Annotated in this window: 55 protein-coding genes (2 of these 55 only partly in view); 25 read left to right on the top strand and 30 right to left on the bottom strand. The window is 66.5% G+C overall.

What is annotated here, in order from left to right; genetic code table 11:
• From AC2FLM_RS18120 to AC2FLM_RS18105, 4 genes are all read left to right on the top strand, one after another.
• A protein-coding gene (locus AC2FLM_RS18120; protein WP_496859387.1) for a mandelate racemase/muconate lactonizing enzyme family protein crosses the window boundary here: on the top strand, nucleotides 1-1,099 show its 3' portion. It extends 8 nt beyond the left edge of the window; 1,099 of the gene's 1,107 nt are visible here — the last part of the coding sequence; its start codon lies beyond the left edge, outside the window; it ends in the stop codon at nucleotides 1,097-1,099.
• Between the two features lie 4 nt (nucleotides 1,100-1,103).
• Nucleotides 1,104-1,709, top strand: coding sequence for a dimethylsulfonioproprionate lyase DddQ (gene dddQ, locus AC2FLM_RS18115; protein WP_496859386.1), 606 nt, complete (start codon nucleotides 1,104-1,106; stop codon nucleotides 1,707-1,709).
• Complete coding sequence (locus tag AC2FLM_RS18110) at nucleotides 1,706-2,989, top strand: aspartate aminotransferase family protein (protein ID WP_496859385.1); 1,284 nt, start codon at nucleotides 1,706-1,708, stop codon at nucleotides 2,987-2,989. Before dddQ ends, AC2FLM_RS18110 begins: the two co-directional genes overlap by 4 nt.
• Before the next feature lie 79 nt (nucleotides 2,990-3,068).
• The gene (locus tag AC2FLM_RS18105; protein ID WP_496859384.1) at nucleotides 3,069-4,241 is read left to right on the top strand and encodes an adenylate/guanylate cyclase domain-containing protein; all 1,173 of its coding nucleotides are present in this window, start codon (nucleotides 3,069-3,071) and stop codon (nucleotides 4,239-4,241) included.
• Between the two features lie 51 nt (nucleotides 4,242-4,292).
• Here the strand turns inward: AC2FLM_RS18105 and AC2FLM_RS18100 are convergent, their stop codons facing one another.
• From AC2FLM_RS18100 to AC2FLM_RS18075, 6 genes are read right to left on the bottom strand one after another with little or no spacing between them, the layout of a single operon-like run.
• Complete coding sequence (locus tag AC2FLM_RS18100; RefSeq protein ID WP_496859383.1) at nucleotides 4,293-5,126, bottom strand: HTD2 family dehydratase; 834 nt, start codon at nucleotides 5,124-5,126, stop codon at nucleotides 4,293-4,295.
• A gap of 25 nt (nucleotides 5,127-5,151) precedes the next feature.
• A complete protein-coding gene (locus AC2FLM_RS18095; protein ID WP_496859382.1) occupies nucleotides 5,152-6,489 on the bottom strand; it encodes an MmgE/PrpD family protein in 1,338 nt (445 codons plus the stop codon).
• Nucleotides 6,486-7,331 (bottom strand): fumarylacetoacetate hydrolase family protein, encoded by an 846-nt coding sequence (locus tag AC2FLM_RS18090; protein ID WP_496859381.1) that lies wholly within the window; start codon nucleotides 7,329-7,331, stop codon nucleotides 6,486-6,488. The genes AC2FLM_RS18095 and AC2FLM_RS18090 overlap by 4 nt, the downstream gene beginning before the upstream one ends.
• Complete coding sequence (locus tag AC2FLM_RS18085; RefSeq protein ID WP_496859380.1) at nucleotides 7,328-8,263, bottom strand: ketopantoate reductase family protein; 936 nt, start codon at nucleotides 8,261-8,263, stop codon at nucleotides 7,328-7,330. Before AC2FLM_RS18085 ends, AC2FLM_RS18090 begins: the two co-directional genes overlap by 4 nt.
• Nucleotides 8,260-9,768 (bottom strand): trimethylamine methyltransferase family protein, encoded by a 1,509-nt coding sequence (locus AC2FLM_RS18080; protein ID WP_496859379.1) that lies wholly within the window; start codon nucleotides 9,766-9,768, stop codon nucleotides 8,260-8,262. Before AC2FLM_RS18080 ends, AC2FLM_RS18085 begins: the two co-directional genes overlap by 4 nt.
• Nucleotides 9,765-10,817: an Ldh family oxidoreductase gene (locus AC2FLM_RS18075; RefSeq protein ID WP_496859378.1), complete on the bottom strand. Its 1,053-nt coding sequence runs from the start codon at nucleotides 10,815-10,817 to the stop codon at nucleotides 9,765-9,767. Before AC2FLM_RS18075 ends, AC2FLM_RS18080 begins: the two co-directional genes overlap by 4 nt.
• Before the next feature lie 114 nt (nucleotides 10,818-10,931).
• On the opposite strand from AC2FLM_RS18075, the gene AC2FLM_RS18070 reads away from it, so the two are divergent.
• On the top strand, nucleotides 10,932-11,840 hold the full coding sequence (locus AC2FLM_RS18070; protein ID WP_496859377.1) for a LysR substrate-binding domain-containing protein: 909 nt from the start codon (nucleotides 10,932-10,934) through the stop codon (nucleotides 11,838-11,840).
• Nucleotides 11,841-11,973: 133 nt separating this feature from the next.
• On the opposite strand, the gene AC2FLM_RS18065 is transcribed toward AC2FLM_RS18070, so the two are convergent.
• Nucleotides 11,974-13,236, bottom strand: coding sequence for a DEAD/DEAH box helicase (locus tag AC2FLM_RS18065; protein ID WP_234144989.1), 1,263 nt, complete (start codon nucleotides 13,234-13,236; stop codon nucleotides 11,974-11,976).
• A gap of 339 nt (nucleotides 13,237-13,575) precedes the next feature.
• Here AC2FLM_RS18065 and AC2FLM_RS18060 point away from each other — a divergent pair, with 339 nt between their 5' ends.
• A complete protein-coding gene (locus AC2FLM_RS18060; RefSeq protein ID WP_234136394.1) occupies nucleotides 13,576-13,989 on the top strand; it encodes a Fur family transcriptional regulator in 414 nt (137 codons plus the stop codon).
• Between the two features lie 99 nt (nucleotides 13,990-14,088).
• Here the strand turns inward: AC2FLM_RS18060 and AC2FLM_RS18055 are convergent, their stop codons facing one another.
• Complete coding sequence (locus AC2FLM_RS18055; RefSeq protein WP_496859376.1) at nucleotides 14,089-14,406, bottom strand: hypothetical protein; 318 nt, start codon at nucleotides 14,404-14,406, stop codon at nucleotides 14,089-14,091.
• 229 nt (nucleotides 14,407-14,635) lie between these two features.
• Here AC2FLM_RS18055 and AC2FLM_RS18050 point away from each other — a divergent pair, with 229 nt between their 5' ends.
• From AC2FLM_RS18050 to AC2FLM_RS18040, 3 genes are all read left to right on the top strand, one after another.
• A complete protein-coding gene (locus AC2FLM_RS18050; protein ID WP_496859375.1) occupies nucleotides 14,636-15,520 on the top strand; it encodes a DMT family transporter in 885 nt (294 codons plus the stop codon).
• A 149-nt stretch (nucleotides 15,521-15,669) separates the two neighbouring features.
• Complete coding sequence (eno, locus tag AC2FLM_RS18045) at nucleotides 15,670-16,947, top strand: phosphopyruvate hydratase (protein WP_234136397.1); 1,278 nt, start codon at nucleotides 15,670-15,672, stop codon at nucleotides 16,945-16,947.
• A gap of 43 nt (nucleotides 16,948-16,990) precedes the next feature.
• On the top strand, nucleotides 16,991-17,497 hold the full coding sequence (locus AC2FLM_RS18040; RefSeq protein WP_496859374.1) for a GNAT family N-acetyltransferase: 507 nt from the start codon (nucleotides 16,991-16,993) through the stop codon (nucleotides 17,495-17,497).
• A gap of 110 nt (nucleotides 17,498-17,607) precedes the next feature.
• Here the strand turns inward: AC2FLM_RS18040 and AC2FLM_RS18035 are convergent, their stop codons facing one another.
• Nucleotides 17,608-17,895, bottom strand: a complete 288-nt coding sequence (locus tag AC2FLM_RS18035) for a DUF1330 domain-containing protein (protein ID WP_496859373.1) — start codon at nucleotides 17,893-17,895, stop codon at nucleotides 17,608-17,610.
• A gap of 62 nt (nucleotides 17,896-17,957) precedes the next feature.
• On the opposite strand from AC2FLM_RS18035, the gene AC2FLM_RS18030 reads away from it, so the two are divergent.
• Entirely contained in the window at nucleotides 17,958-18,650 is a 693-nt protein-coding gene (locus tag AC2FLM_RS18030) for a haloacid dehalogenase type II (protein WP_496859372.1), read from the top strand.
• Nucleotides 18,651-18,702: 52 nt separating this feature from the next.
• On the opposite strand, the gene AC2FLM_RS18025 is transcribed toward AC2FLM_RS18030, so the two are convergent.
• From AC2FLM_RS18025 to mazG, 3 genes are all read right to left on the bottom strand, one after another.
• The gene (locus AC2FLM_RS18025) at nucleotides 18,703-19,152 is read right to left on the bottom strand and encodes a GNAT family N-acetyltransferase (RefSeq protein WP_496859371.1); all 450 of its coding nucleotides are present in this window, start codon (nucleotides 19,150-19,152) and stop codon (nucleotides 18,703-18,705) included.
• Nucleotides 19,149-20,090 (bottom strand): nucleoside hydrolase, encoded by a 942-nt coding sequence (locus AC2FLM_RS18020; protein WP_496859370.1) that lies wholly within the window; start codon nucleotides 20,088-20,090, stop codon nucleotides 19,149-19,151. Before AC2FLM_RS18020 ends, AC2FLM_RS18025 begins: the two co-directional genes overlap by 4 nt.
• A 125-nt stretch (nucleotides 20,091-20,215) precedes the next feature.
• Entirely contained in the window at nucleotides 20,216-21,037 is an 822-nt protein-coding gene (gene mazG / locus AC2FLM_RS18015) for a nucleoside triphosphate pyrophosphohydrolase (protein WP_496859369.1), read from the bottom strand.
• Between the two features lie 65 nt (nucleotides 21,038-21,102).
• Here mazG and AC2FLM_RS18010 point away from each other — a divergent pair, with 65 nt between their 5' ends.
• The gene (locus AC2FLM_RS18010; protein ID WP_234183781.1) at nucleotides 21,103-22,266 is read left to right on the top strand and encodes a M20 aminoacylase family protein; all 1,164 of its coding nucleotides are present in this window, start codon (nucleotides 21,103-21,105) and stop codon (nucleotides 22,264-22,266) included.
• A 51-nt stretch (nucleotides 22,267-22,317) separates the two neighbouring features.
• Nucleotides 22,318-23,295 (top strand): agmatinase, encoded by a 978-nt coding sequence (speB, locus tag AC2FLM_RS18005; protein ID WP_496859368.1) that lies wholly within the window; start codon nucleotides 22,318-22,320, stop codon nucleotides 23,293-23,295.
• A 42-nt stretch (nucleotides 23,296-23,337) separates the two neighbouring features.
• Here speB (AC2FLM_RS18005) and AC2FLM_RS18000 read toward each other — a convergent pair whose 3' ends face one another.
• Nucleotides 23,338-23,715, bottom strand: a complete 378-nt coding sequence (locus AC2FLM_RS18000) for a VOC family protein (protein ID WP_496859367.1) — start codon at nucleotides 23,713-23,715, stop codon at nucleotides 23,338-23,340.
• Between the two features lie 39 nt (nucleotides 23,716-23,754).
• On the opposite strand from AC2FLM_RS18000, the gene AC2FLM_RS17995 reads away from it, so the two are divergent.
• From AC2FLM_RS17995 to AC2FLM_RS17985, 3 genes are all read left to right on the top strand, one after another.
• Complete coding sequence (locus AC2FLM_RS17995; protein WP_496859366.1) at nucleotides 23,755-24,294, top strand: winged helix-turn-helix transcriptional regulator; 540 nt, start codon at nucleotides 23,755-23,757, stop codon at nucleotides 24,292-24,294.
• 84 nt (nucleotides 24,295-24,378) lie between these two features.
• Complete coding sequence (gene speB, locus AC2FLM_RS17990; RefSeq protein ID WP_496859365.1) at nucleotides 24,379-25,326, top strand: agmatinase; 948 nt, start codon at nucleotides 24,379-24,381, stop codon at nucleotides 25,324-25,326.
• 9 nt (nucleotides 25,327-25,335) lie between these two features.
• Nucleotides 25,336-25,731: a DUF1499 domain-containing protein gene (locus tag AC2FLM_RS17985; protein WP_496859364.1), complete on the top strand. Its 396-nt coding sequence runs from the start codon at nucleotides 25,336-25,338 to the stop codon at nucleotides 25,729-25,731.
• Here the strand turns inward: AC2FLM_RS17985 and AC2FLM_RS17980 are convergent.
• Nucleotides 25,675-25,968, bottom strand: a complete 294-nt coding sequence (locus tag AC2FLM_RS17980; protein WP_496859363.1) for a hypothetical protein — start codon at nucleotides 25,966-25,968, stop codon at nucleotides 25,675-25,677. The genes AC2FLM_RS17985 and AC2FLM_RS17980 overlap by 57 nt on opposite strands.
• 62 nt (nucleotides 25,969-26,030) lie before the next feature.
• Here AC2FLM_RS17980 and prfA point away from each other — a divergent pair, with 62 nt between their 5' ends.
• The 3 genes from prfA (at nucleotide 26,031) to AC2FLM_RS17965 (ending at nucleotide 28,793) form a co-directional block, all read left to right on the top strand.
• Entirely contained in the window at nucleotides 26,031-27,086 is a 1,056-nt protein-coding gene (gene prfA, locus AC2FLM_RS17975; protein ID WP_496859362.1) for a peptide chain release factor 1, read from the top strand.
• The gene (prmC, locus tag AC2FLM_RS17970) at nucleotides 27,083-27,925 is read left to right on the top strand and encodes a peptide chain release factor N(5)-glutamine methyltransferase (RefSeq protein ID WP_496859361.1); all 843 of its coding nucleotides are present in this window, start codon (nucleotides 27,083-27,085) and stop codon (nucleotides 27,923-27,925) included. The genes prfA and prmC overlap by 4 nt, the downstream gene beginning before the upstream one ends.
• 232 nt (nucleotides 27,926-28,157) lie before the next feature.
• On the top strand, nucleotides 28,158-28,793 hold the full coding sequence (locus tag AC2FLM_RS17965) for a DUF4167 domain-containing protein (RefSeq protein ID WP_234221391.1): 636 nt from the start codon (nucleotides 28,158-28,160) through the stop codon (nucleotides 28,791-28,793).
• A 170-nt stretch (nucleotides 28,794-28,963) separates the two neighbouring features.
• On the opposite strand, the gene rsmA is transcribed toward AC2FLM_RS17965, so the two are convergent.
• The 5 genes from rsmA to lptG form a co-directional block, all read right to left on the bottom strand.
• A complete protein-coding gene (gene rsmA / locus AC2FLM_RS17960) occupies nucleotides 28,964-29,803 on the bottom strand; it encodes a 16S rRNA (adenine(1518)-N(6)/adenine(1519)-N(6))-dimethyltransferase RsmA (RefSeq protein WP_496859360.1) in 840 nt (279 codons plus the stop codon).
• Nucleotides 29,804-29,887: 84 nt separating this feature from the next.
• Entirely contained in the window at nucleotides 29,888-30,847 is a 960-nt protein-coding gene (gene pdxA / locus AC2FLM_RS17955; RefSeq protein ID WP_496859359.1) for a 4-hydroxythreonine-4-phosphate dehydrogenase PdxA, read from the bottom strand.
• 4 nt (nucleotides 30,848-30,851) lie between these two features.
• Nucleotides 30,852-32,090 carry a peptidylprolyl isomerase gene (locus AC2FLM_RS17950; RefSeq protein ID WP_496859358.1) on the bottom strand — a complete coding sequence of 413 codons (1,239 nt, stop codon included), beginning with the start codon at nucleotides 32,088-32,090 and terminating at the stop codon, nucleotides 30,852-30,854.
• A complete protein-coding gene (locus AC2FLM_RS17945; RefSeq protein ID WP_496859357.1) occupies nucleotides 32,075-34,231 on the bottom strand; it encodes an LPS-assembly protein LptD in 2,157 nt (718 codons plus the stop codon). The genes AC2FLM_RS17950 and AC2FLM_RS17945 overlap by 16 nt, the downstream gene beginning before the upstream one ends.
• Nucleotides 34,231-35,328: an LPS export ABC transporter permease LptG gene (gene lptG / locus AC2FLM_RS17940; protein ID WP_496859356.1), complete on the bottom strand. Its 1,098-nt coding sequence runs from the start codon at nucleotides 35,326-35,328 to the stop codon at nucleotides 34,231-34,233. The genes AC2FLM_RS17945 and lptG overlap by 1 nt, the downstream gene beginning before the upstream one ends.
• 232 nt (nucleotides 35,329-35,560) lie before the next feature.
• Between lptG and AC2FLM_RS17935 the strand changes: the two genes are divergently transcribed.
• The 3 genes from AC2FLM_RS17935 (at nucleotide 35,561) to AC2FLM_RS17925 (ending at nucleotide 38,461) form a co-directional block, all read left to right on the top strand.
• Complete coding sequence (locus AC2FLM_RS17935; RefSeq protein WP_496859355.1) at nucleotides 35,561-37,042, top strand: leucyl aminopeptidase; 1,482 nt, start codon at nucleotides 35,561-35,563, stop codon at nucleotides 37,040-37,042.
• Nucleotides 37,043-37,046: 4 nt separating this feature from the next.
• On the top strand, nucleotides 37,047-37,511 hold the full coding sequence (locus AC2FLM_RS17930; protein WP_234145012.1) for a DNA polymerase III subunit chi: 465 nt from the start codon (nucleotides 37,047-37,049) through the stop codon (nucleotides 37,509-37,511).
• Between the two features lie 185 nt (nucleotides 37,512-37,696).
• Nucleotides 37,697-38,461 (top strand): lysophospholipid acyltransferase family protein, encoded by a 765-nt coding sequence (locus AC2FLM_RS17925; protein WP_496859354.1) that lies wholly within the window; start codon nucleotides 37,697-37,699, stop codon nucleotides 38,459-38,461.
• 9 nt (nucleotides 38,462-38,470) lie between these two features.
• On the opposite strand, the gene AC2FLM_RS17920 is transcribed toward AC2FLM_RS17925, so the two are convergent.
• The 7 genes from AC2FLM_RS17920 to AC2FLM_RS17890 all read right to left on the bottom strand — a co-directional run bounded on the left by AC2FLM_RS17920 (nucleotide 38,471) and on the right by AC2FLM_RS17890 (nucleotide 44,948).
• Nucleotides 38,471-39,223, bottom strand: coding sequence for a maleate cis-trans isomerase family protein (locus tag AC2FLM_RS17920; protein WP_496859353.1), 753 nt, complete (start codon nucleotides 39,221-39,223; stop codon nucleotides 38,471-38,473).
• Nucleotides 39,220-40,386: a M24 family metallopeptidase gene (locus AC2FLM_RS17915; RefSeq protein ID WP_496859398.1), complete on the bottom strand. Its 1,167-nt coding sequence runs from the start codon at nucleotides 40,384-40,386 to the stop codon at nucleotides 39,220-39,222. Before AC2FLM_RS17915 ends, AC2FLM_RS17920 begins: the two co-directional genes overlap by 4 nt.
• 108 nt (nucleotides 40,387-40,494) lie before the next feature.
• Nucleotides 40,495-41,298 carry a class I SAM-dependent methyltransferase gene (locus AC2FLM_RS17910; RefSeq protein WP_496859352.1) on the bottom strand — a complete coding sequence of 268 codons (804 nt, stop codon included), beginning with the start codon at nucleotides 41,296-41,298 and terminating at the stop codon, nucleotides 40,495-40,497.
• Nucleotides 41,299-41,380: 82 nt separating this feature from the next.
• Nucleotides 41,381-41,962: a retropepsin-like aspartic protease family protein gene (locus AC2FLM_RS17905; RefSeq protein ID WP_234183753.1), complete on the bottom strand. Its 582-nt coding sequence runs from the start codon at nucleotides 41,960-41,962 to the stop codon at nucleotides 41,381-41,383.
• Between the two features lie 39 nt (nucleotides 41,963-42,001).
• On the bottom strand, nucleotides 42,002-42,622 hold the full coding sequence (locus tag AC2FLM_RS17900; RefSeq protein WP_234145018.1) for a MarC family protein: 621 nt from the start codon (nucleotides 42,620-42,622) through the stop codon (nucleotides 42,002-42,004).
• Nucleotides 42,619-43,101 (bottom strand): GNAT family N-acetyltransferase, encoded by a 483-nt coding sequence (locus tag AC2FLM_RS17895; protein WP_496859351.1) that lies wholly within the window; start codon nucleotides 43,099-43,101, stop codon nucleotides 42,619-42,621. Before AC2FLM_RS17895 ends, AC2FLM_RS17900 begins: the two co-directional genes overlap by 4 nt.
• Nucleotides 43,098-44,948 (bottom strand): ABC-F family ATP-binding cassette domain-containing protein, encoded by a 1,851-nt coding sequence (locus AC2FLM_RS17890; RefSeq protein ID WP_496859350.1) that lies wholly within the window; start codon nucleotides 44,946-44,948, stop codon nucleotides 43,098-43,100. The genes AC2FLM_RS17895 and AC2FLM_RS17890 overlap by 4 nt, the downstream gene beginning before the upstream one ends.
• 120 nt (nucleotides 44,949-45,068) lie before the next feature.
• Here AC2FLM_RS17890 and AC2FLM_RS17885 point away from each other — a divergent pair, with 120 nt between their 5' ends.
• Entirely contained in the window at nucleotides 45,069-46,268 is a 1,200-nt protein-coding gene (locus AC2FLM_RS17885; RefSeq protein ID WP_496859349.1) for a multidrug effflux MFS transporter, read from the top strand.
• Nucleotides 46,269-46,395: 127 nt separating this feature from the next.
• Nucleotides 46,396-46,818: a nucleoside-diphosphate kinase gene (gene ndk, locus AC2FLM_RS17880; RefSeq protein ID WP_093027089.1), complete on the top strand. Its 423-nt coding sequence runs from the start codon at nucleotides 46,396-46,398 to the stop codon at nucleotides 46,816-46,818.
• Between the two features lie 153 nt (nucleotides 46,819-46,971).
• Here the strand turns inward: ndk and AC2FLM_RS17875 are convergent, their stop codons facing one another.
• On the bottom strand, nucleotides 46,972-47,322 hold the full coding sequence (locus AC2FLM_RS17875; RefSeq protein WP_496859348.1) for a TfoX/Sxy family DNA transformation protein: 351 nt from the start codon (nucleotides 47,320-47,322) through the stop codon (nucleotides 46,972-46,974).
• 165 nt (nucleotides 47,323-47,487) lie between these two features.
• Between AC2FLM_RS17875 and AC2FLM_RS17870 the strand changes: the two genes are divergently transcribed.
• The gene (locus AC2FLM_RS17870; protein ID WP_496859347.1) at nucleotides 47,488-48,711 is read left to right on the top strand and encodes a cytochrome P450; all 1,224 of its coding nucleotides are present in this window, start codon (nucleotides 47,488-47,490) and stop codon (nucleotides 48,709-48,711) included.
• 15 nt (nucleotides 48,712-48,726) lie between these two features.
• Here AC2FLM_RS17870 and AC2FLM_RS17865 read toward each other — a convergent pair whose 3' ends face one another.
• The 3 genes from AC2FLM_RS17865 to AC2FLM_RS17855 all read right to left on the bottom strand — a co-directional run bounded on the left by AC2FLM_RS17865 (nucleotide 48,727) and on the right by AC2FLM_RS17855 (nucleotide 52,370).
• Complete coding sequence (locus AC2FLM_RS17865; protein ID WP_496859346.1) at nucleotides 48,727-50,097, bottom strand: sensor histidine kinase; 1,371 nt, start codon at nucleotides 50,095-50,097, stop codon at nucleotides 48,727-48,729.
• Entirely contained in the window at nucleotides 50,090-50,770 is a 681-nt protein-coding gene (locus AC2FLM_RS17860) for a response regulator transcription factor (RefSeq protein WP_234166332.1), read from the bottom strand. The genes AC2FLM_RS17865 and AC2FLM_RS17860 overlap by 8 nt, the downstream gene beginning before the upstream one ends.
• Before the next feature lie 163 nt (nucleotides 50,771-50,933).
• Nucleotides 50,934-52,370 (bottom strand): DegQ family serine endoprotease, encoded by a 1,437-nt coding sequence (locus AC2FLM_RS17855; RefSeq protein ID WP_496859345.1) that lies wholly within the window; start codon nucleotides 52,368-52,370, stop codon nucleotides 50,934-50,936.
• Nucleotides 52,371-53,219: 849 nt separating this feature from the next.
• Between AC2FLM_RS17855 and AC2FLM_RS17850 the strand changes: the two genes are divergently transcribed.
• A protein-coding gene (locus AC2FLM_RS17850) for a Hint domain-containing protein (protein WP_496859344.1) crosses the window boundary here: on the top strand, nucleotides 53,220-54,460 show its 5' portion. Its footprint extends 2,575 nt past the window's final position; only the first 1,241 of its 3,816 coding nucleotides appear in the window; its start codon is at nucleotides 53,220-53,222; its stop codon lies off the right edge, out of view.

Here is a 54,460-nt window from a genome sequence, read left to right as displayed (position 1 = left end):
CATCACCCGCATATCGCTCTGGCATGTGCCGCTGACCAGCCACACCGCCTATTACATGGCCGATGGCAAGACCTGCGACACGGTCGAGACCGTTGTGATCGCGGTTCAGACCGATACCGGGATAACCGGCTGGGGCGAGGTCTGTCCGATCCCGCATTACCTGCCCGCCTATGCGCGCGGCGTCGCCCCGGCCTTGCAAGAGCTGGCCCCGGTGATCCTGGGCGCCGATCCCGTCGGCCCCGAGGCGCTGATGGCGCGAGCCGACCGGCACTTGCCCGGCCACCCCTATGCCAAATCGGCGCTGGATATCGCGCTGTGGGACATCACCGGGCAGGTGGCGGGCCTGCCGCTGCATGCGTTGCTGGGCGGGCAGCGCGTGGCGGACCTGCCGCTTTATCATTCGATCACCTGTATCGCACCCGACGAGATGGCCCGTATCGCGGGCGAGGCACAGGCGCAGGGGATCACCCAGTTCCAGGTCAAGCTGGGCGCCTCGGGCGACTGGCAGACCGATGTGGAGCGTTTGACCAAGGTGCGCGCGGCGGTGGGGCCGGGGCCGCTGGTCTATGGCGACTGGAATTGCGGCGCGACCTCGCTGGAGGCGATCCGGGTGGGCCGGGCCGTCTCGCATCTCGACATCATGCTGGAACAGCCCTGTGCGATGCTGGAGGATTGCGCCCGCGTTCAGCGCGCCACCGGCCTGCCGATGAAGATGGACGAACTGGCCCATGACACGGCCTCGCTGCTGGCGGCGCACAGGCTGGGTATCATGGATGCGGTGGCGCTGAAACTGTCGAAATTCGGCGGGCTTTCGGCGACCCGCCGGGCGCGGGATCTGTGCCTGCACCTTGGGGCGAGAATGTGCATCGAGGACACCTGGGGCAGTGACATTACCACTGCCGCGCTGCTCCACCTGGGGGCGGCGACCGAACCGGGGCGGGTGCTGAATGTCTGTGATCTGTCGGGCTATGTCGCCCCGCGCCTCGCCCCCGCTGCCCCGGCCCGCGTTCAGGGTCGCATTGCTCCCCCCACCGGTCCCGGCCTTGGCATCACTGTCGACAGTGCTGCTCTGGGTGCGCCCGATCTCATACTGGACTGACCACATGACCCAGACCGATCCCGCCTTTGAGCATCTTCTGGCCGAACTCTACCGGCTCTACGCGCACGAACCCGCGCTGGCCGCATTTGCGGCCTTGCCTGCGGCGCTGATACCGCAGCCGATCACGCCTGTCCGCATTCCGCCCGCCGCGCTGATGGAGAGCGATCCGGACCTGACGACCACCGCCTATGCGGCGATCCGCGATGCCTTCATCGCCGCAGGCGCGGTGGCCCAGTGGCGACTGACCTATCAGGGCTCGCGGCTGGGGGCCGATTTCATGGACCGGTTCGGCTGCTACTGCCTGATCGGCGAGGGCGGACCCTTTGCCAGCGACGGCCTTGCGGCCTATGTGGTCTATATGCCGGCAGGGCTTTACTATCCATTCCACCAGCACCCGGCCGAAGAGATCTATTTCATTCTCGCGGGCGAGGCCGAGTTCCTGATGGAGGGGCATCCGCCCCGCCGTCTGGGGCCGGGCGATCATGTGTTCCACCCCTCGGGGCGCCCGCATGCCACACGCACCCATGATCGCCCCTTCATGGCGCTGGTCCTGTGGCGCGGCGATCTGGAGACCGCGCCGGTGCTGACCTATCCGGAGGGAGAGATATGATCCGACTGAACAGCCAGGCCGATTGGATCGAACGCGCCCGCGCGGTGCTGCCCGCCGCGGGGTTCGGCAATTTCGACCCCGCTGCCATCATCGCGCGCGGGCAGGGCGCGCGGGTCTGGGATCAGGACGGGCGCGAATACGTGGACTATCTGATCGGATCGGGACCGATGCTGCTGGGCCATGGCGACCCCGAGGTGATGGAGGCGGTGCTGGAGCAACTGCCGCTGGGCATGACCTTTTTCGCCAACAACACCAAGGGGATAGAGCTGGCCGAGGCGATCGTTCAGGCGGTGCCCTGTTGCGAACAGGTGCGCTTTGTCACCTCGGGGGGCGAGGCGGACATGTACGCGATCCGGCTGGCGCGCGCCTATACCGGCAAGTCCCGGATCGTGAAATTCGAAGGCGGTTATCACGGCATGTCGGCCGAGGCACAGATGAGCCTTGCCCCCGCTCGCGCGGTCAATTTCCCGACCCCGGTGCCCGACAGCGCCGGCATCCCGCAGGGGGTGGCCGATCAGGTGCTGGTGGCCCCGTTCAACGATCTCGAGGCGGTGGCCTCGCTTCTGGCCGAGCATGACGACATCGCCGCGATCATCGCCGAGCCGCTGCAACGGATCATCGCGCCCGCGCCCGGTTTCCTTCAGGGCCTGCGCGCGCTTTGCGACCGTCATGGGGTGCTGCTGATCTTTGACGAGATTGTCACCGGCTTTCGCCTCGCCTATGGCGGCGCGCAGGAACAGTATGGCGTGACCCCCGATATCGTCACCCTGGGCAAGGTGATCGGTGGCGGCTTCCCGCTTGCGGCGCTGGGTGCCTCGGCCCGGATCATGGCGCATTTCGACAAGGGGGCGGTGGGGGCCGAACGCTGGCTAATGCAACTGGGCACCCTGTCAGGCAATCCGGTGGCGGCGGCGGCGGGGCTCAAGACGCTCGAGATCCTGCGCCGTCCGGACCAGTACGCGCGCCTGCGCGATCTGGGTGAACGGTTGATGGCGATGCACGAGCGGGCACTGACCGCACAGGGCATCGCGCACCGCTTGTCGGGCGACGCCACCCTGTTCGACGTCTATTTCACCGAGGCCGCCTGCACCGATTACCGCACGGCCCGCCATGCCGCGCCCGAGCGGGCGCAGGTCTGGAACGCGGTGCTGCGGGCCGAGGGCGTGTTCAAGTCTCCGGGCAAGCTCTATCCCTCGCTGGCGCTGGGCGAGGAGGAGCTGGAAAGGACCGAAGCGGCGCTAAACCGCGCGGCGAAGGCGGTCGCGGCAGTCAAGAGATAGAGGTGGGCCTTCTGCCGCTTGACGGTCTCGCCGGGTGATGGGGACTTGTGCCACGGGCGCAAAGACCTAAGCTGGAGCGATGGATCCTGTTGCGGGCCTTAATCACTGGATGATGACCCGGGGTCGCTGTTCTGACGATCCTGTCGAGGTGGTGTCGCGCTATTGCGCGACACTTGTGGATGCCGGCGTGCCGCTCTGGCGGGTCAATATCGGCCAGCGGTTCGCCAACCCCCTGCTGATCGCGTGGGGCATCGTCTGGACGCCCGAAGGCACCGAAACCTATGATGTCACCCACGCGCGCATGCTGACAGACGACTATATCGGCAGCGCCTTTGAATACATCCTGACCCATCAGAAACCGCTTCACAAAAGCCTTCGCGGTCTTGATCGCGACAAGGACCATGTTTCCTATCTCGAATTCGCCGCGGCGGGAGGCACCGACTATTACGCGACGCTGCTGCAATATGGCGACGGCTCGCAGCATGGTTGTACCTTTGCCACCCGCGACAGCGGCGGGTTCAGCCCGGAACACCTGGCAATGATCGAGGCGTCGAAACCGGGCCTGTCCTCGGCGCTGGAGCCGATGACGATGCGCAAGTCCACCCAAAGCCTGCTGCGCACCTATCTTGGCGACGGACCCTCGCGGGAGGTCTGGAACGGGACCGTCAGGCGCGGCGAGCGCAAGACGCTCGACGCGGTGGTCATGTTCACCGATCTGCGTGGCTTTACCGCCTTTTCCGAAACCGCGGGCGAGGACGCGGTCTTTGACGCGCTGGACGGGTATTTCGAACTTGTGGTCCAGTCGGTGGAAACCATGGGCGGCGATGTGCTCAAGTTCATGGGGGACGGTATCTTGTCGGTCTTCGTGATTTCATCGCCGCAGGAGCGGAACGGAAAGTGCCGGCAAGCAACCCGCGCGGCGCATGGGATCCTCGAAGGGCTGTCGGCCCTGAACGATACGCGCAGGGAAGCCAACCGGTCACCGCTGGACATCGGCATCGGCATCAATGTGGGCCGGGTCAGCTATGGCAATATCGGCAGTCCCGGCAGGCTCGACTTTACCGTTCTGGGACCGGCGGTGAATGCGGCAAGCCGGATCGAGGGGTTGACCAAGACACTCGGCAATCGGGTGTTGGCCACGGCTGCGGTGGCGCAGGCGTCATCCGGGATGTTCATGCCGCGCGGCAGTCACCGGATCCGCGGTCTCAGCCAGGAAATCGAGGTCTTTGGCATGATCGAACCGACCGGCTGAAACACCAAAAGGCGCGTCTGGTCCGACCCCGGTTCCGGATCGGCCCAGCCCTCAGAATTCGGCAGTGGCGCGCATGGCCAGCGCGCCGTCCGCGCGCCGGGCCCAGAGTGTGAGGCTCTCGCCCTCGGCCCGGCCCTGGATGTCAAAGGGGGCAAGGCCGGCAATCGGCGCCAGCCCCCGGAATGAGAAGGCGCGCAGGGGCCGCCCGGCCTGTGCGCAGGCCAGATCGGCCAGCAGGGTGGCGGTCAGCGGCCCGTGAAACACCAGCCCGTCATAACCTTCGACCGTGCGGGCATAGTCGACATCGTAATGGATCCGGTGCCCGTTGAAGGTGAGCGCCGAATAGCGGAACAGCATCACCTCGGTCGGCGCGATCCGGCGCGAGAACTCGCCACCATCGGGCGCGGGGGCGGGGGCGGGCGCCGGGGCATCAGGTGCCGGGTCCTCGCGATAGACGATGTCATGTTCTTCGGTCAGGGCGGGAACGCCATCCTGGAACAGTTCGTGCCGGACGGTGACAAAGCAGAGCTTGCCGCTGCGCCCCTCCTTCTCGGTGATTGAGGCGATGGTCGAGCGTTTGCTGGCGGCCCGCCCCAGGATCAGCGGGCGGTCAAAGTGGAACCGGCCCCCCGCCCACATCCGGCGCGGCAGCGAAACGGGCGGCAGGAAGCCACCCTTTTTCGGATGCGCGTCACGGCCCAGTTCGCTGGCGCGACGCGCCTCGAGGAAATAGAGCCAGTGCCAGAGCGGCGGCAGCGCGTCGCCTTCGGTCAGGTCCGGCTCGCGGTCGAGCGTGGCCTGAAGAAAGCGCGCGGGTTGGGCGCGCAGCGTGTCCTCGGCGCTCTCCTGCCGGCCAAGCCAGTCTTGCAGATTGCTCTCGGTCATCGCCGGGGTCCTTTCCGTCAACGTCTCAACCCGCCTCCTGCCGCAGAAAGGTGGCGATATCGGCGGCCTGCGGCCAGCGCAGCATGGCGTGATACTGCGACACAGGGCGCCCGGTGATCTCGTGCCATTTCGCCGCAAGGTGGTCGGGCGGCATCGGGTTCTGCGGTGCACCCAGCGGATAGGCGCAACTGGCGCTCAGTTCAAGGCCGTCGGAAAGTGTGACCTGCAGGCGGTCGGGCTGCTCGGGATCAAAGTTCAGCGACGGGTCACGCGCCGGTTCGGGCACCAGCACGGTCAGCGCGATCAGGCGGCTGATCTCGGGTTCGGTCCAGAACTCCGCCGCGCCATCGGCCAGTGTCAACCCGCCCGAGACCAGCATCCGCGCGATCGAGGCGGGGGCGGAAAACAGCGCCTCGGCCTGGTTGCGGGGCTGGTGAAAGGGCAGGATCGCATGGTGGAAATCGGGCAGGCTGGCCCGGATCGCGACGATACCGGCGGTCTCGCGGTTCAGGCGGGTGCGGATCTCGGCCGCCGCTGTCATCAGCCGGTGGGTATAGCCGCAGGACGGCCAGGGTTTGAAGGCCAGCCCGTATTGCAACAATCCCCAGGGTGCGCCCAGCCGGTCGGGGATCGCGGCCAGCCGCGCCGCATCATGCGGCGCCAACAGCCCGGCAAAGCCGCGCTTGTCATCCAGTACATGCGGTTGCGCGGTGGCGCCCGCCCGGGCCAGCAGCGCCGCCTCGACCCCGGTGCGCGCGGCGAACCCGGCCTGAAGCGGCTTGGCGGTGCTGCCGAATTGCGCGGTATAGCCCATCGCCTGCGAGACCGAGAGGGCCAGCGCATGGTCCGCCTGATCCTCGCTCAGCCCCAGCAGCCGCGCCACCGCTGCCGCCGCGCCGATGGCGCCCAGCGTGGCGGTGGCGTGAAAGCCGCGTTTGTAATGGTCGAGTGTCAGCGCCTGACCCAGCCGCATGATCACCTCGATCCCGACCGCATAGGCCGCCAGCAACTCGGCGCCCGTGACAGGTCGCAGATGTGCCGCCGCCAGCAGCGCCGGGAACAGGACAACGGTGGGATGGGTGTTGCCCGGCTCCTCCCAGTCGTCCATGTCCCAGGCATGGCCCGCCACCGCGTTGACCAGCGCCGCCGTCGGGGCGGGCAGGGTCAGCGCGGTGCCCAGAACCGGTACCGGGCCGCTGCCCAGTGGTGCCAGCGCGGCGCGGCTGCGGGTTGCCGCCGGGCTGTCGACCCCGGCCAGGATACAGGCGATGCAATCGAGAATGGCGGGGGCCGCGACCGCCTCGACCGCCGGGTCGGGGCGGGCGGTCACGGCAAAGCGGGCCAGATGAGAGGCCGTGTTCATGACGCGCCCACGCTGTTTTCCAGCGTACCGACACCGCTGACCGTGACCGCCACCCGGTCGCCCGGACGCAGGAAGGCGGGCGGTGTGCGGCTGCCGCCGGTGCCGTCTGGCGAACCGGTGGCGATGATGTCGCCTGCCTCCAGCGGCTGGATATGCGAGATATAGGCGATCAGCTCAGCCAGGCCAAAGATCATCCCGGCGCCACTATCGGACTGCATCAGGGTGCCGTTCACCCGCGTTTGCAATGTCATCCCGGCGATATCGCCCGCCTCGTCGGCGGTGGTGATCCACGGCCCCCAGGAGCCCGAAGCGTTGAAATTCTTGCCTGCATGGACCGAGTGTTTCATCCAGCCCCGGACCGAGCCTTCGTTCATCGCCGAATATCCCAGCACATGGCCCAGCGCGGCCTCGGGCGCGATATGGCGGCCGGGCCGACCGATCACCGCAACGATCTCGCCTTCGAAATCAAAGCTTTCGGCGGCGGCACCTTGCGGCATTTCCAGCGGGGCGCCATGGCCCACAAGCGTTTGCGGATGGCGCGAGAACAGCACCACATGGCCCGGATCTGGTGGCGGCACCCCATCGACCGGATAGGGTTTGCGATAGTTCATACCGGCGCAGAGGATCTTGCCCGGTTCGGGGATCGGCGGCAGCCAGACCAGACTGTCCAGCGGCAGCGACGCACCGCATTGGCCCGGCAGATCGGCAACCGGGCGGGTGCGCAGATAGTCGCGCAGGGTGGGGCAGGCGGCGCGCAGCGCGGGCAGGGCAGGATGCGCGCCTGCCTCGGTGATCACCCCATAGCCGGGCGCGCCGTCAACAAGGAACGAGGCAAGTCTCATGTCCGGTCTCCCCCAAATGCCGCCTCGCGTGCACGGATCACCGCGCAGAGTGTATCGTTATAGGGGGTCGCGATCCCCAGCGCCGCGCCCAGCGGCGGGATGGCGCCATTGATCGCTTCAAGCTCGGAGCGCCGCCCCGCCTCGTGATCCTGCAGCATCGAGGGTTTGGCCGTGCCCACCCTCTCGGCAAAGGCGGTGACATAGGCAACCGGGTCGTCAAAGGAGAACGCCACCCCGCGCGCGCGGCCGACGGCATAGGCCTCGGCCATGCAGCCCAGTGCCACCGCCCAGCGTTCGGGATCGGCGCGCAGATCGGCAACGGTACAGCCAAAGGCGGTGCAGGGGGCCGACAGGGTGACGTTGCACAACAGCTTTTCCCAGATCAGCCGGTCGATATCGGCAAAGGTTTCGACCTCGAACCGGCCCGAGCGCCAGATCCCGGCCACCTGTTCCAGGCGCGGATCGTCGCCGCCGGTCATTGCGCCCAGCCGGATCAGCTTCATCGCGGTGTGGCGCGCGTGTCCCGGCCCGACCATGGCGGCGCCGAATCCCTCGGCCACGCCCAGCAGCACCCGGTCGGCGGGCAGGTGGCGGGCGATGCGTTCGCCCGCGCCCAGCCCGTTCTGGATCGTCAGTACCAAGGCATGTTGCGGCATGGTCGCGGCAATGGCCTGCGCCGCCGGTTCGACGCCCGCCGCCTTGGTCGCCAGGATATAGAGGTCGCAGGGACCGGCCCGGGACAGGTCCTCCATCGCCTCGACTTGACGGGACAGGAGCGTTCCCGATGGCCCGTCCACGCGCAGGCCCCCGGCATTGATCGCCGCCACGTGGTCGGCCCACATGTCCACGGCCCGCACCTGATGCCCGGCCTCGGCCAGGCGGGCGGCATAGATCGACCCCATGGCGCCGCAGCCGACGATTGCGATTTTCATGTGGAAGGCTCCTTTTCAACGGGTAGTCCGAACTGATGGGCCAGATCGGCGCGCAGGTCGGGAGACAGGTGCTTGGGCCAATGGCGACCCAGCAGAGTGATGGCCCGGGCCGAGGCACGCGCGCCCATATCGGCGCGCGTGCCCAGGGCCCAGTCGCCAAGTTGCGCGCGGTCTGCGATCTCGGGGTAGAGGAAGTCGCTGCGCATCCGGGCATAGGTTTCGGGCCGGCCCAGGAAATGACCCTCGCCGCGCACCACCTCGGCAATCGCCTCCAGCGCCAGCGTCCGGGACGTGATTTCAGGCGGGATATTGGCGCGCAGGATCGCGCCCAACATGTCGTTGTCGGCCACCATGGCGCCGAAATGCACCGCCATCAGCCCGGCCTGGCTGCCCGCCGCCTGGGTGATCAGGTTGGCCCCGGCCTGAAGCGCGGTGTTGATGGTCAGCGCCTTTTCGTAGCCGGACTGGAAATCGGGCAGCTTGCTGTCGGTGGCGCCCGCGATTACCGAACAGGGCAGATCCCAGACCCGCAGCACCTGCACCGCCAGCCCGGTGGCCATCGCCTGTTCACCCGCACCGCCCGCCAGCCCGCCGCTGCGCAGGTCGGTGATCATCGGGCGCGGGCCCGCGATGCGCGGCGCGTTCGGGTCGAGCGCATGGACAAAGGCCAGCCCCGCCAGCGTCTCGGCCAGGGTCTGGGCCACCGATCCCGCCAGCGTTACCGGGCTCGACGCCCCCAACTGGCCGAACACGTTGCAATGCACCGGGATGCCCGCGCGCACCGCCTCGGCCATCACCTCGGCGCTTTCGGCGTGAAACCTGAGCGGGGGCACCGCGTGGTTGATGTTGAGCGACAGGAAGGGCCGGGCGCGGAACGCGGCCTCGCCCCCCGCGATCCGGTGGCAGAGCGCGGCAAGCGGCGCCACATGGCCCGGTTCGGTTGCCTGCACCATCACGTGTTTGGCGGTGCCCGCCAGCGCGGCGGCGGCGGTGGTCAGGTCAAAGCGCAGCGGATCGGCCACGTCCCCCGCCACCAGCGAGCGGGCGAAAAAATGCACATGCTCCAGCGCATCGGCCAGCCGGGCGGCATCATAGAGATCGGCAAGTCTGGAGGGGCGGTAGTCGCCGCTCCCTGCGTCCATCACATTGGGCGCGGCGCCGCCGGTGCCGGCATAGGCGCGGGTGCCACCGACGCTCAGGTCATGGGCCGGATCCTGACCGGCCAGCAGCACCCGGCGCGGCATTTCGGCCAGCGTTGCCTCGATCAGGGCGCGCGGATAGAGGAGACGCCCCCGGTCGAGCCTGCCCCCCGCCGCAAGGATGGCATCACAGACAACCGGTGGCGCCTCGGCCATGCCGATCGTGGTGAGGATGGTGATCGCCGCCTCGGCCAGCTGCGTGACCGCCTCGGCCGGGACCGGGTGCCAACTGCCACCATGGGCGGCGGTCTCGGGTCTTTCACCGGGACTGGCCTCGGGGGTGGTCTTGCGCTTGCGTCTGCTCATGTCGCGGATACTCCCAGCCGGTCGGCCAATGTCTCGATCTGTCTCCAGGTGTCGCGCGGGACCGACACGACCCCGCCCGAGGCCGCGCGGTGGGCGCGTTCGCGCTCGCCCGGGATCTCGACACCGGAACTGCCCGGCGCGGGCGGGCAGCGGCGCAGCTCGTCCAGCACCTCTTCGGCGGCGGCGGCCATGGTGGGGGCATCGCGGAACCGCTCTGCCGACAGCGCGATCAGCAGCCAGTTGCATTCGGTGGTCGAGGGGCCCAGCAGCGCCTCGCCCACCAGCTCGCCCAGCAGGGCAAGGCCAAAACCCTTGTGCCCGCCCGCCGGCAGGATGGCGCCGCCGGCAAAATAATCCTCGGGGTTGCGGGTGGGGTGGCCCTGGGCGTCGATCACGCAGCCCTCGGGCAGCAGCGCCCCGGCCGAGCGCGCCGCATAGATCCAGCCGCCCGCGATCTTGGAGGTTGCGAAATCCAGCACCACCGGCCCCCGGTCGCCGCCGGGGATGCCGATGCACCAGGGGTTTGTGGGCAGCATGGCGCGGGCGCCGCCATGGGGCGCCACCTGCCGCCAGGTCTGGCGATTGCCGCCGCCGAGGCAAATGGTCAGGCACCCGGCCTCGGCCGCCGTCTCGGCAAAGGCGCCATGCCGCCCGGTATGGCCCACGTGACGGATCGACAGCGCCGACAGACCCCGCGCGCGCGCCTCGTCGCAGCAGGTCTCATAGGCCAGTCGCAGGGCAGGGATACCGATGCCGCCACCCGCCTCGACCCGAGTCGGGCCACCGGTGTCGTCGCGCACCACCCGTGGGCGGCCCGAGAGTGTCAGATAGCCGCTTTCGACCTGGGCGGCATATTCCAGCACCCGCATCACCCCGTGGCTCTCGACCCCCGACAGGCTGGCATCGACCAGATGCGCGGCCACTTCACCGGCGATGTCTGGGTCGAACCCCAGGGCCTGGAAAATCGCGTCGAGCCGGGATTGCACCTCTGATGCGGGCAGGCGCGTACGACCGCTGGCAAGGGTCAGCTTGCTGTTGGGGTCCTGCATTCTCCGTGTCCTCGCCCGGCGTGGCCCATCCGTCCTTGGGTGAAGCCTAACGGGATGTAATCTTCGAAAACATAGGCTAAAGGGGAAAGTTGATGTTTCCTTGAATGAACGATGATGATGCGCCCCAGTCTGCCCCTGCACCAGATCCAGGCCTTTGACGCGGCGGCCCGGCATCTGAGCTTTACCCGTGCCGCGCGCGAGCTCAACGTGCTGGGTCCGGCGGTGGGCCGGCAGGTGGCACAGCTTGAGGCCGATCTGGGCGTGATCCTGTTCCTGCGGACCAAGCCGCGCCTGACCCTGACCGACGAGGGCGCGCAGCTGGCGCGGGCGGTGGCGACGGGGTTCGAGGCGCTGAACAAGGGGATGGACAGCCTGCGCGCAAGCGAGGGGCAGGCGGCGCTGGTGGTCAATGCGGCGATGGGCTTTACCAGCTATTACCTGCTGCCCCGGATGGGCGCGTTCCAATCGCGCCACCCCGAGATCGCGCTCCAGGTCGTGACCCGCGACCAGAACCCCGACTACGATCCCGGAACATGCGACCTGTTGGTGACATTTGATGTGGCCGGGCTGGAGGGGATGGTGTCGCGCCGGGTGATCCCGGAACGGCTGGTGGCGGTCTGTACGCCTGCGGTGCTGGACGGGCGCGGACCGCTCAGCCACGCGGAACTGGCGGCAGAGCGGCTGTTATACCTGAGCGCCGAGACCCATTTCGACGATTGGCAGCGGTTTTTCGAGGGCAGCGGCGTGACCCCGCCCAGCCCGCCCCGGCATAACCGGTTTCACAGCTTCATGGTGCATAACCGGGCGTTGCAGAGCGGCATGGGGATCGGGCTCAGCTGGCGGCCCTTCATGGACGACCAGCTGGACAGCGGCGCGCTGGTGCTGGCATCGCGCCATGAATGCCGCACCGGGCGCGGCTATTATTGCAACATCACCCCGCGCGGCGCCGGAAAACCCGGCGCCATGACCTTTCTCGACTGGCTCTGCGGGCCGGATATGGCGGCGCAAAACCCGACCGGCTGACACAGAACGCCCCGCGTTGAGGCGCGGTTGGCTGTGTTTCTGGCAAAAGGGTGGGGATGCGGGGATGCCTAGCCGGGCGTGGTCGCCTCAGGAGCGGGTCCGACCCTGTACGGGTCGGCTCCGTTCTGGTCGATCAGGCCGCCTTGCGTGCCGCGCTGCGGCCACGGCCGCCGCGCCGGTTGCGCCGGGCACCGCCGCCGCCGGGCTTGCCGGGTTTGCCGCCGGGGCCTTTGCGGGCCGCCGGTTTGGCCGGATCCTCGATCGGTTGCCAGGGGCGGCCCGAGGCGATCGGGATCGACGCCTTCATCACCTTCTGGATGGCGGCCAGTTCCTCCATCTCGTCAGGCGCGCAAAAGGCCACCGCCGCACCGTCCTTGCCCGCCCGCGCGGTGCGGCCGATCCGGTGCACATAGGCGTCGGGCACATTGGGCAGTTCATAGTTGTAGACGTGCTTCACATCGGGAATGTCCAGACCGCGCGCGGCCACGTCGGTGGCCACCAGCACCCGCACATCCGCCGATTTGAAAGCGGCGATGGCGCGGTCGCGCTGGCCCTGGCTCTTGTTGCCATGCACGGCGGCGGTGGCGAACCCGGCTTTTTCCAACGTCTTCGACAGTTTCTCGCAGCCCCATTTGGTGCGGCCGAACACGATGGCGCGCTCGTCGCGATGGGTATCGAGCAATTCGATCAGCAAGTCGGTCTTGGCCGCCTTGGCGATGAAATGCACCACCTGTGTCACCTTGTCGGCGGCCTTGCCCGGGGGCGAAACCTCGATCCGGCGCGGGCTGTTGAGATAGCTCTGGGCGATCTCGTTCATCAGCTTGGGCATGGTGGCCGAGAACAGCATGGTCTGACGCTCTTTCGGCAGCACCGCCGCGATTTTGCGCAGCGCGTGGATGAAGCCCAGGTCGAGCATCTGGTCAGCCTCGTCCAGAACCAGGAAGGAGCAACTGCCCAGATCGACCGCCTTGCGGTCCATCAGGTCCATCAGGCGGCCCGGGGTGGCGACGAGGATATCCACGCCGCGTTCCAGCCGCTTGATCTGCGGGTTGATGGACACGCCGCCCACCACGATCGCCACCTTGAGCGGCGTATCCTCGGTCAGCGCCTTCAGCGTCTCGGCGATCTGTTGCGCCAGTTCGCGGGTCGGGGCCAGCACCAGCCCGCGCACGGTGCCGCGCGCCGGCTTGCGGCCCACGCGGCCCAGCAGGGTGACCAGCGGCACGCCAAAGGCGGCGGTCTTGCCGGTACCGGTCTGGGCCAGGCCCATCACGTCATGGCCGTTCAGCGCCTCGGGGATGGCACGGGCCTGAATCGGGGTCGGTTCGGTGATGCCCATGGCGGTCAGCCGGCTCACCAGGGCATCATCGAGCCCCATCATGTCAAAATCGCTCACAAAAATCCTTTCGCGCCGCACCCCAAATGGCACGGCGTCACGAGCGGGTCCGCGGAGCCTCGGATCCGGCAGCCTCATGCCCCGGACCGGTCCAGCGGTTTGCCCCATGCGTGAATGTGGGAACGGTTGCGCCTGTCCTGTTGCGGCCCTTCCTTTGTGGGCCGGGCGGGTTTTCCCCGCACGTCTTATCTGATCTGCTCACGCGGCAGAGGACATTGGCGTTAGCGCCCATGTGGCGGTTCGCGCGGCAAAAGTCAACCGCCCTGCGCCAATCGCGGCTGGCCCTGTGACGCAACAGCATGTAAACGGGATTCCCGAATGCCGAGACAGGATGCCCCCATGTCCCAACCGATCATCGCCCGTTGCGAGGCCAAGGGCCTGCGCATGACCGGCCAACGCCGGGTCATCGCCCGCGTGCTGGAAGACAGCGACGATCACCCCGATGTCGAGGAGCTCTATGCCCGCGCCTCGGCTCTGGATGCGGCGATCTCGATCGCCACGGTCTATCGGACGGTGAAACTGTTCGAGGAGGCGGGCATACTCGACCGGCTGGAATTCGGCGACGGGCGGGCGCGCTACGAGGACGCCGAGCGCGACCATCACGACCACCTGATCGACATGAATTCCGGCGCGGTGATCGAGTTCTGCGATCCCGAGATCGAGGCCCTTCAGGAACGGATCGCCGAAAAGCTGGGCTATCGTCTCAAGGGGCACAAGCTGGAGCTATATGGCGTGCCGATCCGCAAGGGTTAGGCATCTAGGATGCGTCGGAAAGGGGGCGCTGCCCCCAGCCTACAAAATTCGTCGAATTTTGTAGGCCCCCCGGAGTATTTTGGGCGAAATGAAGGGACGTCAGTCCGCGGGTTTGGCCCGGACCTGACGCATGGCGCCGCCGGTGCCGGTCACCCGCAGGTTTTCGCCATTGTCCAGCAGTTCCACGTCGGCCTTGGCGAGCTTGCCGGTCCAGCCATGTTTGCCGCGCGCAAGCGCCGTGGTTTCGGGCGCGTTGCTGAGCCGGTCCCAGACCAGTTCGGTGCAATCGCCATTGACCGCGAAATTGCCGTAGATGCCGTGTTCCCTGAACTCATAGGTGCCGCCCGCCCAGGGGCAGGCTCCGACAGAGGTGGCGGTCACGAGACAGAGGGCAGCGGATGCAAACAGGCGGGTCATGTCATGTCCAATCGAGAGGGCTGATGTCAGATATCGCCAAGCATAGCGCGGATCGGGTTTTGTTGACAGGAAAAGGGCGGAGCCCATGCGCCTTGCCATCACCCGGCGCGATGGGGGTCTCCACGTCTTTTGATCGGTGGCGCCGCGTTTACGCTTGCCGCGGCACCGAACATGCGCTTTGGCTGCGACAGGACCCGGCCCCTTTGCGGCCAGCAAGAGGCTTTGACCCATGAACAACGTAAACGGCATCCTGCTGGTTGTCGCCGCCATGGCGGCCTTCACGCTTGAGGACATGTTCATCAAGCAATTGTCGGTTACTGTGCCGACCGGGCAGATTCTGCTGGTTCTGGGGGTGTTCTGTTCGGCCAGCTTTCTGATCATGGCGGTGGCGACCCGCAAGCGGGTGTTCAGCCGGGCCGCCTGGTCACCGCTTTTGCTGATCCGCGCCGGGACCGAGGCGATCAGCGCGCTGACCTTTATCACCGCGCTGTCGCTGGTCGATCTGTCCACCGTGGCGGCCGTGTTCCAGGCGATGCCGCTGGCAGTGACCATGGGCGCGGCGCTGTTTCTGGGCGAGCAGGTGGGCTGGCGTCGGTGGAGCGCCATCGTGGTGGGTTTTGCCGGAGTATTGATGATCATCCGGCCGGGCATGGCCGGGTTCCAGCCCGAACAGCTGTTCGTGGTGGCCTCGGTCATCAGCGTGGCGGCGCGGGACCTGATCACCCGGCGGATCGATGTGAATGTCGCCTCGGCGGTGGTGTCGTTTCAGGCCTATCTGGCGCTGATCCTGGCCGGGGCTGCATTGCTGATCCTCTCGGGCACGGCGCCGGTGCCGGTGGCGCCGGGCCATTGGGGGCCTTATGCGGGGGCGGTGCTGTTCGGGGTGTTGGGCTATTACGGTATCGTCACCGCGATGCGGGTGGGCGAGGCCTCGGCGGTGACCCCGTTCCGTTATACGCGGCTGTTGTTCTCGATCCTGGCCGGGGTGCTGGTCTTTGGTGAGCGTCCCGATCTTGCGACGCTGGCCGGTTCGGCGCTGATCATCGCCTCGGGGCTCTATACCTTTCTGCGCGAACGGCGTCTGGCGCGGGAACTGGCCTTTGCAACGGGGTGAGCGGTCGCGGTGGAGTGTTGGCGCAAACAGCAATTTGTTAGCCCTAACTGCGCGTTTTTGCGCGTGTTAGCGATAGCAGGTGTGGTTTACTTTCGCCGCTCGGCTGCTATGAGAGCGGCAATCCAATTGCAGAGTCGGGGACCGATTTCATGAGCACCATCATCGACATTCACGCGCGCGAGATTCTGGACAGCCGGGGTAATCCGACCGTCGAGGTCGACGTGGTTCTGGAAGACGGCACCATGGGCCGCGCCGCGGTGCCCTCGGGCGCGTCGACCGGCGCCTATGAGGCGGTGGAACGCCGCGATGGCGACAAGAGCCGTTACCTGGGCAAGGGCGTGCTGGAGGCGGTGGCCGCCGTCAATGGCGAAATCGCCGAGGAACTGGTGGGGTTTGACGCGACCGAGCAGGTTGCCATCGACGCCGCGATGATCGAACTGGACGGGACCGAGAACAAGGGACGGTTGGGCGCCAACGCCATCCTGGGCGTGTCGCTGGCCGTGGCCAAGGCGGCGGCGGATTTCACCACCCAGCCGCTCTATCGCTATGTAGGGGGCACTTCGGCCCGGGTGCTGCCGGTGCCGATGATGAATATCATCAATGGCGGCGAACATGCCGACAACCCGATCGACATCCAGGAATTCATGATCATGCCGGTGGCGGCGGAAAACATCCGCGACGCCGTACGCATGGGCGCCGAGGTGTTCCACACGCTGAAGAAAGAGCTGTCGGCGGCGGGTCTGGCGACCGGTGTGGGCGACGAGGGCGGGTTTGCGCCGAACCTGTCGAGCACTCGGGACGCGCTGGATTTTATCCTGAAGGCCATCGAGAAAGCAGGCTACAAGCCGGGTGACGATATTCACCTCGCGCTGGACTGCGCGGCCACCGAATACTTCAAGGATGGCAATTATGTCTTTGCTGGCGAAGGGAAAACCCTCTCGAGCGAAGAGAATGTCGACTATCTGGCGGCCCTGGTCGCCGACTATCCGATCATCTCGATCGAGGATGGCATGGCCGAGGATGACTGGGCAGGCTGGAAGGCGCTGACCGACCGTCTGGGCGGCAAGGTGCAGCTGGTGGGCGACGACCTCTTCGTGACCAATCCGGCGCGTCTGGCCGAGGGGATCGCCAAGGGCTGCGCCAACTCGATGCTGGTGAAGGTGAACCAGATCGGATCATTGACCGAGACGCTGCGGGCCGTCGATATGGCGCACCGCGCACGCTACACCAACGTGATGAGCCATCGGTCGGGGGAAACCGAGGATGCCACCATCGCCGATCTGGCCGTCGCGACCAATTGCGGTCAGATCAAGACCGGCTCGCTGGCGCGTTCGGACCGGCTGGCCAAGTACAACCAGCTGATCCGTATCGAGGAAGCGCTGGGCGAGGTCGCCGAATACGCCGGCCGTTCGATCCTTCGCGGTTGAGGGTTTCGGTGATATGGTTCCCTTCGGAGCTCCGGAGGGGACCGTGATCGAGATCGTGACACCACAAACGACCGAGCAGTTTGACGCGGTCCGACAGCTATGCTGGCAATACCGCGATTTTCTGCTCGCGGTGTCATCGCAGAGCAAGGTGATCGCCGAAACCTTCTATCCTGTGGAAAAATATGCTGCGGTGATGGACCGTCTGGAGGAGGAGCACGAGGCTCCGTCGGGCGGGATACGGCTGGTGCTGGCGCGGGGCGAGCCTGTGGGCTGCGGCATGTTTCACACGCTGGAACCCGGCATTGCCGAGATCAAGCGGGTCTATCTGACCGACGCGGCGCGCGGGCAGGGTGCGGGGCTGGCGTTGATGAACGCGCTGGTCCAGGCCTGCCGGGAGCAGGGGTTCTTGCTGATACGGATGGATACGGGTGCGCCGCTGGAGGCGGCGCAGAGGCTGTATGACGCGATGGGGTTCGCCCGGCGAGGTCCTTATTACGATCCGCCCGAGATCGCCCGCGACTTCCTGCGCTTTTTCGAAATGCGCCTGTGAGGCGTGTCCAAAGGGGGCGCTGCCCCCTCGGCCCGCGCGGGCCTCACCCCCGGAGTATTTCCAACCAGAAAGAAGAGCTGTTGCCGGGACGGCCGGCAGGGTTTGACGATCTATACCCCTTCCACGATGACCAGATCGGTCTCGGCCGCCTCTTCACGGACCAGACGCGCAGCTGTGTAGGCCTCGGACTCGTAGAAGGCACGGGCCTGTTCGAGGCTGTCGAATTCGACGATGATGCAGGTTCCTGTGGCCGCGCCCTCGCGGTGGTCGATGTTCGGGTTGCGAACAAGAACCCGGCCGCCGAAATCCTTGATCGCAGGGCCCGACATGGATTTGAAACGCTCGAATGTTTCGGGATCGTGGACGCGAATATGGGCGACGATATAGGCTTTGGGCATTGAAATCCTCCATGTGCTATGCGCCGATGCTAGCATGAAATGTGGCAGGTGATGGAAGCGGTATGGTAGACGCTCTGATTTTCGACGTGTTCGGAACCTGCGTGGACTGGCGCGGATCGGTGGCGCGCGCGGTCGCGGCGGACCTTCCGGATATCGACGCGGAGGCCTTTGCGACAGCCTGGCGCGCCGAATACGACCCGGCGATGGCGCGGGTGCGCGATGGCGCGCGGGGCTATGTTGCGCTGGACGATCTGCATCTGGAGAATCTGGACCGGGTGGCACATGCCTTTGCGGTCGAGGTTCCGGACCGGTTGCGCCTGAATGCGGCCTGGGAGCGGCTTGACCCCTGGCCCGATGTGGTGGCCGGGCTGGAGCGGCTCAAGAGAGAGGTGATCATCGCGCCGTGCTCGAACGGGTCGATTGCCCTGATGACCCGGCTGGCACGCCACGCTGGCCTGCCGTGGGATTGCATTCTGGGGGCGGATATCGCGCGAGGATACAAGCCGCAGCCGGAGGTCTACCTGGCCGCCTGCGCGGCGCTGCGCCTGCCGCCGGAGGCTGTGATGATGGTGGCCGCGCATAACGACGATCTGGCTGCGGCGCGGCGGGTGGGGCTGCGGACCGGTTTCGTGCCACGCCCGCGCGAGCATGGGCCGGGACAGGTGCGGGATCTGCGCCCGGAAAGTGATTGGGATCTGGTGGCGCGGGATTTCCTTGACCTTGCAGAACAGGTCGCGGCAAACCGGAAACGCTGATTGTCGGCGTATCGGTGCGTGTCTCGGCCACGCCGGCGCCGGGGCTGCGCGGTCAGAGGCGCTTGCTCATCAGCATGTCGTCCGGGCGGGGGGCGAAACGGGCACGGGCGAAGAGCCGCTGGGCAGCTTCGTTTCGGCGGTCGACTTCGAGATGCAGGGCCCTCATTCCGGCGGCGGCCAGCGCCTTGGGCAGCTGGCCGAGCACTTCGCTGGCGATACCGCGGCCGCGCACGGCCGGGCGCAGCCAAATCTCTTCGATGAACCCGTCGAGCCCGCCGAATTCGACCGACCAGCCGAAGGTGACGATGACATAGCCCAGCGGCGCGCGGGCGGGGCCGATCAGGTAGACACAGCCATGCGGGATGCCGTCGAGCAGCGGCTGCAGGGCGTCGCGGCGGGCCTCCTCAGACCCTTGCAGGCCCTGTTCGGCGTGAAAGGCGCCGACCATGGCGGCCAGCCGGTCGAGATCCTCGAGACGGGCGAGGTGCAGGGCGGCGCTCATAGGCGCGCCAGACGGTCGGTCAGCAGCGTGAAGAAGCCGTCAGCGTCTATGTCGCCAATGAAAAGCGCGTTGGGCGCGCGGTCGGTGACCCGCCACCAGTCGGCGACGGTCATGCCGAGGGTCAGCTCCGAGGTGGTCTCGACCGTGACATTGACGTGGCGACCGCTGAAAAGATCGGGGTTGAGCAGATAGGCGGTGACGCAAGGGTCGTGCAGCGGCGCGCCCTCGGACCCGTATTTCTCCTTGTCGAAGCGCTCGAAGAAATCGGTCATCTGGGCGACCGCGATGCCGGCGGGGGTGCCCAGCGCGCGGAAGGCGTCGTTGCGCGCCTTGGTGACCAGCGCCTTGTGGGTGACATCAAGCGGCATCACCACTATGGGTGCACCGGATTTGAACACGATATCAGCCGCTTCGGGGTCGACATAGATGTTGAATTCGGCCGCGGGGGTGATGTTGCCCACCTCGAAATAGGCGCCGCCCATCAGCACGATTTCCTGCACGCGGGTGACGATGTCGGGGGCACGGGTGAAGGCAGTGGCGATATTGGTGAGCGGACCCAGCGGGCAGAGCGTCACCGTGCCCGGTGCATGGGCGCGCAGGGTGTCGATGATGAAATCGACCGCATGGGCGTCTTGCAGCGGCATGGTTGGCTCAGGCAGGTCGGGGCCGTCGAGCCCGGTCTTGCCATGTACATGCTCGGCGGTGACCAGCTTGCGCGCGATGGGCGCGTCGCACCCGGCATAGACGGGCACATCGGGCCGACCGGCCAGTTCGCAGACGATGCGGGCGTTTTTCGCGGTCAGCGGCAGCGGCACGTTGCCCGCCACGGCGGTGATGCCCAGCACCTCGATCTCGTCGGGGCTGGCCAGCGCCAGCAGGATGGCAACCGCGTCGTCCTGGCCGGGGTCGGTGTCAATGATTATCTTGCGGGGGGGCATGGGCGTCTCCGGTCATGTCGGGGTCAGTGGTGACAGGTGCGGGGGTATCTGTCCAGAGGCAGGCAGGGGGCGCTGCCCCCGCGCCTGGCGGCGCTCCCCCGGAGTATTTGCGGCGGAATGAAGGGTCAGGGGCGGGCTTTTTCCTCGGTCTTGACCTGGTTCCAGAGCACGTCCATCTCGTCCAGCGTGCTGTCCTCGGGGGTCTTGCCCCGTGTCGCCAGCCGTGCCTCGATCTGGGCGAAACGGCGGGTGAACTTGGCATTGGTGCGGCGCAAGGCGGCCTCTGGCTCGACGCCGAGGTGACGGCCGAGGTTGACGAGGACAAACAGGAGGTCGCCGAACTCGTCCTCGATGGCATCCGCATCGAGACTGTCGCGCGCCTCGACCAGTTCGCGGGTCTCTTCGGCGATCTTGTCGAGCACCGGACCCACATCGCCCCAGTCGAATCCCACACGGGCGGCGCGTTTTTGCAGCTTGAAGGCGCGCAGCAGGGCGGGCAGGCCGAGTGCCACGCCGTCGAGCGCGCCTTGCTGCGCCTTCTCTGCCCGCTCAGTGGCCTTGATCGTCTCCCAGTCGCGGGTCTGTTGTTCGGCGGACTTGTCGCGGGTCTGGTCTCCGAACACATGCGGGTGGCGGGTGACCATCTTGTCGGACATGGTGCGCACCACGTCCTGAAAGGTGAAATGCCCGGCCTCGGCCGCCATCTGGGCGTGAAACACCGACTGGAACAGAAGATCGCCCAACTCGCCCTTCAACTCGTCCCAGGCGCCGCGCTCGATGGCGTCGGCGACTTCATAGGCCTCTTCGATCGTGTAGGGGGCGATGGTGGCGAAGTCCTGTTCGATATCCCAGGGACAGCCGGTTTCGGGATCGCGCAGGCGGCGCATGATCTCCAGCAGGCGCTCGATTCCGGCCGATTGGTCGTGGATCAGCGTGTCATCGGGCATTGCGGCGCTCCTCGTTCCAGTGTCAGATGCATCCATCCCGCAGCAAGGCCCCGGAGTCCACCCCCATGCCCGTCATCAACCGTATCGCCGAATTCGCCGCCGACATGACTGCCTGGCGCCAGCATCTGCACACCATCCCCGAACTGGAATTCGACTGCCATCAGACGGCGGCCTTCGTGGCCGAGCGGTTGCGCGAATTCGGTGTCGACGAGATGCACGAGGGTATCGCCAGCACCGGCATCGTGGCGATCATCAACGGGCAGGGCGATGGGCCGACCATCGGGTTGCGGGCAGACATGGACGCGCTGCCGATCTCTGAGGAGACCGGGGCCGACTATGCCTCGACCCATCCGGGCAAGATGCATGCCTGTGGCCATGACGGGCATACGACCATGCTGCTGGGCGCGGCGCGCTATCTGGCCGAGACGCGGAACTTCAGCGGTCGGGTGGCGCTGATCTTCCAGCCCGCCGAGGAAGAGGGCGGTGGCGCCGATATCATGGTTCGCGAGGGTATCCTCGACCGGTTCGACATTGCCCAGGTCTATGCGCTGCACAATGCGCCGGGTCATGCCGAAGGGTCGTTCTATACCACGCCGGGACCGCTGATGGCGGCGGTGGATACGTTCGAGATCCATATCCAGGGGCGGGGTGGCCATGGCGCCATGCCGCATGAGACCATCGACCCGGTGATGGCGGCCTGCGGTATCGCACAGGCGATCCAGACCATCGTCAGCCGCAACCACTATGCGCTGGACGACCTGGTGGTTTCGGTCACCCAGATCCATGCGGGCACCGTCAACAACGTGATCCCCGATACCGCCTATCTGAACGGCACCGTGCGCACCTTTGACCCGGCGGTGCAGAAAATGGTGATGCGCCGGATGAAGGAGATCGTGGCGGGGCAGGCGGCCTCTTACGGGGTGACCGCAGAGCTTGACTATGTGGTGGGCTATCCCGCCACCGTCAACGACGCCGCCAAGACCGAGTTTGCCGCCGAGGTGGCGCGCGAGGTATCGGGCGCGGCCAAGGTGGTGGCCGATGGCGGGCGCGAGATGGGGGCCGAGGATTTCAGCTATATGCTGGAAAAACGCCCCGGCGCCTATCTGTTCATCGGTCAGGGCGACAGCGCCGGGCTGCACCATCCGAAATACAATTTCAACGACGAGATCGCGCCGGTGGGGGCGTCCTTCTTTGCACGGATCGTGGAGAAGGCACAGCCGGTGGCTTGACGTTCACGCGCGTCGCCAACCCGCCGGGAACCCAAGGAGGAGCAAGCAGAAGTGGCTCTAGAAGATGCGAAATCAGCGGTGGACGAGGCGTTCACCGTACCGGAACTCAAAGGGTTGTCCTTTGAAAATACGTTCGGGGGGGCGGTGTCCTTTCTGCGGCGGCTGTATACCAAGGACCTGCGCGGCGTCGATGTCGCGGTGACCGGCGTGCCGTTCGACCAGGCGGTGACCAACCGGCCCGGAACGCGCCTTGGCCCGCGGGCCATCCGCGAGGCCAGCACGCTGCAATCCATGGACGAACCCTATGGCTGGCCGTTCAAGGCGTTGAGCGATCTGGCCATCGTGGATTATGGCGACCTGGCCTTTGATTATGCCGATGTGCCAAGCTTTCCGGGCCTCTTGACCGAGCATATCCGCACCATTCTGGCGGCGGATGTGCCCTCGGTCGTGCTGGGGGGCGATCACTATATCAGCTTCCCGATCCTCAAGGCCTATGCCGAGAAATACGGGCCGATGTCGTTGGTGCAGTTCGATGCCCACACAGACACCTGGCCCGATGACAACATGGACCGCGTCGACCACGGCACCATGTTCTACAAGGCGGTCAAGATGGGGTTGGTGGATCCCGCGCGCTCGGTCCAGATCGGGATCCGCACCACCAACGAGGACACGTTGGGCGTCAACATCATCGACCCGCGCGAGGTCGAGGAGAGCGGCCCGGCGGCGGTGGCGAAAAAGGTCAGACAGATCGTGGGCGACAATCCGGTCTATCTGACATTCGACATCGATGCGCTGGACCCGGCTTTTGCGCCCGGCACAGGCACCCCGGTCTGGGGCGGGCTGACCTCGCTCCAGGCGGCGATCATGTTGCGCGACCTGGGTGGGATCAACATCAAGGGCGGCGACGTGGTCGAGGTCAGCCCGCCCTTTGACACCACCGGGGCCACAGCCATTGCGGGGGCGCATGTGGCCACCCAGATCATCTGCCTGCTGGGGTGGACCAAGCTCTGTGGGGCGGCCGCGGGCTGAAACACGGTCTGTCCGCCCCTGCGACCTGTTTGCGGGGGCGGGTCAGGCGCTCTCAGTCAGGTCCTGTGCCAGCATCAGCGCGTTGCCGTCCGGGTCATAGAAGGTGGCGGTGCTCACCATGCCCTCGATCGTCTCGGTCGGGCCGTCAAAGCGGATGCCCGCCGCCTCCATCGCGGTGCGGGCCCTGGCGATATCGGCAACGCCGAAGACCGGCACCGTGTTGCCCGGTGCCGGTTCCGCCTGTTCGCCCAGGCCCAGGGTGACGCCCGGGGTCAGGGTGTGCATCTCGCTCCAACCGGCCTCGTCGATGTGGTGGATCAGCTCGAATCCCAATGTCTCGCGATACCATTCGGCGCTGGCGTGGCGGTCCCGGACCGAGAGGGCCAGAGTGATTGTGCTGTCCAAAGTGACGAGGGGCATGGGGTTTATCCTTTGCGTGAAATATAGTAACTATACTTTATGGACATAAACCTGCTTGTCAAGCTGACCGCGCGGGCCTGGTCGCTGCCCATCCTCGCGAACCTGCATCAGGGCGTGCCGGGGCGGCAGGCGCTGCTGCTGGCGGCGACCGGCGCGGGGCGCACCGCCTTTGCCGCAAGCCTGGCGCATCTGTTGCAGCTTGGGCTGCTGGAGCGCAACCCCGGTCATGGCCACCCGCTGCGGCCCGAGTTTCGGCTGACCGTATCCGGGCAGGAGGCCGCCGCGCTGGCGGCCCGGCTGCTCGGCACCGTGCCCGGCGCGGATGAGGGCGCCTTGTTGCGGCGCAGCTGGACGGTACCGATTCTGGCGCTGACCGGACAGCCCAGGCGGTTTTCGGCGATCCGGTCCGACCTGTCCCCGATCACCGACCGGGCGCTGTCGGTGTCGCTGAAACAGCTGGAGGATCACGACTGGCTGCGGCGTGATCTGGACCTGTCGCAGCGGGTGCCGTTCCCGGTCTATAGCGCGGCAAATCGCGGGGCCGAGATCCATCGCGCGATTGCTCTTGACCTTGGATAGGGGGCGGGGCCTGCGCCTGTTTCTGCAATTGTCAGTTGTGCGGAAATCTGGGAAAGCTTGCACCTGGAGAGCAGGAGGGCGCGCATGAGCGAATTCAACCAGCCCATCGGTGGCAACGATCTGGCCCGGTTCTCGGGGCCGAACACCTTCATGCGGCTGCCGCAGGCGCAGGCGCTGGATGGGCTGGACGTGGCCATTCTGGGAATACCGATGGATATCGGCACCTCGTGGCGTTCGGGCACGCGGTTCGGGCCGAAACAGATCCGTGCGGAAAGCGCGATGATCCGGCCCTATAACATGGCGACCGGGGCGGCGCCCTTTGACAGCTTACAGATTGCCGATATCGGCGATCTGGCGATCAACACGTTTTCGCTGGCCGACAGTTTGCGCATCATCAAGGAGAGCTATGACGCGATCCTGACCCATGACGTGTTCCCGGTGGCGATGGGCGGAGATCACTCGATCACCCTGCCGATCCTGCGGGCGATTGCGGCAAGACATGGCCCGGTGGCGCTGGTGCATGTGGATGCCCATGCGGATGTGAATGACGAGATGTTTGGCGAGCGGGAAACCCACGGCACCGTGTTCCGCCGCGCTTATGAGGAAGGACTGATCCAGCCCGACAAGACTTATCAGATCGGCATTCGCGGCTCGGGATATGCCGCCACGGATTTCACCGAGGCGCAGGGCTGGGGGTTCCAGCACTTCCCGGCGTGGGAGTTGTGGCACAAATCGCTTGCCAATCTGGGCGCCGAGATCCGCCGCGATATCGGCGACCGGCCGGTCTATGTCACCTATGATATCGACAGTCTGGACCCCGCCTATGCGCCGGGGACCGGCACGCCCGAGATTGGCGGGCTGACCACGCCGCAGGCGCTGGAACTGATCCAGGCACTCAGGGGCCTGAAGATCGTCGGCTGCGATCTGGTCGAGGTCTCGCCACCCTATGACCCGTCGGGCAATACCGCGCTGACGGCGGCCAACCTGCTTTATGAACTGCTCTGCGTGCTGCCCGGCGTGCGGGCGCGCTGAGCGGTGCGGATGCTGATCTGGTTCCTGATCGCGCTGGTGGTGCTGGGTCTGGCCTGGATCCGGCTGGCCCCTTCGGACCCGGCGCGCTGGCATCGCGCGCCGCAGGTCACTGCGGACCGCGACATGCGGGGCGGTGTCCTGCGCCGGGTCGAAACGGGGGCGGACGGTCTGGCCCGGTTCGACACCATCGCGCGCATGGCCCAGCGCACGCGTGTGCTGGCCGGTTCGGTGGCCGAGGGGATGGTGACCTATGTCACCCGCACCCGATTCTTTGGCTTTCCCGATTACACCACCGCCCAGCAACAGGGCGACCTGTTGCTGATCCATGCGCGCAACCGGTTCGGACGCTCAGATCTTGGGGTAAACCGCACGCGTGTTGAGCAATGGCTGGCGGCTTTGCGGTAACAGGCGCGAAGACAGGCAGCCGGGTTGCACCTCGCGCCACATCGGCACGTTCAGCGACATCTGGCATTGCGCCATGAACATGCGCCCGTCAACCATCAGGCAGATGGTCTCACCCAGCTCGATCCGAGCGCCGGAGCTGTCGGTGCAATAACAGTCGATGGTCTTGCCGCCGGGGCCGACGACATCGGCCATCGCCGGGGGCGCGATGAGCAGGATCAGGGCGAGAATCCGTGTCATGCCCCTAAGCTAGCACAGCCCAGCCCCTTGACCAAAGCCCCTGGATATCGGACACCGCCGCAATGATCCCAGAAGAACGCCTCGACCAGATCACCCAGCGCTTCCAGTATCTGGAGGCGGCCATGGCCGATGGCGCCTCGGGCGGCGATATCGCGCGTCTGGCCAAGGAATATTCCGACCTGCGCCCGGTGGTCGAACAGATCGCCGCCTGGCGACAGCTCTGCGCCGATATGGCCGGCGCCCAAGAGATGCTGTCGGACCCCGACATGAAGGCGCTGGCCGAGGAAGAGTTGCCGGTTCTGAAAGCGCGCCTGCCCGAGGCCGAACGCGCGCTGCAACTGGCGCTGTTGCCCAAGGACGAGGCCGACGCGCGGCCCGCGATGCTGGAAATCCGGCCCGGAACAGGCGGTGACGAGGCGGCTTTGTTCGCGGGCGACCTGCTGCGCATGTACCAACGCTATGCCGAGGCGCGCGGCTGGAAGCTGGAGCTGATCGAACTGCAAGAGACCGAGTTGGGCGGCATCAAGGAAGTGGTGGCGCGGGTCAGCGGCGAGAATGTCTTTGCCCGGCTGAAATACGAGAGTGGCGTGCACCGGGTGCAAAGGGTGCCCGAGACCGAGAGCGGCGGGCGCATCCATACCTCGGCTGCCACCGTGGCCGTGTTGCCCGAGGCGCAGGATGTGGATATCCAGATCGACTCGGGCGATATCCGCATCGACACGATGCGCTCCTCGGGCGCGGGCGGGCAGCACGTGAATACAACCGATTCCGCCGTCCGCATCACCCATCTGCCCAGCGGCATCGTGGTCACCAGTTCCGAGAAATCGCAGCACCGCAACCGCGAGATCGCCATGCAGGTGCTCAAGACCCGGCTTTACGATCTGGAACGCCAGCGGCTGGACAGCGAACGCTCGGCCAGCCGGTCGGCGCAGGTGGGGACGGGGGACCGGTCGGAACGCATCCGCACCTACAATTTCCCCCAGGGCCGCATGACCGATCATCGGATCAACCTGACGCTCTACAAGCTTGACGCGGTGATGCAGGGCGATCTGGACGAGGTGATCGACGCGCTGATCGCCGACGGGCAGGCGCGCATGCTGGCCGAGATGGGGCAATGAGCGGTCATACCGCCGCCCAGGCCATGGTTGCCGCCACCGCGCGCCTGCGCGCCGCGGGCGTGCCCGATCCGGCCCGCGACGCGCGGCTGCTGCTGGCCCATGCCGCCCGGATCGAGGCCAGCCGGGTGACCTTGATCGCGCCCGAGGATCTCGCCCCCGAAATCGCCGAGCGCTATGACCAGCTGATCTCGCTGCGCGCGATACGCGTGCCGGTCTCGCATCTGGTGGGCGAGCGTGATTTCTATGGCCGCCGCTTCAAGGTCTCGGGCGAGGTGCTGGATCCTCGCCCTGAAACCGAGACCCTGATCGAGGCGGCGTTAAGCGCGCCATTCGATCATGTGCTGGATCTGGGCGTCGGATCGGGCGCGATCCTGGTCACGCTTCTGGCCGAAAGGCCCAGCGCCACCGGTCTGGGCGTCGATCTGAGCGAGGCGGCCTGTTTGCAGGCCAGCGCCAATGCGGTGCTGCACCGGGTTGGCGCGCGCGCCGATATCCGCCGGTCGGACTGGTTCGAGGCGGTCGAGGGCCGGTTCGACCTGATCGTGTCCAATCCGCCCTATATCGCGCTGAGAGAGATGGACACGCTGGCCCCCGAAGTGCGCGAGCACGAGCCGGAACTGGCGTTGACCGATGGTGGAGACGGGTTGGGCGCCTATCGCCATATCGCCGCTGGTGCGCCCGATTACCTGTTGCCCGGCGGCCGGCTGCTGGTCGAGATCGGCCCGACCCAGGCCCGGGCGGTCTCGGACCTCTTTCAGGCTGCGGGCCTTTCGGGGCTGAGGGTGATTCCGGATCTGGATGGGCGTGACCGGGTGGTGGCCGCGCATCTGCCACGATGATCCGCAGGGATGCGGCGTAAATGTGCCAGTTTGCCTCAAATTCCCGATATTTTTACTCATAACCCCTTGTCTGCCGGGCCGGGACGTGCTTACTCAAGGGCGTCGCGGCACTTGATGCCCCTCTTGGCGCATCCCCGACAGCAAGCCCAAAAAGTCGATGTCCGGCAACACCAACCGCAAGCGGCGTCGAACGGGTTCATCGGCAAAGACCAACAAGGCTGACGTTAAACATATGAGATCGTCCAAATCCCGTTCGCGGTCGAAGAACAACCGCAACCGGCCCTCTGGCGGCAATGTCGTCAATCGCGTATTCGACAGCTCGGGCCCCGAGGGCAAGGTGCGTGGCACCCCGCAGCAGATCATCGAGAAATACAATCAGCTGGCGCGTGATGCGCAGCTGGCCAATGACCGGGTGGCTGCCGAGAACTTTCAGCAGCATGCCGAGCATTACCTGCGTCTGCTGAGCGAGGCACAGCGCGAGATCGACGCCCGCCGCGAAGAGCAGGAACGCCAGAACCGCGAACGGCAGGCGGAACGCGACCGTGAGCGCGCCGAACGTCAGGAGCGCGACAATGCGCCCGCCGTGGCGGTGGCCGATCCGTCCAGTGCTCCGCAGCCCGATGTATTCGACCTTGGGTCAGACGAAGGCCCTGATGATGTCAGCGGCCTGGTCGAAACCCCGGAAAGCAAGGGCGAAGGTCGCAAGCGCCGCGCCCCTCGGTCGGAAGAGGCCGCGGCCGCGTCCGATGAGGGCGCGGATCAACCCAAGAAGAAAGCACCGCGCCGCCCGCGTACCCGCAAACCCGCTGCAGGCGAGGGCGATGCGCCCGATCCACAGCCGGGTGGCCCCGCCGAGGCCGCCGAATAGGAACCGGGGCCTGTTCGCCGAAACTTTGAAACGTCGTCTCTCGACCGGAGGCGGCGTTTTTTGTCGCGATGCGCATAAAGGCCATGACGGTCGTCTTCCTGCAAGGAAAACGCTCAGAAAATGTCCCATTTTCTGACACAGAATTTCTGCGAAATTCTGTGCCGCGTGTTTCAGCGTTCCAATTCCCGCGCCAGCGCGCAGAAGGCTTCGAGCGGGACCTGTTCGGCGCGCTCGGTGGGTTTGATCCCGGCGCTGATCAGACGATCCTCTATGTCGGGTGCCTGTCCCTTGAGCGCCGCGCGCAGCATCTTTCGGCGCTGGTTGAAGGCGGCGGCGACCACGCGACTGAGGATCGCAGCATCGGCAGGAAAGCGCGGTTCGGGCAGGGCAGTCAGATGGACCACGGCGCTGGAGATCTTGGGGGGCGGGGTGAAGGCCTCGGGCGGCAATGACATCACGATGCGCGCCTCGGCCCGCCACTGTGCCAGCAGCGCCAGCCTGCCATAGGCCTTGGTCCCCGGTTTCGCGACGATCCGCTCGGCCACCTCACGCTGGAACATCAGTGTCAGGCTTTGCCAGAAGGGCGGCCAGTCGCGCGGGGTCAGCCAGCGCACCAGAAGCTCGGTGCCCACATTGTAGGGAAGGTTGGCGGCGATGCGGATCGGTGGGCGCAAATGCGCCAGCGGGTCGATCTCGAGCGCGTCGCCATTGATCACCTCGAGCCGGCCCGGATAGGCGGCAGCGATTTCGGCCAGCGCGGGCAGGCAGCGCGGGTCCTTTTCGATGGCCAGCACCCGACGTGCGCCCTCGGCCAGCAGGCCACGGGTCAGCCCGCCCGGACCGGGTCCGATCTCCAGCACGTCGCATTCGGACAGAGTCCCCGCCTGCCGCGCGATCTTGGCGGTCAGGTTGAGGTCGAGCAGGAAGTTCTGGCCCAGCGACTTGCGGGCCGAGAGTTGGTGGCTGGCGATGACCTCGCGCAGCGGGGGCAGGGTGTCGATGGCGCTCATGATGTGTCGGGTTTAGTCGCAGCCAGGGGGGAGTGCCAGATGTTTTCCGCCTCCGGCGGGAGTATTTGGCGCGGAATGAAGAAGCTAGCCGCTTGTGGCCATGCGCTGGGCCAGTTTCAGCGCTGCGATCAGGCTGGTCGGGTTGGCGATGCCTTTACCGGCGATGTCGAAGGCGGTGCCGTGATCGGGCGAGGTGCGGACGAAGGGCAGGCCCAGCGTTACGTTCACGCCTCGGTCGAAATCGAGCGTCTTGATCGGGATCAGCGCCTGGTCGTGATACATGCACACGGCCGCGTCATAGCGGGCGCGGGCGGCGGCGTGGAACAGGGTGTCGGCGGGATGCGGGCCGGTGAGCGTGAAATCGCCCGTGATCTCTTGCAGCAGCGGGGCGATCCAGTCGATTTCCTCGCGCCCCATGGCACCGCCTTCGCCCGCGTGCGGGTTCAGTCCGGCCACAGCGATCCGGGGATGGGCGATGGCGAACCGCTCACGCAACCCGGCGGCGGTGATCTCGATCGTTTCGCGCAGCAGCGCCGGGGTCAGGGCGCGGGGCACCTCGGACAGGGCGATATGGATGGTGGCGGGCACCACGCGCAGTTGATCGCTGGCCAGCATCATCACCACCCGGTCACACCCCGCGAGCGCGGCGAGGAATTCGGTATGACCGGGATGGGCAAAGGCTGCGCCGTCGATCAGCGCCTTCTTGTGGATGGGGGCGGTGCAGAGCGCCGAGCAGGCGCCCGATTGCACAAGCGCCACGGCGCGTTCGATGGCTTCGATCACACCGGTGGCGTTGCGCGGATCGGGGCGGCCGGGCTGGCTCGGGGCGGCAAAGGGCAGCGGCAGCACCGGCAGGGCATGGGCGGAGGCCGCTACCGCCTGTGCCGGGTCGTCAAGCAGGGCCACCGGTGTCTCGGCGGGCAGATGCGACGGGTCGCCGATCCAGGCAAAGGGACAGCGGTCGCGCAACTCTGCCCATGCGGCGGCGGCGATTTCCGGGCCGATCCCTGCCGGTTCGCCGCAGCTGAGCGCGATCGGGCGCATGGCGCTATTCCTCGGTGATGACGGCGTCTGCGCGCAGTTGCTCCAGATGGCTTTCTGCCAGGGTTTGCAGGCGTTGTTGTGTCAGGGCGTTGGCCACATCCTCGCGCGAGGCGTCGCCGCCCAGATCGCGGGTCCGGTTGCACATCATCAGGAACAGGAGGGTCTGACCGTTGTTGCGGGTCAGGGCGACCGAGGTTTCACCGGGATCAAGCTTGGCCAGTTCCAGCGCGATATCCTGCGGGATTTCCGCGGGCTTGGCGCTGATCCGGTCCAGCACCTCGACCGGCTGGCCCTTGGCCACGCCATAGAGGTCGTCGCAGGTATCGACGCGCTGGCGAAGCTCTGCCGCGGCCTTCAGCGTCTCGGGGCTGCGGCCCCCCGCCATGCGATAGGCGGCATAGTCGATCGCGGCATAGCGCGGCGTGCCCACCGCTGCCTCGCGCAGGCCGCGCATCTGGAACAGCGCCACCGCGTTGGGCAGGGTGATCGGGTCCGAGATCTCGCCGGGCTCCAGTTCCAGGATCACGGGCTGCAGCGCCGGAGGCAACTGAGCAAGCGGGATCCAGGGCATGCGGCCACCATTGCCGCGCGTCTCGGCCGCCGAGACCTGGGCCGCGGCGCTTGAGAAGGCCTCGTAGCTGGTCAGCGCGGCGATCTGCTGGGCCACCTCGTCGACCTGATCCACGGTCTGGGGGGTGATCGGAATGATGATTTCGGACAAGAGTACCTGCAAGCCGCCACCGCCGCCCAGGCCCAGCGCCCGATCGATCTCGTCCGGAGTGGGGCGCGCGCGCGCCAGAAATCTGGCGCTGACATAGTCGCGCCAGGCCATCTGCTTGCTGACGAAATCGCGCACTGTTTCGGCCGAGACCCCCTCGTTCGCCAGCGCTGCCAGGAACTCGTCCGTAGACAGGCGCGCGCGGGCGGCAAAATCGTCGATGCCTAGTTGCACATCCTCGGGTGCGACTTCGATTCCGGCTTCTTCGACGGCCTGCATCTTGAGCTCTTCTTCGATGAGCGTTCGGCGTGCGTCTTTATGCGGGTCGCCGGGGATGCGCAGCACCTCCATCAGGCGGATGCGCTGTTCCAACTCGAAATGGGTGATGATGCCCTGATTGACACGGATGGCCGGGCTGAACAGGCTTTGCGCCGATGCGGGTCCCGCAACCAGCGTCAGGGCCAGCGTGGCGGCGCCCAGCATGCGGGCCAGGGAGCGGGACAGGGTGGTCAGGTTTTGCTGCATGATCGCCTGTATTCTTTGTTTGCGCTCTCCACGGCAAAGCCGCTGAGGGCGATGGTAAATCCGAAATCGGTCGACGGCTCAACACTTGTCGAAGAGGTGTAGCGGCGATTGACCGAAATGTTAACCGTGACACATTCGTTTTGATAGGCAAAACCGATGCCGGCACGGGTGGCGCGGGAATCCTCGATATCGTAGCGGATATTGGCCGAGGCCGTCCAAAAGGGGTTCACCTTGTAACTGCCGTCGAACCAGAATTCCGACACCGCCAGCGCCCGGTTCTCGGCCAGATCGCGGCCCAGCCACAGATAGCTGCCGCTGACGCTGGTTCGGTCATCGGTCCAGCTGCCGCGCACCTCGACCTTGGAAAAGTTGAGCGAGCCATCCAGCAACCCGCGCGCGGTCAGGCCCAGGCCTTGGGGCAGGGTGATCTGGCCGGCCAGCAGCAGGTCCGAGGCGGTGCCGCCCAGGCCCGAGGATTTGGAAAAGCGCGGGTCCGAGGTGCTGCGGAACACCTGTCCGACGGTGGCAAAAGCCTGCCAGCCCGAGGGAGAGAACCGGGCCCAGTTCAGGCCGAACACCGCGCGCTTGCCTTCTTCGCGCTGGTCGTTGGCGGGAAACCGAGAGAGCGCCAGCAGGTTGCCCTGGTCGAACTCGACAAACTTGCTTTCGTCATTCGGCAGCGGTGGGCCGGACACGTCGCTCCAGCCCAGTTGCGCGATGGGCTCCAGATAGTGGGTGCCGGTAGTGCCGCGATAGACCATCGGATAGCGCAGGGTCAGAGCGGCGCGCGGGGCGCTGCGCAGGGTGCCGCTGGCATAGTTGCTGTCGTCCCAGACCCGATAGTCGTCGACCGCGACGCCCATCTTCCAATCGGCGCGCAGCCCGTTGGTAAAGGTCCAGCTGCGCAGCCATTCCGCGTCCAGCGTGGCGCGGGCGATGTCGCGACCGATCACATCCGCCGAGGACTTGCGCTGATGCGCGTGGCCGTCAAAGGCCAGCCGCACCTCGCCGCCGAGGGCGGTCGGGAAATAGCGTCGTTCGGCGTTGATGTCGAAGATCTCGCTAGGGATCTCGTCCTCGATCTCGCTGTCGCGCAGGGTCTCGTAATGGATCAGCCCTATCCGGAACGCACTGTCGCGGCGGAACCGTTCGATCGAGATCTCGCTGCGCAGCCGGTCATATTCCGGCAGACCGTAATCGGCCAGATAGCCATTGTCCGAGACGGTTCGGAAGTCGAGGTTCAGCTTGTAGTCGTCGCGCAGGTCGAATTGGCCGGTGGCAAAGACATAGCCGCGATCCTCGCCCGGGATCAGGTCGTCACGGGTATAGGCGCCCTCGATCTCGATCCGGCCACGAGTAAAGGCCTGACGGTAGCGCAGGTCGAGCGTCTTCGTCTTGGACGAGATATAGGGAGAAACCGTGAGGTCGCGATGGTCGCCCAGGCGAAAGAAATACGGTACCTTGATCCCGGTACCCAGCTGCGAGGTGGTTCGGATCGAAGGGATCAGAAACCCGGTCGCGCGTTTCAGGTTCGGATCGGGCAGGCGCATGGCCGGAAAATAGAACACCGGTACATCCAGCACCCGGAATTGCGCGCCCTCGAAATAGAGCTGTTGTTCCAGTTGGTCGTGGACCACTTTCTGTGCCCGGATCTGCCAGAGCGGGGGCTTGCCGTTCTCGCAGACATGGCACGAGGTGACCGAGGTCTTGTAAAGCTGGGTATAGCGCCCGCCCACGCGCGCCATTTGCAGCGCGGCCAGTTGCAGCTGTTGATCGAATACCATGCGCGCGCCGGTCAACAGGCCGTCTTGCAGGGTCTTGTCCAACTGGGCGGCATCCGCAAGCACCGTCGCCCGACCGCCTTGGTCGATGCGGATCGGTCCCTCGATGCTGAGCTGTCCCGACTGTCTGTCAAAGGTGATCTTTTGGGCCTGCAGGCGGATATCGCCCTGGAACGCCTCGACGTTGCCCTCGGCGATCAGCTGACGCTCGGGTGTGATGAAGACGCTGTCGGCCACCAGGATCGCGGGCTGCACCTCGGTCTGTTCCGCGGGTACAGGGGGCAATGTCTGGGCGGTGGCGGCGCCCGCCAGATGCAGGCAGGCGACGCCGGACAAAAGGGTGGAAAGCAGCGCCCGCATCAGCCGTCCTCCGCATGCAGCAAGAGGCCAAAGGTCAGCAGGATCGCCGCCACCGGCGGCGCCCAGGCGGCCAGCGCCACGGGGATCTGCCCGTTCTCGCCCAGGATCTGCGCGAAGTTGCGGGTGAAATAGAGGGTAAAGCCCAGCAACACCGCCGACAGAACCGCCAGCCCGGTGCCGCCGAACCGCGTATGGCGCATGGTAAAGGCAGCGCCCACCAGCACCATCGACACCAGAAAAAGCGGTCGGGCCAGCTCGACCTGCAACCAGACCTTGTGCCGCTTGGTCGAAAAGCCCGCCTGTTGCAGCTGTTCGATGGTCTGGGGCAGGTCATAGATCGACACCGTCTCGCGCCGGCCCAGACTGTCGCGGATACGCTCCTGGGTCAGCGAAGTCGGGATCTCGATCCGGTCGTGATAGACGGAGTTTGCCTCGGGGTTCTGTCCCACCTTCAGGGGCCAGACCTTGGCCTTGTTCAGCAGCCATTTGCCTTCCTGCAACTGCGCGCTTTCGGCGATGGTGCGCCGCTGGGCGCTGCCCTCGGGGCCAAAGCTGAGGATGGTCACGTCAAAGAGCGTCACACCGTCACCGCCAAAGCCCGTGGCATGGATCACCGACTGGCCGCTGCTGTCGCCCTGACGCAGCCACAGCCCCTCTTCGCTGAGCGACAGCACCGAGGGGCCGCCATTGCGATAGGTATCGGCAAGGCTCTGATACCGCACGGCGGTCGCGGCCACGATGGGGTTCAGCGTGGTCACCGCCAGCACTCCGATCACCATCGCCACCAGCACCGGCCCGACCAGCGCCCGGATCCCCGAGCGCCCGATGGCGCGGGTCACCACCAGTTCGGAGCTGCGGGCCAGTCCGACAAACAGCACGATGGTCGACAGGATCATCAACAGCGGCAGGATCTCGCTGATCGCGGCGGGGGCGTTCAGCAGGGTCAGACCGATCAACTGCCCCATGCTTACCTCGAAACCCTCGAAGCGGCGAAGTTGTTCGATCAGGTCGATCAGCAGGACAAGCCCCAGAAACACCAGCCCGATCACCAGAAAGCTCTGGATGAAACGGCGGGCGAAGTAGCGGTCCAGAATCATGCGATGCCCCGCCCGGAACCGGACCCTGCGGCGGGAATCGCCTGTATCGCGCCAGGGCGCGCGCAAAGCGGCAACAGCGGCACTCTGCCGTATGGTGGCACTGCGATCCCCCCGGAACGGTCCGTCGAATGGGCCGGACCTTAATGCAATTGATCGGCGGGGAAAACTGCTATCTGGCCAAGATGCGGTGGGCAGGCTACCTCTAGGCGGACAGATGTTGAGGAGAGACCGAATGACCAGCCCCACCCCGATCCGTTTCGAGATGCCCGACCTGGACGCGATGGCCACCGCGACCGGACGCGTTGCGGTGATCGTGCCGCCCGAGGGCAAGCTTGATCCGGGCGCTCGCCGGGCCAACCGGCTGACGCGCGGCGCGCTGGCGCGGCTGGTCGAAAGCGACCGGTTCGCCAAGGTGAAACCGGGGCAGGTGGTGTCGCTGGCCTGGCCTGCGGGCATGGCCGCCGAGGCGTTGGATGTGCTGGTGCTGCCGCGCCGCGCCGATGCGCTGACCGCCCGCAAGGGTGGCGCGGCACTGGCCAAGCTGTCGGGCGGCAAGCCGCTGTTGCTGATGGCGGGCGGTCAGGTCCGGGCCGAGCAGCTGGCGCTGGGCATCGCCCTGCGCGCCTATGATTTCACCGCTCATAAATCCAAACCCGAGGATGAGGCTGCCGAGGTTGCTGATGCCTCGGTCACCATCGCCCACAACAAGGCCGAGGAGGTCGCCACCGCCTATGCGCCGCTGGCGGGCCTGGCCGAGGGTGTGCACATGACCCGCGATCTGGTCAACGAACCGGCCAACGTGCTGACCACCACGGAATTCGCCAACCGCCTCAAGGAGATGGAGGCGCTGGGGCTCGAGGTCGAGGTGCTGGAGGAGGACGAGTTGGCCAAACTGGGCATGCGCACGCTGCTCAGCGTCGGGCAGGGCTCGGACAGCCCGTCGAAGGTGGTGGTGATGCACTGGAAGGGCGGCGACAAGGATGCCGCCCCGCTGGCGCTGGTGGGCAAGGGCGTGGTGTTCGACACCGGTGGCATCTCGCTGAAACCCGCCGCCGGGATGGAAGACATGACCATGGACATGGGCGGCGCTGGTGTGGTCGCGGGCACCATGCGGGCGCTGGCGCTGCGCAAGGCCAAGGCCAATGTCGTGGGCCTGGTGGGCCTGGTCGAGAACATGCCCTCGGGCCGGGCCACCCGGCCGGGCGACGTGGTGAAATCCATGAAAGGCGACACGGTCGAGATCATCAACACCGATGCCGAGGGGCGGCTCGTTCTGTGCGACGTGATGTGGTACGCGCAGGAGCGGTTCAAGCCCGCCGGCATGATCGACCTTGCCACCCTGACCGGCGCGATCATCATCGGGCTGGGCCACGAGAATGCCGGCGTCTTCTCGAACGACGACACGCTGTGCAACGCCTTCCTGAAATCGGCGGGCGAAGAGGGCGAGGGCGCCTGGCGGATGCCGCTTGGTCAGGCCTATGACGACATGTTGAAATCGCGCATCGCCGACATGAAGAACGTGGGCGGGCGCCCGGCGGGCTCGATCACCGCGGCGCAGTTCCTGGCCCGCTTCGTGCAGGAGGGCACGCCCTGGATCCATCTCGACATCGCCGGGGTCGCCTCGGTCACCGCCGAGACCGACATGGCGCCCAAGGGTGCCACCGGCTGGGGCGTGCTGGCGCTGAACCGTCTGGTGGACCGGCTGGCCGAGTGATCCGATGGGGGCCGCCTATTTCTATCACCTGACCCGCAACCCGCTCGAGGCGACGCTGCCGGTGCTGCTGACCAAGGCACTGGGCGCGGGCTGGCGGGTGGCGGTACGGGGGACCGATCCGGGGCGGCTGGGCTGGCTGGACGAAAAGCTGTGGCTGGGGCCCGATGACGGGTTCCTGCCGCATGGGTTGGCGGGGGGCGCCCATGACGCCGACCAGCCGGTGCTGCTGACCACCGGCGCGGATGCACCCAATGGCGCGCGCTGCGTGATGAGCGTGGATGGCGCCTCGGTCACCGCAGAGGAGGTCGCCGCGCTGGAGCGGGTCTGTATCCTGTTCGACGGCACCGATCCGCAGGCGGTCGAGGCCGCGCGCGGCCAGTGGCGGGCGCTGACATCAGCGGGCTGCGCGGCGCAATACTGGTCCGAGGAATCGGGCCGGTGGGAGAAGAAGGCCGAGGCGGGTGGCTGAGCCTGCCGGGGCGCATGGTCTGTTTTTCATTGATATCTGCGGGTATCTGGCCGATAGGGGCAGGGTCGCGCCTGTCGCGGTCCAAGGCGCCCAGTGCAGGTTGTGACACTGGCCCGCCGATGCGCAAGCAATCTGTTGTCATGGCCCAATCGCCCCGCCGGGGCCTGAACCGATGGCAGGGCCAGATGACCGATACCTCCGTTTCCCGCAACGCGGCGACCGCCTCCGCGCCGGTCCGCCTGATCAAGCGTGTGGTGCTGGTCCTGCTGGGGCCGTTCTATTTCCTGTTCATCGCTTTCGTGCCGCTGCTTTGCGCCCGGCGGCGCGGGTTTCGCGGCTGGTATTGGCGGCTGGTCAAGCGCGCCTGTTCGCGGCTGTTGTGGTTGCTGGGCATCCGGGTCGAGATCACCGAGGCCGAGCGCGCCGCGCTGGCACAGGATCGCGACAGCATCATCGTGATCAACCATCGCAGCCATCTGGACGGGTTCGCGCTGATGGACGCGGTGCCGGATGCGAAATGGTTCACCTTTGCCGCCAAGAAGGAACTCTGCCGCCACCCGCTGCTGCGCACCGGTTTCTCCGGCGCCGGTCTGGTCGAGATCGACCGCAAGAACGGCAGCCTGGCGATGGAGACGCTGGGCGCGGCGGTGCGCGAAATGCCCGCCCGCCGCTCGGTGGTGCTGTTCCCCGAGGGCACCCGCGCGCGCGGCGAGTCGCTTGGCCCGTTCAAGGCGGGCGCGGTTCTGGCGGCGCGCGACAGCGGCCGCAGCATCCGGCCCATCGTCATCCACGCCTCGGACCGGTTGTTGCCGCGCGGTCGTTTCCTGCCCAGGGGCGGGGTGATCCGGGTTGAGGTGCTGGAGCCCTTTGTCTGCGACCCCGCCGCGCCGGTCGATGTCGATGTGGCGCGGCTGCGCGCGGCGATGCTGGCGGCGTTCGACCGGGCCTGAGGCGGGGCCTCAGCCTGCCAGCTGCCGCATCAGCCGGCCGGGCGCGTGCGGCAGGGTCAGCCCGGCCTGCGTCGCCATGTGCCAGGCCAGCGCCAGGTTGGAACTGACCACCGGAATGCCCAGCTCTACCTCGATCTCGGCGATCACATCCAGCGTGCGCAGGTTGGTGCAGCTCAGGAACAGCCCGTCCAGACCGCCGCGCCGCCCCAGTTCCAGCGCCGCCGCCCGGATCGAGGCCGGGTCGATCCGCGCCACACGCGCCTCGCTCGACTCGCCGAAGCTGAGGGTTTCGGGCGTCTCGACCCCGGCCGCGCCCAAGGCGTGCCGCACCGGTTCGGCCACCGAGGCCACATAGGGTGACACGATGCCCAGACGGGTGATGCCCAGCGCACGCAGCGCCGCGCGCGCTGCGGTCAGCGGATCGGTGCTGGCCTGTGTGTCGCAGGCGCCCCGGATCAGCTCGGCCACCCGGTCCGGCCCGATCATCGTGGCGCCCGAGGTGCAGGCATAGCCCACGGTCGAGAACGCCACCGAGGGCGGCAGCAGGCTGGCCGCGTGCGGCAGGTCACGCTCCATCTGGCGCAGGGTCTCGGGCGTCACATCCGCACCCGAGGGGATGCGGGTGACATAAAGCGCCTGATCGGGGGCGGCGAAAAGGCGCTGGAAATCCTGCTCGACCGTCTCGTCGGCCTGCAACACGATCAAGCCCAGCGTGGCGGCGCTGCCAATCGGGGTGGTCAATTGATAGGGAAAATGGCTCATGCGGGCAGCTCCGGCAGGTCGGCGGGGGCGCGGCGGCTGAGCAATTCGGGCCCGCTGTCGCGCAAGACTATGTTTTCCTCGTGCACCAGGATGCGGCCCGGTGCAATCTCGGCGCCCGGTTCCAGCGTAAGCACCATGCCGGCGCGCAGCTCGGTCGTGTCCTTGGGCGTGAACGAGGGCCATTCCGTCAGCGTCAGGCCCAGCCCATGGCCCAGCCGACCGCCGCCCGGCTGCGCGCCGCGTTTGCGCAGGCCCTCGGTCAGGATGCGGTGAGCGTCGCGGGCCAGCATGCCGGGGCGCAGCTGCGCCAGTGCGTCCTCGGTCGCGGCATGGAGGGCGGCATGGGCGCGCCGGGCGTCATCCGGGGCAGCGCCAATGGCATAGTTGCGGTCGAAGTCGCAGAAATAGCCGTCCTTCACCGCACCGGTATCCAGCATCAGGATATCGCCGGATGCCAGCGGGCGGGCATCGGCGGGAGAGATCACGTCGCCATAACCACCCGGACCGGCACCACCGGCCACATAGCTGACCCAGTCGGCGCCCTGGTCCAGAAGCATCGCCTGAAAGGCGCGGAACACCCGGTCCAGCGGCTCGCCGCCGCGCGCAAAGTCGTGCACGTTGTCGAACGTGTCCGAGGCGATGGAACAGATCGCGCGGATCTTGTCGATCTCGGCTTCGGACTTGATCTCGCGCACGCGCTGCACCACGGCGGTGGCGTCCGTCATGCGGCGCGGCGCCAACCGGTCGGCCAGACGCAGATAGTCGCCCAGCGGCATCCGCAGATGGGTTTCCAGCCCCATCGGCAGACCGATGGCGCCGTTTGCGGGCACCAGGGCGGCCAGCAACTCGGCCAGCAGACTGACCCCGTCATCGACAGGGTCGGGCGCGTCCCAGGTGCGAATGTCGGTGATCCAGGTGCGGCCCATCAGATCGGCGCCGATGGCCGGGATCACCGCCACCGGATCGCCCGCGCGGGGGATCAACAGGAACCACGGTCGCGCCGGGCTTTCCCAGAACCGGGTCAGAAATCCGGTGACATAGAACACATCCGCAGGCGAGGTCAGGATCAGCGCGTCATGGCCGCTCCGGTCCATTTCTGCCTGCAAGGCGCCGATACGGCGTCGGTATTCCTGGGCCGGAAAGATCAGCGAGGTTTCAGCCATGGTGGTTTGTCTCCGGCGGGTCATTGCGCGCGATCCTTGCCGGTCCGGCCTCAGGTTGCAGCACCGGTTGCGGCGCGGGATGGTCCGCCCGCGACACCTGCGCCGGTATCATGCGGGTTTTGTCGCCACCACCACGTTGGACACATGCGGAAAGCGCAGGCCCTTGCCGTCGTGGCAAGAGCCGAACCCGGCGAGGATATCGGAATGCAATGCTGCGCGCGCCTCTGGTGACAGGGCGGCGATCCGCTCGCTGGCGGGAGTCGCGGCCATCAGCCCGTTGACAAAGGCGCCCGCGTCCCCGGCATTCAGCTCGAGCGTGACCGCCTGGACCGAGACCGGGTCGAACCCGGCATCCGCAAACAAGGCACCTGTTTCCTCCGGGTCGGCAAATCCGCAAACCGCGCGGATCGCGTTTGCCTCGTCTGCGTCCAAATGATCGGTGAATGCCCTGACCTGTGCCCGCATCAGCGGGTTTTCCTCAAGCCCGCGCGCCATGCAGAATACCGCCTTGCCGCCGGGGCGCAGGACCCTGAAACACTCGGCCACCGCGCCCGGCTTGTCGGGAAAGAACTGAAGCCCCTGCTGACAGATCACCGCATCGAACCGCCCCGCGTCAAAGGGCAGGCCGGCGGCATCGGCCTGGCGATAGGTGATGTTTTGCCCGGCGGACTGTGTTTCGGCCTGCGCCAGCATTCCCGGATTGAGGTCCGCCCCGCAAACCCGCACCCCCCGTGTTGCCGCCATACGGGCAACGATGCCGGTGCCACAGGCCAGATCGAGCAGTTCCGCGCCCTCGGACAACGCCGCGCGCGACAGCAGCTCTTGCGCCCAGGGGGTGAAAATGACGGGAACAAGAAATTCCTCGTAGCGTTCGGGCATCGACCCGCTCAGTTGCCATTGCTGGTTGGACATGGGTGGCCTCCCTTCATGGATATCACTCATTTGGCGCCATCTGGCCCCGCGCGGTCAACGATTAAGACCGTCCCACAGCGTTTCAGCGGCTCAGAACCAGTGTCCCACCCGCGATCTGGATACTGCTGAACCGTTGCAGATAGTCCATGCCCAGTAGCGATTCGGCCATGTCGCCCTCGTTGACCCAGGCGGTGACGCCCTGATCGGTGAATCCGCCCAGCTGCACCTGGCCCAGTTTCACCGGCGCGGTGCGCACCTCGCCATTGGCGGTATAGGCACGGCCGAAATAGTTGAGTGCGGATGTGTCGATGCCCAGCCGTTCGGCATCCGCATGGCTCAGCACCACCTGGCTGGCGCCGGTATCGACCAGAAAGCGCAGCGGTTTGTCCTCGACGATAAGGGTTGCATAGTAATGGCCGTCCGGGCTGCGCGGGATCTCGACCCGGTTGTCGCTGACCGAGATGCGTGGCGTGCCCGCCACCGTGCCGCGAATGTCGTCCCACAGGCCCACCATCGCGATCACGCCGACAAAGATGAAAACCCAGGCCATCGCCATCTGCATCGCTTTGCCCAGGCTGGCGCGTCGCTGGCTGATGAACCAGAACAACAGCGCCGCGACAAGCAGCATCAGGTAGATCAGGCGGGCGAAATCATCTGCGACCATGGCGGGCCTTTCTTGTGGGTATTCCCCCGATATGGGGTGTCAGCCGGCAAAGCCAAAGGCCCTGAGCCCGTCAAGGATGAACTGCACCGCCAGCGCCGCCAGCAGCATGCCCAACAGGCGGGTGACCACGTTCAGCCCGGTCTTGCCCAGAAGTCGCCCCAGGAGGCCCGAGATCAGGTAGAGGAACAGCACCACCGCCAGCACCGCCAGCATCACCCCGATCACCGTGGCCAACCCCTCGGCGCCCGGATGCTGTCCCGCCAAGAGGATCATGGTGGCGATCGAGCCGGGACCGGCGATCAGCGGAATGCCCAGCGGGAACACCGACGGATCGGCATGTTCCTCGGCCTCGGCCCGGTCCTCGCGCCGCTTGGTGCGCCGCTCGAACAGCATGTCGAGCGCGGTCAGGAACAGGAGAACGCCGCCCGCGACGCGAAAGGCGGGCATCGAGATGCCGACAAAGCCCAGCACCGCTTCGCCAAAGGCCGCGAACATGGCGAGGATTCCCGCCGCCGTCAGGCAGGCGCGCAGCGCGATGGCGCGTTTGGTGCGGCTGTCCATGCCCTGGGTCAGCGCCATGAAGATCGGCGTCTGGCCGGGCGGGTCGATCACCACGAACAGCGTGGTGAAGGCGGTGATCAGAAAGGCGGTGTCGATCATGTCCCCTCCGTCTGCTGGGGTGCGGTCAGGTCGAACCGCTTGCCCACGGCGCCGTCAAGCGCGCGCCAGGTCTGAAAGCCCAAAGCGGTGTAGTAGGCCAGCCCTTGGGCGTTGCTGGCGCCAATGGTGGCGTCGATATGGGCCAGCCCGGCGCGGCGCGCCGCGGCCAGTGTTTCACCAAACAGAGCCCGCCCGATGCCCCGGCGGCCCGCATCGCCCGCCACATAGGTGCCGATGATGCCCCAGCCGGCGGGCAGGTCATAGTCGTTCTGCTCCCTCGCAACCTTCAGCGACTGAAAACCGAGGATGCGTTCGCCCTCGCAGGCCACGGCACAGCTCAGCTGGTCGGGATGGGCGATGTAATGGGTCAGAACGGTTGCGGCATCGCCCCGGCGAGAACTGTTCCAGCCGGTCAGGATCGGTTGCAGCACCGCGCTCATCGCGGCGGCATCCGCTGCCTCTGCCTGCCGGACGATCATGTCGCCTGCGCCGCGTCGAGCTTCTCCTGTGCGTCCATCCACAGGGTCTCGGCCCGCTCCATCGCGTCTTTCAGTTCCGCATATTTGCGGTTCCAGACCTCCAGATCAGCGACCTTGTCATCGGCGTAAAGCGCGGGATCGGCCAGCTTGGCGGCCAGTTTCTCGTGCATCTCGGACAGTTTCTCGACCCGCTCCTCGCATTTGCGCAGCTCGGCCCGCAGCGCCAGAACCGTGTCGCGACTGGCGCGCTTGGGCTTGGCCTCGGCCGGTTTGGCTGGTTCCGGCTTGTCGCGCGCCAGCAGGAAGTCGCGATAGGCCTCAAGATCGCCCTCGAAGGGTTTCACCGACCCGTCCGAAACCAGCCACAGCCGGTCGGCCACAAGGCTGAGCAGGTGCATGTCGTGGCTGACCAAAATCACCGCGCCGGTATAATCGGTCAGCGCCTCGACCAGCGCCTCGCGGCTTTCGATATCGAGGTGGTTGGTCGGTTCGTCGAGGATCAGCATGTGGGGCGCATCAAGCGTGGCGATCAGCAGGCTCAGTCGCGCCTTTTGTCCGCCCGACAGCCGCCCCACCACCGTTTCGGCCTGTTCGGGGCCAAGGCCGAACCCCGCCAGCCGCGCCCGCCATTTGGCGGGCGTCTCGCCGGGGCGCAGGCGGCGCAGGTGGTCGAGCGGGGTTTCATCAACGTAGAGCTCATCGACCTGATGCTGGGCGAAATAGCCAATGCGCAGCTTGGGCGAGCGGGTCATCCGCCCCGCCATCAGCGGCAGCCGGTCCGAGAGCAGTTTCGACAGGGTGGATTTGCCCTGACCGTTCTTGCCCAACAGCGCAATCCGGTCGTCCTGATCAATCCGCAGGTTCAGACGTTTCAGGACCTCGGTCTGCCCATAACCCGTCACCCCGCCTTCGAGATGGATGATCGGGGGCGACATCTCCTCGGGCTTGGGAAAGGTGAAGGCACGAAGCGCGGCCTCTTGCGGGCTGCTGATCGGCTGCATCCGGGCCAGCGCCTTCAGACGCGACTGTGCCTGCTTGGCCTTGTCCGCCTTGTAGCGGAAGCGGTCGACATAAGATTGCAGATGCGCGCGGCGCGCCTCCTGCTTCTTGGCCATCGCCTGGGCCTGGGCCAGGTTTTCGGCCCGCTGGCGGGCGAACTGGTCATAGGGCCCTTGGTAGAGGGTCAGTTTGCGATCCTCCAGATGCAGGATCGCGCCCACGGCACGGTTCAACAGCCCGCGGTCGTGGCTGATGATGATCACAGTATGTGGGTATTTCGCAAGATAGCTCTCCAGCCACAGCGCCCCTTCGAGGTCGAGATAGTTGGTCGGTTCATCGAGCAGCAGCAGGTCGGGCTGGGAAAACAGCACCGCCGCCAGCGCCACCCGCATCCGCCAGCCGCCCGAGAAATCAGAGCAGGGTTTGAGCTGTTCGTCATCGTCGAACCCGAGCCCCTTGAGGATCGAGGCGGCGCGCGCGGGCGCGCTCCAGGCGTCGATATCGGCCAGACGGGTCTGCACCTCGGCGATGCGGGTGGGGTCGGTGGCGGTTTCGGCCTCGGCCATCAGCGCGCCCCGTTCGGTATCGGCGGCCAAAACCGTGTCGAGCAATGACACGTCCGAGGCGGGCGCCTCTTGCGCGACGCCGCCGATGCGGGCGCGGCGGGGCAGGGCGATTTCGCCGGTTTCGAGCGCCAGCTCGCCCCGGATCAGGCGAAAGAGCGTGGTCTTGCCGGTGCCGTTGCGGCCCACCAGTCCGACCTTGTGGCCATCGGGGATGACGGCGCTGGCGCTGTCGAACAGCGGCCGGCCCTCGACCGCGTAAGTGATGTTATCGATCCTCAACATGGGCGCGCTCATAACAGACAGGTGAGAGGGCCGCCAGCGGCTTGGGCCCGTTGCCGGGATGGTCAGGCGCGCGCGACCGTGATAGCGCAGAGAGACCGCCCCATCCGCCGGATCCCGCCCATGCGTCCCGCCACCAACCCGCCGCATCTCATCACGCTCGTTCTGGCCACCGCGCTGGCGGTCCTGACATTGAACATGTTCCTGCCCTCGCTGGCGCATATCGCCTCGGATTTCGGGGTGGACTATGCGCTGGCGAACCTGTCGATCGCCGGATACCTGATCGTTACCGGGGTGTTGCAGCTGATCATGGGCCCCTTGTCCGACCGCTATGGGCGGCGTCCGGTTCTGTTGTGGTCGATGGGTGTTTTCGCGCTGGCCTCGGTCGGATGCGCGCTGGCCGAGAATATCTGGGTCTTTCTCGGGTTCCGTATGGTGCAGGGCGCGGTGATCGCGGGGCAGGTCCTGCCGCGGGCGGCGCTGCGCGATCTCTACCCGCCGTCACAGGCGGCGGCGCGGCTGGGGCAATTGTCGATGGCGATGGCCTTGGCGCCGATGCTGGGGCCGATGCTGGGTGGCGTGCTGGAGAGCCTGTTTGGATGGCGGGCCGGGTTTGTTCTCTATGCCGTCATGGGATTCGGAATGCTGGCGCTCGTCTGGGCGGATATGGGTGAAACGAACCAGAACCGCTCGGCCACCTTCGGGGCGCAGATGCGGCAATACCCCGAGCTGTTCGGATCACGCCGGTTCTGGGGCTACAGCCTGTGTGCCGCCTTCTCGGTGGGGGGCTTTTACGCCTTCATCACCGGAGCGCCCATGGTCGCGGCGGCTGCGTTCGACCTCAGCCCGGCGATGCTGGGCCTTGGCATCGGTATCATCACCCTGGGGTTCATGGCAGGCAACTTCGTCACCGGGCGCATCGCGCCGCGTGTGGGGCTGATGCCGCTGATCGTGGCCGGGCGCTGGGTGGCGAGCCTGGGGCCGTTGTTGGGGCTGGTGCTGTTTCTTGTCGGTCTGGGATCGGTCTGGGTATTCTTTGCCTCGGCCATATTCGTGGGCTTTGGCAACGGGCTGACGCTGGCCAATGCCAATGCCGGTCTGATGTCGGTGCGCCCGCATCTGGCGGGCAGTGCCTCGGGCCTGTCAGGCGCGCTGACCGTGGCGCTGGGGGCGGCGCTGACCACGGCGACGGGGGTGGTGGTGAACGCAGGAAACGCACCCTATGCCGTGCTTGGACTGATGCTGGCCGCCAGCCTGCTCAGCCTTGTCGCCGCGCTCTACACACGCTGGGTCGACCTTCGCGACCCTCTGACCGAGACCTGACCCGACAATCCCCGTATCCGGGTCCGGATTTGCCATCATGGCACTTTCCTTGTGCGTTCCATCATGATAGGCGGCGCGCGATACATCCGGCGCGAAAGGCGCGCCGCCAGATTCAAGGAGAGCCCCGATGGCACTGGAACGCACCTTTTCGATCATCAAGCCCGATGCAACCCGCCGCAACCTGACCGGCAAGATCAACGCCAAGTTCGAGGAAGCGGGCCTGCGCATCGTCGCGCAGAAGCGCATCCACATGACCAAGGAACAGGCCGGCAAGTTCTACGAAGTGCACGCCGCGCGCCCGTTCTATGATGAGCTGTGCGAATTCATGTCCTCGGCCCCGGTCGTGGTGCAGGTGCTGGAAGGCGAGAACGCCATTGCCAAGAACCGCGAAGTGATGGGCGCCACCAACCCCGCCGACGCGGCCCCCGGCACCATCCGCGCCGAGTTTGCCGAGTCGGTCGGTGAGAACTCGGTCCACGGTTCGGACGCGCCTGAAACCGCCGCGGTCGAGATCGCCTATTTCTTCTCGGGTATCGAACTGGTCGGCTAAGCCGCCGGTCTGCGAACCTGAACGAACATGAAAAGCCGCCCCGGTTTCGAGGGCGGCTTTTTTGTCGGGCGGGGTTGGGGGGCGCTGCCCCCATCGCGCCAGCGGCGCGATTCCCCCGGGATATTTGCGGCAAGAGGAAAGAGCAGATCTGCGTCAGGATTGCGGGCGCAGATCCTCGGGGCGGACACGGACGCCCAGAGCGTCGAGTTCTGCCACCAGCTTGCTGGCCGGGGCGGGCTTCGTTGCCGCCTTGATCGCGTCGAAACGGGCGCGCAGTTCGGTCTTTTCCTTGCCCTTGCAATCGTTCCAGGGGCGGCCTTGCAGGCCCATCACGAGGACATAGTAGCCGATGAAATGCGGCTTGCTGCCAGCGGCCAACAGCCGGGCATAGGCCGCATCGGCGCCCAGCGCGCGCAGTTCTTCGGCCGAGTGGATACCGGCACGGGCACAGGCTTCGTCCATGGCGGGGCCAAGATTACGGATCGAGGAAACGGGATCGGTCATGGCGGCACCATAGCCTCCGCCGCGCGGCATGTCACCGGCAGGTGTCTGGGGCGGCCTGCGCGCCCGCGCCGCAGGTGGCCATCTGGCATGCAGCCGCGCGCCTCTCTATCGTGTCGACAGGCTGTGCGGCACGTCATGGCCCGAAGAACCAGAGGGAGGAATGGAATGAGCGATGGGTTGACGGCGGCGGAGATCGGTAAGCTGGACCTGACAGCGCCGCCGCCCGGGTTTCTGGAGGATCCGTTTTCGTTCTACGATGCGCTTCTGGCCCATGCGCCGGTATTGCTGCAACCGGACGGGTCGGTGCTGCTCAGCCGGTATGCGGATCTGGACCGCATCTATCGCGACACAACGCTGTATTCCTCGGACAAGAAGGCGGCCTTTGGTCCCAAGTTCGGGGTCGGCTCGCCACTGTTCGAACATCACACCACCTCGCTGGTGTTCAACGACCCGCCGCTGCACACGCGGGTGCGCAAGATCATGACCTCGGCGCTGACGCCGCGCGCCATTGCGCGGATGGAACCGGGGCTGATCGAGACGGTGGATCACCTGCTGGACGCAATGGCCGGGCGCGACCGGGTGGACCTGATCGCCGATTTCGCCTCGACCATTCCGATCCAGATCATCGGCAACCTGCTGGATGTGCCGATGAACGAGCGCGGGCCGCTGCGCGACTGGTCGCTGATCATCCTGGGCGCGCTGGAACCGAAGCTGACCGAAGATCAACTGGCGCAGGGCCAGCAGGCGGTGACCGAGTTCAAGACCTATCTCGAGGATCTGGTGGCGCGGCGCCGCGCGAAACCGGGTGACCCGGAAACCGATGTGCTGACCCGGCTCATTCGAGGCGAGGGCGCTGATCAGCAGTTGTCGGAAATCGAGCTGCTGCAAAACTGTATCTTCATCCTGAATGCCGGTCACGAGACCACCTCGAACCTGATCGGCAACGGGCTGGCGCTGTTGCATGACTACCCCGAGGAACGCGCCCGGCTGCTGGGCGATCCGGCGCTGCTGCCCTCGGCGGTCGAAGAGATTCTGCGCTTCCGCTCGCCCAACCAGCTGGGCAATCGCGAGACCACCGCCGAGATCGAGCTGGACGGGCTTCGCCTGCCCAAGGGGACCAACCTGCATCTGTGCATCGGGGCGGCCAATCGCGACCCGGCGGTGTTCGACGATCCGACCCGGTTCGACATCGCGCGCAAGCCGAACCGCCATCTGGCCTTTGCTGGCGGGCCGCATGTCTGTGTCGGGCTGACGCTCGCCCGGCTCGAAGGGCGGATCGCACTGGGCCGGCTGCTGGAGCGGTTTCCCGACTACCAGTTGCTGGACGGCCGTGTGCCCGGCGGGCGCATTCGGTTCCACGGCTATGCGGAACTGCCCGCGCGCCTATGAGCGGGCAGGGCCGGCTCAGGCGCCGCGCGGCAGGGTCAGACGCGCCTCGAGCCCCGGCGCGCGGTTTTCCGCTTCGAAGCTGCCGCCATGCATCCGGGCGATTGCGGCGACCAGCGCCAGGCCCAGGCCCGAATTGCCGCCCGTGCGCGACGGGTCGAGCGTGACAAAAGGCTGGGCCAGGCGCGACAGGTCCTCCTCGGGCACACCGGGACCCTGGTCGCGCACAGCCAGCACTACGTTCGTTCCGATCTCGGACAGGGTCAGCGAGACCGCGCTGCCCGCGGGCGCATAACGCAGCGCATTATCGAGCAGGTTGGACAGCGCCTGCGCCAGCAGTGCCGGGTGGCCGGGCAGGGTCGCGGCCTTGGCCTCGACCGTCAGGGTCACGCCGGTCTCGGCGGCGAGCGGTTCATAGAACTCGCCCAGATTGCGCGCCAGCGCGGCCAGGTCCACCGGTTCGAATTCTTCGCGCCCCAGCCCCGCCTCGGCGCGCGAGATCTCGGTCAGTTGCGAAAAGACCCGCAACAGGTGGTCCACCTCGGCCAAGGCGCGGGCGCCGTCGGCGCCGCGCTCGTCAGGGTCGCGGTCGGGGTCGGTCAGCGTCTCGACCCGCTGGCGCAGACGCGACAGGGGGGAGCGCAGGTCATGGGCGATGGAATTCGAGGTGGTGCGCAGATGGCCCACCAGTTCCTCGATCCGGTCGAGCATCTCGTTCAGGGTTGCCGCCATGCGGTCGAACTCGTCCCCGGTACCGCGCAGCGGGATGCGGCGGCCCAGATCGCCCGAGACGATCTCTCCGGCGGTGCGCGAGATGTCCTTGAGCCGCGAGAACACCAGCCGCGTCAGCAGCCAGCCGGTCAGCAGGCTGAGCGCCAGCGCCGCCAGCAGTGCCAGCCCGACCGAACGCAGCAGCACCCGGTCGAATTGCCGCCGGGCCGAGGCATCACGCCCCACCAGCAGCCCCTCGCCGCCGGGCAGGCGGATCGAGGCGGCCGAGACCGGCACGCTTTCACCGGATTCGGTGCGAATCAGATCCAGTTCGATCCAGCCGCTGCCTGCCGTCACGCCGGGCGGCCAGCGCACCAGATTTCCCGCCAGCACCGCACCACCGCGATCGGTCAGCAGGTAAAGCGCATCGCGCTCGCTGGCGTCCTGGCTGCGCCGCTCGATCGCGGTCAGCAGGCCGATGACGCCCAGACGCTGGTATTCATCCGCCAGCCCGGCCAGTTCGGCGGTCACCACCGAGCGGGTCTCTCCCGCAATGGTCCGGTTGGCGGTGACATAGACCAGTGCCAGCACCGCCACCGTCATCGCCGTGCTCAGCACCATGCTGAGCAGCACCAGCCGGGTGCGGGCATTTCGCATCAGGACAAGAGGCTTAGCCATCGGAGATCATGTAACCCGCACCGCGCACCGTGGTGATCAGCGGCACCTCGGCGCCCTCGTCGATCTGGCGGCGCAGCTTCGAGATATGCACGTCGACGATATTGGTGTTGGGGTCGAAATGGTAATCCCAGACCCCCTCCAGCAGCATGGTGCGGGTGATCACCCGGTTCTTGCGGCGCAGGAAGAATTCGAGGATCTGGAACTCGCGCGGGGTCAGGGTGATCTCGCGCCCGGCGCGGGTCACCTTGCGGCGCATCAGGTCCATCTCCAGATCGCGACAGGTCAGCGTCGTGGCTTCTTGCGTGTCCTGCGGGCGGCGCAGCAGCGCCTCGACCCGGGCCAGCAACTCCTGAAAAGAGAACGGCTTGACCAGATAGTCGTCGGCCCCGGCGCGCAGCCCCTTGACGCGCTCGTCCACCGCGCTCATCGCCGTCAGCATGATGACCGGGGTGTTCAGTCCGGCCGCCCGCACCGATTTGATCAGCGCCAGCCCGTCAAGCCCGGGCAACATCCGGTCCAGCACCATCGCGTCAAAGCCGCCATCGGTGGCGTGATAAAGGCCATCGCGCCCGTCGGCAGCGCATTCCACGGCAAAGCCCTCCTCGGCAAAACCCTTGGCGAGGAAGTCGCGCGTTTCGGGGTCATCCTCGACGATCAGCACACGTCGGCTCATCTCAATGGTCCTCTTTTCTGATGGATATACAGGGGCGAGGCGGCAAATGCACGTGCCGGGCGCGGATGGGACGCGCCCGGCAGATCCGGGACCGAAAGGCACATAACATGGCCCGGATCCAGACCCGGCGTGCGGGGGCACGGCCGGGTCAGCGACCTGTCGGTCAGGTGATCTTGACCGCGAGAAAGATCTGGTTGCCGCCCCGGTTGATCAGCATCAGCGCCGGATCGGTCTTTTCACTTTCCAGCGCCTGTTTCAGCGCCGCCGGGCTGGCGGTGTCGGCGCCGCCCAGCCGCAGGATCACGTCGCCGGGCCGCAGGCCGGCGCGGGCGGCGGGGCCATCGGGCGCGATATCGGTGATCAGCACGCCGCCGGTGTCGCTGTCCAGCCCGGCGCCCTTGCGGGCCTCTTCGCTCAGCGGCGAGACGGTCAGGCCAAGGCCGGGCGCGTCGGCGGGGCCGTCGGCGCTGGCCGGGATCACCTCGGCGCTGGCCTGATGGGTGCCGATGGTGACGGTGATATCCTGCGCCTTGCCATCGCGCATCACCCGGATACTGGCGCGGGTTCCGGATTCGGTCGCGCCCACCAGCCGGGGCAGGTCGGCGCTGCTGCGCACCGGCTTGCCCTCGAAGGCGACGATCACGTCACCGGGGCGCAGGGTGCCGTCCGAGGGGCCATCGGCCACGACCTCGGACACCAGCGCACCGGAGGTCCCGTCAAGGCCCAGCGCGGCGGCGATATCGGCGCCAAGGTTCTGAATCGACACGCCCAGCCAGCCGCGATCGACCCGACCGTCTTCGCGCAGGTCCGAAATCACGTGATCGACGATGTTCGACGTGACGGCAAAGCCCAGCCCCACGGAACCGCCCGAGGGCGAATAGATCACCGAGTTCACGCCCACGACCTCGCCCGCCATGTTGAACAGCGGTCCGCCCGAATTGCCCTTGTTGATGGCGGCGTCGGTCTGGATGAACTCGGCATAGGGTCCGTCCGAGATATTGCGCCCCTTGGCCGAGACGATGCCGGTGGTCACGGTCGAGCTGAGGCCAAAGGGGTTGCCCACGGCCACCACATCCTCGCCCACGCGGATCACGTCGCTGTCACCCAACGTGACGGCGGGCAGCGCCTCGCCTGCGTCGATCCGCAGCAGCGCCAGATCGGTCAGCGGGTCGGTGCCGACCACCTGGGCTGTGAACTCACGGTCATCGCTCAGCCGAACGGTTACCCGGTCGGCGCCGTCCACCACGTGATTGTTGGTGACGATATAGCCCTCAGCATCGAGGATGAAGCCCGAGCCGAGCCCCTGGCGCGGGCCGCTATCGGGCATCGGTATGCCGCGCGGGCCGCTGAACTGGTGAAAGAACTCCTCGAACGGGGTGCCTTCGAAGGGCGAGGGCTGGGTGCCTGTCGGGCGCGGTGCGGCGTCCTGGCTGGCCAGCACGGTGACCACGCTGGGGGCGACCTGTTCGACCAGATCGGCCAGCGCCGCGTCTGCATGGCCGGGCAGGGCGTTGGTGGCCATCAACAGCGCGCCCAATGCGGGGGCGGCTGCCCATTTGGGAAGCGAGGGGGTCAACTTGCGGGACATGCGAATGCTCATCTTGGTCTCCTGTCTCGATGTCCGGTCCGGGCCGGGTTCGAGACAGAGATAGCCGGGCATTCTGAGATGGGGCTGAGGCAGGGATTAAGATTTCTTAATCCGTCTTCACCGATCGCTGGCGGCATACGGGGCGGCGGATCATGCCGATGTGGATAAATTGAACTTGATTCGAGCAATTCTCACGCGGGATTGTTCCCGTTCCTTCAAAGAACTTTACCAACAGGGACGATTGATCACTGACCCGTTTGCAAATATGGCGGGAATGTGGCGGGGGGTGCAGCGGCTGGTACCGGTGCTGGTGGTTGCGTACTGTTCTCGAAAGAGAAACAACTGCTCGGTGAGCGGCGACACGCCAACCGAAGCAAACCGGGGTTCTGCGCAGGAAACAAGGGCGATGTCCCGATTTGCGAGATGAGGCTTGTGAAACAATAATCAACCAAGAGTTGATATGCCGGGTCGGTCTCAGACGGTCAGACGCGTGTCCGGATCGGAATAGGGCGAATTTTAGACCTTTTTTCGCTTTGTCCACTTCGAAGCCTCCGGTAATTATAGATGCAGCCCAACTGGGGGGGCGATGTCTGTTGGTCACGGGGGCGACCGCACAACTTGGCGTCTTGAAGACGCGGGAAAGATGCGCGTTCGCGCAACGGCTTTGCGGTCGTTTGTGGCGAAGGTTTACCCGATGCGTCGCGGCGTATCGAAACGGCGCCGCTTGGCGTTACGCCAGCTTTCTCTGCCCGACCGGGATCACAAGTGGTGCAGTCGCGACTGGCCTTGTCATCGCCCGGTTAACGTAGGTTTTTCGCGTAGGGACGCGATCGGTGCAGGTGTGCCGGGAAGGAGATTGGTATGGCGACGAACTTTGACAATCCGTATTCGGCCAACCTGATTGGTCTGTGGGATTTCCGCCCCGGTGCGGAAACCAACGACACCGGCCTGGGGGACGGGATCGCGCAGGACGGCACTCCGGTGAACAGCCCCGACTTCAGCGCGGGCTGGATGTATACCGGTCAGCCGGATCAGCGGATGGACGTCAATGATGGCGATGACGATCAATTCGACCTGGAAGAAGGCTCTCTGATCACCTCGTTCCGCGTCTTTGGCCATCCCGGCACCGGCCCGTATACCGTGGTCAGCCGCGGCGCCGAAGATTCCGGCAATGTCGATGATGGCGCCGGCACCACCTCGGGGGCCGACAGCGGCTATTTCGAGGTTCGCGTGACCAATGACGGCGTGGTCGAGGTTCTGCACCGCTCGAACGGGATCGAAGAGGTCCTGAGCACCGGCTCCAACTTCTACAATATCGGCGATGTGGTCACCGTGACCTATGCCTGGTCCGACAACGGGCTCGACATGCGTGTTGAGAACGAGACCCAGGGCACCGAAACCACCGTCTCCAGCGACCAGACCGGCATGACGCTCGACGTCACCACCGGCAGCGAGCAGAGCTTTGCCATCGGTGCCCGCGAGGCAACGGCGGGCGATTTCGACCAGAACTTCTTTGGCGGTGTCGACTATGTGGCGGTGCTGGATGCACCGGTGATCGGCCAACCCAATGGTATCGTTGACGGCACCCCCGGCAACGACACCATCGACCTGGCCTATACCGGTGATCCCGAAGGCGACGTGATCGACGGCGGCGACGCGGTCGACCCGACCCATGGCCCCGACGATGACGTGGTCGACGGCGGCGCTGGCGATGACAGCATCGACGCGGGTCTGGGCGATGACACCGTCTATGCCGGCAGCGGCAGCGACACGGTGAACGGCGAGTCCGGCGACGACCTGCTGATCGGCGATGACAACGCGCCGGGCGGTGGCGCTGGCGGCAGCACCCGCGAAGTGTTCGAATGGTTCCGTGCCCCCGATCCGGATGACGGCGGCGATGTGGATGATGGCGACGACCTGAGCGGTGGCTTTACCCAGACCACCGGCGGTGTCGATGTCACCTTCTCGGTTCTGAGCGCCGATCCGGCCGTCACCACCGAGTTCTCGACCGAAGAGCAATATGTCGGCAATATCGACACCAATGGTCCCGATGCCGTTGACGACAGCGCCATGCAGTCGGAACTGAACGGGCAGACCAATAC

This window comes from Ruegeria sp. SAZD011 (genome assembly GCF_059612545.1).
Note: the sequence above shows the minus strand (reverse complement) of the source record. Positions and strands in the feature narration are given on the sequence as shown.

Bases quoted from the DNA above. Each gene is read 5' to 3' on its own strand.
- AC2FLM_RS17950 (WP_496859358.1), bottom strand. From the start codon at position 32,090: ATGCAGCAAAACCTGACCACCCTGTCCCGCTCCCTGGCCCGCATGCTG.
- AC2FLM_RS17875 (WP_496859348.1), bottom strand. From the start codon at position 47,322: ATGACCGATCCCGTTTCCTCGATCCGTAATCTTGGCCCCGCCATGGAC.
- AC2FLM_RS17985 (WP_496859364.1), top strand. From the start codon at position 25,336: ATGCTGATCTGGTTCCTGATCGCGCTGGTGGTGCTGGGTCTGGCCTGG.
- AC2FLM_RS18060 (WP_234136394.1), top strand. From the start codon at position 13,576: ATGTCCCAACCGATCATCGCCCGTTGCGAGGCCAAGGGCCTGCGCATG.
- pdxA (WP_496859359.1), bottom strand. From the start codon at position 30,847: ATGCGCCCGATCGCGCTCAGCTGCGGCGAACCGGCAGGGATCGGCCCG.
- AC2FLM_RS17905 (WP_234183753.1), bottom strand. From the start codon at position 41,962: ATGGTCGCAGATGATTTCGCCCGCCTGATCTACCTGATGCTGCTTGTC.
- AC2FLM_RS17895 (WP_496859351.1), bottom strand. From the start codon at position 43,101: ATGATCGTCCGGCAGGCAGAGGCAGCGGATGCCGCCGCGATGAGCGCG.
- AC2FLM_RS18095 (WP_496859382.1), bottom strand. From the start codon at position 6,489: ATGAACACGGCCTCTCATCTGGCCCGCTTTGCCGTGACCGCCCGCCCC.
- dddQ (WP_496859386.1), top strand. From the start codon at position 1,104: ATGACCCAGACCGATCCCGCCTTTGAGCATCTTCTGGCCGAACTCTAC.
- AC2FLM_RS17885 (WP_496859349.1), top strand. From the start codon at position 45,069: ATGCGTCCCGCCACCAACCCGCCGCATCTCATCACGCTCGTTCTGGCC.
- AC2FLM_RS17870 (WP_496859347.1), top strand. From the start codon at position 47,488: ATGAGCGATGGGTTGACGGCGGCGGAGATCGGTAAGCTGGACCTGACA.
- AC2FLM_RS17855 (WP_496859345.1), bottom strand. From the start codon at position 52,370: ATGAGCATTCGCATGTCCCGCAAGTTGACCCCCTCGCTTCCCAAATGG.
- AC2FLM_RS18055 (WP_496859376.1), bottom strand. From the start codon at position 14,406: ATGACCCGCCTGTTTGCATCCGCTGCCCTCTGTCTCGTGACCGCCACC.
- prfA (WP_496859362.1), top strand. From the start codon at position 26,031: ATGATCCCAGAAGAACGCCTCGACCAGATCACCCAGCGCTTCCAGTAT.
- eno (WP_234136397.1), top strand. From the start codon at position 15,670: ATGAGCACCATCATCGACATTCACGCGCGCGAGATTCTGGACAGCCGG.
- AC2FLM_RS17890 (WP_496859350.1), bottom strand. From the start codon at position 44,948: ATGTTGAGGATCGATAACATCACTTACGCGGTCGAGGGCCGGCCGCTG.
- AC2FLM_RS18000 (WP_496859367.1), bottom strand. From the start codon at position 23,715: ATGCCCCTCGTCACTTTGGACAGCACAATCACTCTGGCCCTCTCGGTC.
- AC2FLM_RS18030 (WP_496859372.1), top strand. From the start codon at position 17,958: ATGGTAGACGCTCTGATTTTCGACGTGTTCGGAACCTGCGTGGACTGG.
- AC2FLM_RS17910 (WP_496859352.1), bottom strand. From the start codon at position 41,298: ATGTCCAACCAGCAATGGCAACTGAGCGGGTCGATGCCCGAACGCTAC.
- AC2FLM_RS18110 (WP_496859385.1), top strand. From the start codon at position 1,706: ATGATCCGACTGAACAGCCAGGCCGATTGGATCGAACGCGCCCGCGCG.
- AC2FLM_RS17935 (WP_496859355.1), top strand. From the start codon at position 35,561: ATGACCAGCCCCACCCCGATCCGTTTCGAGATGCCCGACCTGGACGCG.
- AC2FLM_RS17900 (WP_234145018.1), bottom strand. From the start codon at position 42,622: ATGATCGACACCGCCTTTCTGATCACCGCCTTCACCACGCTGTTCGTG.
- AC2FLM_RS17995 (WP_496859366.1), top strand. From the start codon at position 23,755: ATGGACATAAACCTGCTTGTCAAGCTGACCGCGCGGGCCTGGTCGCTG.
- AC2FLM_RS18100 (WP_496859383.1), bottom strand. From the start codon at position 5,126: ATGACCGAGAGCAATCTGCAAGACTGGCTTGGCCGGCAGGAGAGCGCC.
- AC2FLM_RS18070 (WP_496859377.1), top strand. From the start codon at position 10,932: ATGATGCGCCCCAGTCTGCCCCTGCACCAGATCCAGGCCTTTGACGCG.
- AC2FLM_RS17925 (WP_496859354.1), top strand. From the start codon at position 37,697: ATGACCGATACCTCCGTTTCCCGCAACGCGGCGACCGCCTCCGCGCCG.
- AC2FLM_RS17920 (WP_496859353.1), bottom strand. From the start codon at position 39,223: ATGAGCCATTTTCCCTATCAATTGACCACCCCGATTGGCAGCGCCGCC.
- AC2FLM_RS17965 (WP_234221391.1), top strand. From the start codon at position 28,158: ATGAGATCGTCCAAATCCCGTTCGCGGTCGAAGAACAACCGCAACCGG.
- AC2FLM_RS18075 (WP_496859378.1), bottom strand. From the start codon at position 10,817: ATGCAGGACCCCAACAGCAAGCTGACCCTTGCCAGCGGTCGTACGCGC.
- AC2FLM_RS18105 (WP_496859384.1), top strand. From the start codon at position 3,069: ATGGATCCTGTTGCGGGCCTTAATCACTGGATGATGACCCGGGGTCGC.
- AC2FLM_RS18050 (WP_496859375.1), top strand. From the start codon at position 14,636: ATGAACAACGTAAACGGCATCCTGCTGGTTGTCGCCGCCATGGCGGCC.
- AC2FLM_RS18020 (WP_496859370.1), bottom strand. From the start codon at position 20,090: ATGCCCCCCCGCAAGATAATCATTGACACCGACCCCGGCCAGGACGAC.
- mazG (WP_496859369.1), bottom strand. From the start codon at position 21,037: ATGCCCGATGACACGCTGATCCACGACCAATCGGCCGGAATCGAGCGC.
- speB (WP_496859365.1), top strand. From the start codon at position 24,379: ATGAGCGAATTCAACCAGCCCATCGGTGGCAACGATCTGGCCCGGTTC.
- AC2FLM_RS17915 (WP_496859398.1), bottom strand. From the start codon at position 40,386: ATGGCTGAAACCTCGCTGATCTTTCCGGCCCAGGAATACCGACGCCGT.
- AC2FLM_RS18010 (WP_234183781.1), top strand. From the start codon at position 21,103: ATGCCCGTCATCAACCGTATCGCCGAATTCGCCGCCGACATGACTGCC.
- AC2FLM_RS17860 (WP_234166332.1), bottom strand. From the start codon at position 50,770: ATGAGCCGACGTGTGCTGATCGTCGAGGATGACCCCGAAACGCGCGAC.
- AC2FLM_RS18090 (WP_496859381.1), bottom strand. From the start codon at position 7,331: ATGAGACTTGCCTCGTTCCTTGTTGACGGCGCGCCCGGCTATGGGGTG.
- AC2FLM_RS18035 (WP_496859373.1), bottom strand. From the start codon at position 17,895: ATGCCCAAAGCCTATATCGTCGCCCATATTCGCGTCCACGATCCCGAA.
- AC2FLM_RS17980 (WP_496859363.1), bottom strand. From the start codon at position 25,968: ATGACACGGATTCTCGCCCTGATCCTGCTCATCGCGCCCCCGGCGATG.
- lptG (WP_496859356.1), bottom strand. From the start codon at position 35,328: ATGATTCTGGACCGCTACTTCGCCCGCCGTTTCATCCAGAGCTTTCTG.
- AC2FLM_RS17865 (WP_496859346.1), bottom strand. From the start codon at position 50,097: ATGGCTAAGCCTCTTGTCCTGATGCGAAATGCCCGCACCCGGCTGGTG.
- prmC (WP_496859361.1), top strand. From the start codon at position 27,083: ATGAGCGGTCATACCGCCGCCCAGGCCATGGTTGCCGCCACCGCGCGC.
- rsmA (WP_496859360.1), bottom strand. From the start codon at position 29,803: ATGAGCGCCATCGACACCCTGCCCCCGCTGCGCGAGGTCATCGCCAGC.
- AC2FLM_RS18025 (WP_496859371.1), bottom strand. From the start codon at position 19,152: ATGAGCGCCGCCCTGCACCTCGCCCGTCTCGAGGATCTCGACCGGCTG.
- AC2FLM_RS17930 (WP_234145012.1), top strand. From the start codon at position 37,047: ATGGGGGCCGCCTATTTCTATCACCTGACCCGCAACCCGCTCGAGGCG.
- AC2FLM_RS18080 (WP_496859379.1), bottom strand. From the start codon at position 9,768: ATGAGCAGACGCAAGCGCAAGACCACCCCCGAGGCCAGTCCCGGTGAA.
- AC2FLM_RS17945 (WP_496859357.1), bottom strand. From the start codon at position 34,231: ATGCGGGCGCTGCTTTCCACCCTTTTGTCCGGCGTCGCCTGCCTGCAT.
- AC2FLM_RS18085 (WP_496859380.1), bottom strand. From the start codon at position 8,263: ATGAAAATCGCAATCGTCGGCTGCGGCGCCATGGGGTCGATCTATGCC.
- ndk (WP_093027089.1), top strand. From the start codon at position 46,396: ATGGCACTGGAACGCACCTTTTCGATCATCAAGCCCGATGCAACCCGC.